The organism is Nostoc sp. (assembly GCF_036917515.1).
In the GTDB taxonomy this organism is placed as follows: Bacteria; Cyanobacteriota; Cyanobacteriia; order Cyanobacteriales; family Nostocaceae; genus Nostoc.
On the sequence record NZ_JBALDE010000180.1, the window covers coordinates 1 to 47,374 of the forward strand.

Consider the following 47,374-nt stretch of genomic DNA (forward strand, 5'->3'; position numbering starts at 1 on the left):
CTTTTTCCATTTTTTCTAATCTCCGTAGACTTACAGTATGGACAATGCACAGTATGAACCCTCTCCTCATCCCTTTATTATGCAACACCAAAAATCCTTGTTTGGAACCAAGCACGGAGAAACAAGCGTTTAAATATTATCTGTTGAGAGAAATATAAATATCCCTACATAACAGAAGGATAATTTTCTCATCAAGTAGATGTTCCAATGGATAAATATGCAGCAACAGCATTGCCGATTGCAACCAAGGTGATATTGGTGCTTTGATAGCGGTTGCTCTGTTACTGAGGTATAACTGGATTTGATATATAAATTTTTTAACTTTGAGGATGTACCTCATCTGATTGAGAACCGCTATGGATGATTTGTTATATTTTACCAAATCTATGGTGTCACACTTTCATCAGGGCACTGGCTGTATTACCGCCATTAAATTTATCCATTTATTACTTTACTTGATCGCATCGCAATCTTCGGTTTTAAAAGACGAATTTGCGACTTATTGTCATTTTTTGAACTCTAAGCACATTTAAACATAACGATTATTTTTCAACTTCTATCAAGCTATAATATGTATTATTGCTATGCCCTTGATGGAAAAAAAATGCTAATATTACCGTAGTTAACTAGTGTGTGTGCTCGATCACAACATTCATGTGTTTTACCTCACAGCTAATTCAAACAACTTAAATATCACCTTTAAGCAAACAATAGTCGCCGTTATGACTCTCATCATGTTATGCCACCTAGCTATTTAAAGATTTAATGTATAAATGGTTGTAAAATATATTTTTTTTGTTAAAAATCATCTATTAAGTGACTTGTCAGAAAATTTACATTAAGAAACTCCTAAAATATCTAAATTTAAGAGCTAAGAGTGTAAACTAATTATGTAAATATCATGTTTGTATGTAAATATGATGTTTGCAAGTCTCTTTTAGTAACTTGCATTTATTACACTATAGGAGGTATAATACAAACGTTAAATAGCTTGCTAGATGTTCCCTTAAAGATACTAAGTAGTGCTAGGAAAAGATCCATCTTGGAATTTCCAAGCAAACTTAATCAATATTTGTTTAACTGGAGTTTTGCTTAATTGGTAAAATACTACATTAAACAAAAATTGCGATGTGCTTTTATCGCTTTATAGTTTTCTGTTTCCTGTAGCCTACTCAAAACCCTCTTTTGATCGAGGTTACACGATAAGGATGAGGCTATCCCGGAGACTATCCCCCAGACTTGCAAAGCACTAAGGGAATATGCTGGGAGCTAATTGCACATTGCGTAAATTTCTGATTAACACTACAAGGCTAGTCAGATTTGTAGTTGTGGTTTTTTTGCTGTCAGCCTTTGTTCACACAACTGCAATGAATTACCTTTCTCCATAATTTACGACTCAATGCAATTTATAACTACAATTATGTCACACCATTTAAGTCCAGACAAGGCTGTTAAAAAGTTAGGAATGTCTGAAAACATTCTTTTAAGAATTCTTCCAAGTCAGGTGTTGTTCAAGAAGATGAAAGCTAACATTCAGCCAAAAAGTTGTCCCGAAATAGAAAAAACTTCAAGAGTTTGTGATTGAGAATGAAATACTTTGCATAGCTATTGTTGGATATAGCAAATTACGATCCGAAAATAATTCCTCTTATTCATCACTGTACAACCGCCGTTGATTGCCAAAATGAGTAATCCATATTTGTGTGGAGTATGTCAATGCAGTTAGTTGCTCTTGGAGCTAAATGTAGATAAACAAAGCTCTAGCTCGATATTTTGGCATTTAAATGAGTTATTGCCACGTCAAAAACTGGCTGCAACAAATGGTTTGTCCACCTAATAAAAATACCTTGTATGTAAAAGATAGATGTTTTGTTACCATACTATTTCTCTCTAACTCTACTCTAATAAAGCTTAGAGTTTCCTCGGTGAAAATACGGGATTAAATAATATTTTTAATGAACTTTTGAATTGGATTCAGACTGATAACTAAATTTTTTTGTGGAGATTAGAAAATGCCACCAGTGCTTTCTGAGCAACATGTGGGTGAAAGACTTTTATACACCTTGGGTACAAAACTTTCAGAAAAAGAATTAGAGAACTTCTTGGCAGAAATGGAAATTGTGCAGCCACCATCAGCAAAGCAATTCTGGCAATCTGCACAGACGAATCCTGGTATATACATTATTCTTACAGGTAAAGTTCGACTGTTAGATAGTTCTGAAAATTTAATTACTACCTTTGGTGCATGGTCTGTTTTTGGCGAATTGACTCTATTTCCCGAAGCTAACTTTAGTCCTTATGTAGTTAGAGCTTCGACAAGCTTAAAACTTGGCTATTTCAGACAAGAAGCATTGCAAAGGTTGATAGACAAGTATCCTAACATTCGCGATCATCTATTCGCCCGTGCAGAACTTTGGGATTTGTTGTTGTTATGTCGCCAAGTAGCACAATTTCCATGCCATACATCACAAGTTTCAGGAATGCTCAAAGCCTTATCTTTGTTTGAGCGACACCAGTTAGAAACTGGCTCTGTAAGTCCACAAATATCCCAAGATTCACAGTTGTGGCTATTATACAAAGGTCAGCTGCAGCATTCTGAAGACCATTCTTTGACACCAGGTATAATCTTTGCTCAACCAGAACAAGGAGACTGGCAAACAACGCAACCAACAATTGCTTACATTCTGAAAAATGACCAGATGCAAACAGCACTAGAATACTTCCCGGAGTTGGGAGAGTGGGCTTTTGCGATGAGCGTCAGCGAAACGGAATCGAAGACTGAGGACACAACAACCGGCTCAGTGCATCGCTGGGGACTGGGTACTAGAGAAAAAACTTCCCAATCTCCAAAATCTAAAATTATTCCTTTTCCTCAAAGAGAGAAGCAGTCACAACAACAGCCAACAAAAAAATCACGTTTTTACTTTCCCAGTCCGAAAGTACAAATGGGGCATTGGTGGAAACGCATCACTAAGAGCTATCCCTTCTATGCTCAACAAAGTGCAGCTGATTGTGGCTCTGCTTGCTTGGTGATGATTGGTAACTATTGGGGCAAACATTTTAGTATCAATCGCCTACGAGATATGACTAATGTCACTCGTAACGGTGCATCCCTAAAGGCTATGGCAGCAACAGCAGAATACCTGGGTTTTGCCACTCGTCCAGTGAAAGCTACTCTTGATAAATTAGCAGAACAACCTTTACCCGCAATTGCTCACTGGGAAGGTAAACACTTTATTGTTGTCTATGAAATTACCAAAAAGCGGGTGATTGTATGTGACCCGGCTCTTGGTCAACGCAGTCTGACAAAAGCTGAATTTCAAGCGGGTTGGAGTGGTTATGCATTGTTACTGCAACCTACAGCTCTACTAAAAAATGCTAAGGACGAAAGTAGAAGCTTCTGGAAATTTTTTGAGTTAGTCAAACCTCACTATCGAACACTGGTAGAAATTTTCATAGCTTCAGTAGTAATTCAATTATTTGGGTTAGTAACGCCAGTATTTACCCAGTTGTTGCTCGACAGAGTACTTGTGCAACGCAGTGTTCCAACCTTAAACGCCATTGGTCTGGGAATGATTGTTTTTGGGTTGTTTGGTGTTGCTGTCAACGGTGTACGGCAATATCTCTTATTTCACACTGCTAACCGCATTAGTATCGCCTTACTCGTAGGCTTTATCAAACATACCTTCCGTTTGCCCCTTGCTTATTTCGAGTCGCGTTTCGTTGGAGATATAATCTCGCGCATTCAAGAAAACCAGAAAATTCAGCACTTCCTTACAGGTCAGACACTCTCCATTGTGTTGGATATGCTGACATTAGTGGTTTATCTGGCTTTGATGTTCTCCTATAGCTGGCGGATGGCATTATTCGTGCTGTGTACTGTACCACCATTTTTTATCTTGGCGCTGGCTAGCACAAGTATTTTGCGCCGTATCTCTAGAGATATTTTTAATGCAGCTAACAAAGAACAAAGCTATCTCATAGAATCCCTAAGCGGAATTCGTACCGTTCGCTCATTAGCAATTGAACAGACAGTGCGTTGGCGTTGGGAGGAACTGCTAAATGATTTAATCAAAAAAGACTTTAATGCTCAAATAATTGACAATCGCTTGCAAATTATCAGTGGCGTCATCCACACCTTTGTAAATACTTCATTGCTGTGGTATGGAGCAACCCAGGTAATTAATAACGAACTAACTATTGGACAATTGGTTGCTTTCAATATGTTGGTGGGTAACGTCTTGAGTCCTTTCCAGCGACTGGCTTTGCTGTGGAATGAATTACAGGAAATCGTGATTTCTACCGAACGTATTAATGATGTGTTGGAGGCGGAACCAGAAGAAGACTTAGAAACTAAACCCCGCAAATCGTTGGGTAAACTCCGCGGTAACATTTGTTTTCAGAATGTTACTTTTCGTTATCACTCAGAAAGCGACACTAACGTATTAGAAAATCTCAACTTTGAAATTCAGCCGGAACAGATGGTTGCAGTCGTAGGGCGCAGCGGTTCTGGAAAAACAACTCTCAGTAAATTGATTTTGGGTTTATACCCACCAACAGATGGCAAAATACTCATTGATGGTCACGATATCACCAGTGTATCTATGCGATCGCTCCGTTCCCAAATCGGCGTTGTAGACCAAGATACTTTTCTGTTTGGTGGGACTGTTCGCGAAAATATTGCGATCGCTAATCCTAATGCTTCTTTAGAAGAAATTAGCCAAGCAGCAAAATATGCTGGAGCCGATGAATTTATTCAAAAATTACCGATAGGTTACGAATCAGAAATTGGTGAAAGCGGCGGAATGCTTTCTGGTGGACAGCGCCAACGCCTAGCTATTGCTCGTGCTTTGCTCGGAAATCCTCGGTTATTACTGTTTGATGAGGCCACTAGTCACCTAGATTCAGAATCAGAGCGGATTATTCAAAACAACCTCAAAACAATTCTTAAAGGACGCACAAGTGTAATTATTGCCCATCGCCTCTCTACAGTCCGCAACGCGGACTTAATCCTGGTTTTAGATCAAGGTATTTTGGTAGAAAGCGGTAGCCACGACGAATTAATCGCTAAAAAAGGTCATTATTATTACCTGAATCAACAACAGATGTCTCAAGTGAGTTGATGGGACATTGGGCAGTCTTTTTCTTCTCGACGAAACTCTGCGCGTAGTTGCTTCCCTATAAGGGTACAATTTTGAATTGATTTCTCCTGCACTCCCCATCTACTGTTATCGGAAATAAAACCATGCCACATCCCAATAGATCGTCCCCACTTCCCCAAGATGAGCAAGATGAATATCAAGGTTACAAACAGCAAGAAAAATCGGTAGAGTTTGACGACCAGATAGAGGCAGAAAATGAAAGTCAAGATTTGTACTACGGTACAGAAAAACTACTCGATGCCTTACCTCAAATTTGGACTCGTGGTTTGTTGTATGTGCTCATCGGCTTTGCTGGTCTATTTTTACCTTGGGCAACTCTCTCGAAAGTAGATGAAACTGGTAGCGCCAGAGGGCGTATAGAACCTAAAGGTGCAACTCAAAAATTAGACGCTCAAGCTGGTGGGAGTGTTAAAGCAGTTACAGTTAAAGAAGGAGATATAGTTAGAGCCGGCCAGGTTTTACTGGAATTGGATGCTGATTTATTACAAACTGAACTGCAACAAGTCCAGAGCAAATTGCAAGGGCTACAAAATCGGCAATCCCAACTGGAACTGCTGAAAAATCAACTCGTAATGTCAACGAGTCTTTTAGAACAACAAAATAAATCCCAAGAATTAGAAAAATTGGCTCAACTCAACCAGGTGCAGCAAAACCTGGATGCCAAACTGAGTAGCTATAACCTCCAAAAGTTAGAAAAACAATCATTAGTTAAACAAGCACAGGAGCAAATTTCCACCAGTCAAGACGATCGAGAATCGGCTGAAGCCCGTTTGCGTATAGATTCTACGCAAGCTGAGCGTTTTAGCCAACTAGTTGACAATAAAATAGTTGCTCCAACCCAATTTGATGAAATCAAAAAACAAGAGCAAGAAAGCAAACGACTTTATAAAAAGTCTCTATCAGATATAAAACAAGCTCAATTGCGTTTAGCCCAAGAGCTAAATAGTTATCAAGTAACGATCAAAACCTTGGAGTCTGATATTAAACAAGCAAAACTCCGACTGCAAGAAGAACAAAGTAGCTATAAAAGTGCTACGCAAGCTGGAGAACTAGCTGTAATGAAAAATCAGGAGCAGCTAAAAGATATACAGGCACAAATAACAGCAACACAATCAGAAATCGCTCAGACAAAAAGCCAGCTTATATCTACAAAATTGCAAATTCAGCAGCGTGTGGTGCGATCGCCAATTAATGGGGTGATTTTTGAATTACCCACCACTAAGCCAGGAGCGGTGGTACAAGTCGGTCAAAGGATTGCCCAAATTGCACCCACGAAAACAGACTTCGTACTTAGAGCAAATATGCCTAATCAGGATAGCGGTTTCTTGAAAGTAGGAATGCCAGTAAAAGTTAAGTTTGATGCCTATCCCTTCCAAGAGTATGGCATTGTACCAGGGAAAGTTACTTGGATCTCTCCTGACTCGAAAGTTAGCCAAACACCCCAAGGCAACATCGAAACCTATGAATTGGAAATCACCTTAGATCAGCAGTACGTCCAAAATGGCAACAAACGTATTCCATTAGGTGCCGGTCAGACAGCAAATGCTGAAGTCATCATTCGTCAACGGCGAGTAATTGACTTTGTTTTAGATCCGTTCAAGAAACTGAAAAAAGGCGGTTTGGAGATGTAGTTATAGGTATTGCACTGGAATCAGGAAATAGGACAAGGGAGACTGAAGGAATAATCAATGCCCCGTGCCCAATCCCCAATCCGTTTAATTATTGGAGATATCGTGTTATGCCCCACAATCTGAACATTTCCACTTCAGATATCATTCACAGTCTTAAACTCTCCTGTCAGATACCTGCTGTTGTGGAAGCGATCGCATCGCAAAGTATTATTGCCGAAGCAACTCAAGCGACAGGAATTACAGTCACGCCAGAAGAACTACAGCAAGAAGGAGATAACTTAAGGTTTGCCAAAAAGCTTGTCAAAGCTAAAGACACTTGGTCATGGCTAGAAAAACACCACCTCTCTGTGGATCAGTTTGAAGAATTAGCCTACAACAACATCCTTTCACGGAAGTTAGCGAATCATCTATTTTCCAATCAACTGGAAAAGCACTTTTACGAACATCAGCTAGATTATATCGCCGCCGTTACCTACGAAGTTGTCTTCGAGGATCGAGACTTGGCTTTAGAGCTTTTTTATGCTCTAGAAGAAGGCGAAATCAATTTTCCAGATATTGCTCGTCTATATATCTCAGAACCAGAAGCCCGTCGTGCTTATGGATACAAAGGAGTCCGATACCGCAAAGATTTTCGTCCAGAGATTGCAGCCGCTGTATTTGCTGCTGCACCACCAGAAGCTCTCAAACCGATAACGACTCCTAAGGGAGTGTATTTAATTTGGGTGGAAGAAGTCATTCAACCCCAATTAGATGAACAGTTGCGCCAAAAAATCATTACAGAATCCTTTTCTGATTGGTTAAAGCAACAAATCACCACGATGAAAATAGTTACTCAAATAGACTCAGACGGTTCACAAGAGGAATTAATAGATATGTTATTCACCAATACTAAATAATTTAGGAAATTTCAAACGTTTTTGTCGCTAAGTATCTACCCTAAGTCAGGGGAGATTTCTCTAGTCTTCAAAATGTTGCAGATACAGGTTTGATTTACTTCAAAACTTAATAGCTTTTCTTTTTAGTGTTTTGTCAATATATCTACAAAGTGCTATTTTTGTTTTATTTAAAACTTAAATTAAATCGCTATATCTCTTGCTGGGCAGCAATAAATTTAATTCCTGCTTAAATTTGTAATGCAATTTTTTTAATTTCAAATAAGACTACATATAATGATTTCTATATATAAATATATTAGTTTTTTTAATCTAAGATCCTTCAAAAAAGCATTGACTTTTTTGAAGGATAAAGTATATTAGATGTATAGCCAACAACACAAGTCGGTTACACCAAATATTCCCAACAAAAGTTACAAAATTTAGGAGAATTCAAATGATCATTTCTGATCTGAACTACTTGGAAATTACCTCTGAAGAAATTATTGGTGGTACTGATAAGCCTAAAGTCAAGCCGCCTAAAATCAAAAAATACTACACCGTTGCACAAGCAGATGCAGATGCTTCCGCAAGTGGTGGCGTCAACAACATCGCTGTAACCTATACTAACGCCACCGCCACCCCTAATAGTGCTACTGCTTCGTCATCAAGCTATGCTTCTGTTTCTAGCTAACAAGTAGTAATAGTTTCTAGCTAACAAGTAGTAATAATTAAACTCTACTCACAAAAAGTATTAGCTGGTGCAAGTAGAGTTAGGCTCGAAAGCTTAGTATATTGATAAATTGCCGAAGGCTCTTGGTTCATTTGAGCCTTCGGCTTTTACCCAAAATACATCTTTTGGTCTTAAATAACTGTTTCCGCAATAAAATCTTACAAATTACAACATTTAATTCTCAACCCAGTTTGCAGTCTGTGTTGTTTGCCCGCCCTGAATTAAAACTCTGGGCTAATAGTCATAATAAATACATATTACCGTAGCCTTAAGCTTCTTGTAGACCCCCGAAAGGTAGAGAAGAGTAAAATTCCTGTTAATTAAGTTTAGGAAGTAATCAAGCAGACATGATATCAATCGATATCAGTTATAAGTTTCAAAAGCTTGAGTTCCTTGCAGATAGCAGATGTAGGAACAAAAGACATATTAAATAAAAAAGATTGTATAAATTATAGCCCGTAAATAAAGGATACAAGCTTCTGAGTTTATTTATGGGGATTGTTAATTTTGAATTTGGAGCAAAGCGACGTGACTACAATTCCTGATGCTCTCCAACTTGCAAGTCAATATCACCAAACCAAGCGCTTCACCCAAGCCGAAGAAGTTTATCGTCAAATTATAGACGTAGATCCCCAGCAGTCAGAGGCATTATATGGATTAGGTCTGCTGGCACAGCAACGAGAACAGTATCAAAATGCAGAACAATTTTTTCAAGCAGCCTTGCAATTACAGCCAGAAGCAGGGGCAATATATAATAGCTTGGGCTTTAGTCTGCAACAACAGGGTAAGCTAGAAGAAGCGATCGCCTGTTATGAAAAAGCACTCTTCATTCTCCCTGACAGCATAGAAGTACAAATCAATATCAGTAATATTCTCCACATTCAAGGCAAGCTATCACCAGAAGAACAAGTCCACTACGCACAACTGAATAAGCAGTTTGCTTTAGGTAGGCAACAGGCAGGTGATTTCAAGATAGCAGAATTATATTATCGCCAAGCTATTGCATTGCAGCCAGATATGGTATCATCTCATACTAATTTAGGAGAGGTACTCCAAAAACAAGGGCGATTCAATGATGCCATTGATTCTTACCAACAAGCACTAAAAATTAAACCAGACTATCATTACGCCTATCACAACTTAGGGTATCTTTTCCAGGAAAAAGGAAAATTTGAAGAAGCAATAGAAGTTTATGAAAAAACTTTAAGCATTCAACCTGATTTTGCCATCACCTATAACAACTTGGGAAATATTCTGAGGGCACAAAATAAATTTGATGCCGCTATAGAATCCTATCAAAAAGCTATTAAAATTCGGCCTGATATTGATTACATATATAGCAACTTAGGAACAGCATTGAGAGATGATAATCAAATAGAAGCCGCAGTCCAGGCATTTGAACAAGCCGTCCAAGTGACACCAAACTATGATCTGGCTAAATTTGGTGCTTGTATGAGCCAACTACCAGTTATCTATTCTAATGTTGATGAAATTGCATTTAGACGAAATCAGTATCAAGAGTATTTGCAAAATTTAGCTAAATATTATGAATTAACTAATTATGAAGAACGGGCAAAAGCATCTGAGGCTGTAGGAGTATTTCAACCTTTTTATTTGACATATCAAGGCTTAAATGACCGAGATTTACAGCAAACTTATGGGGAAATGATTTTCCAAATTATGTCAAGTCGCTATCCCCAAGATTGCCAGTCGCTTGTTGTGCCAAATTTAGATAAAAATCAAAAGGTTCGTATTGGTATCGTTTCTGGATTTTTATCTAGTCATTCTAATTGGAAAATCCCTATTAAAGGTTGGGTAGAAAATATAGATCGAAGTGAGTTTGAATTATTTGGTTATTATACCGAGGACAAAACAGATTATTCAACATTTAGTGCCACCAAAGCTTTTGATAAATTTGTCCAAGGTGTTCGCTCAACTGAACAATGGTGTGAGGTAATAACAAAAGATAAATTACATATCCTGATTTTCCCAGAATTTGGGATGGATTCAATGACGCTCAAACTGGGTTGTCTGAGATTAGCGCCAATTCAAATGACATCTTGGGGACACCCTGAGACTAGTGGACTCCCGACAATTGACTATTACTTGAGCAGTGACTTAATGGAACCAGAAAATGCTCAAGAACATTATACAGAAAAATTAGTTAGATTACCCAATCTATCTATTCATTACATACCTTTAGCAATTCCACCCGAAGAAATTAAGAAACCAGATATAGGTTTAAAAGACGATGATATTTTCTTCTGGTGTTGTCAGTCATTATATAAATATTTGCCAAATCATGATGATGTTTTCCCTTCTATTGCTAAAGAATTAGGTAATTCTAAGTTTGTGTTTATTAAAAGCAAAAGTGAAGAAATAACAGAAAGATTTCGCCAGCGCTTAAACCATGCTTTTGCAGAACTCGGGTTAGATTACCAAGATCACTGTTTGTTTTTGTCTTTCCTCAATGATAGGAAGTTTGCTGGGACTACAGCTTTAGCAGATGTCTTTTTAGATAGTATTGGTTGGTCTGGATGTAACTCCACCCTCGAATCTATTGCTCATAATATTCCGGTTGTCACTTTACCAGGAGAGTTGATGCGATCGCGGCATTCTCTGGCAATTTTGCAGATGATGGGTATAGAAGAGACGATCGCTTCAAATAAATCAGAATACGTTCAAATCGCCATCCGTCTAGGGAAAGATGCTAAATATCGGCAATATATTTCCCAGCAAGTTGTAGAAAATAAACATAAATTATACGGCGATTTAAAGCCAGTCAGAGCGCTAGAAGATTTTATTTTGCATCTGGTTAATAAACCAAGACAATTTAACGCTCAAGAAATTACTGAACTCTTTCAACTTGCACTTCAAGATCATCGAGCTAATCGCCTAGACACAGCCGAACAGCTATATCGTCAGGTGATCGAAAAACAACCAGACTATTCAGAAGCATTATACGGTTTAGGGATGCTGGCACAGCAGAAAGGTGAATTGCAGGAAGCTCAGAAGCATTTAAGTGCAGCTTCGCAAGTTCAGCCTAACTCTGTGAAAATTTGGTTTAGTTTAGCCAATTTGCTTCAAGGTCAAGGACAGTTACCAGAAGCTGAAGCAGCTTACCGAAAAGCTATTGCTTTGCGACCAGATGCAGGAACAATTTACAACAATTTGGGCTACACCTTGCAACAACAAGATAAGTGGGAGGAAGCGATTGCATCCTATCAAAAAGCCCTGGAATTTCAGCCCAACTGCATAGAAGCAAAAATCAATTTAGGGAATGCGCTTTTTGCTCAAGGAAGACTTTCAACAGAGAAACAAGCCTATTATGCTCAATTGAATCATCAGATGGGCATTGCCAACCAAGAAGCAGATGATTGGCAAACTGCTGTTGTTTACTATCAAGCTGCGATCGCAATACAGCCTGATTTGGTAGAAGCCCATTATAACTTGGGGGTGATACTGCAAGAACAAGGGAACCTAGAAGAAGCGATCGCTTGCTATCAAAAAGCTTTGGAGTTCAATCCCCAACACCAGGAAGCCAATATCAAGTTAGGAGAGATTTACCAAACCCAGCAATAAGAAGTTATACAAATCTGACTCACTAAAATTTTCTGGCTCAACGGGTTATTTTACGCGATCGCCAATTGCCATCAATCTAAACTTAAACAAAAAATCTAATCACCATAACAACACAGTAAAAATTATGTCATTAACAATTTTCGAGAAAGTTAAAGAGTTCATCATCAGACTAGTTAAAGACGAAGCTTTTTACACTCAATTAATGAGCGATAAAATTGACGAAGTGATAAAAGTCATGGAAGAAGGTGGCTATAATTTTTCTCAAGAAGAATTTGAAACAGCCTCCATTAAAATATTGGAATTAAAAGAATTAGGTCAGTTTGACGACCTCAGTGAAGAGGAATTAGTAGGAGCCTTTGGTGGGCTTACAAACGCAGTTGCTCAACCATTGTATGGTGTTGTAGCCCCACCTCCACCTCCCGAAGAATGTGGAAAACCACCAATTAAATGTAAATGGATTCCTAAACCATGTCCAAAGCCAAATCCACCTGTACAACCACAACCGTTATATGGATTACCTCTTAGTTAAGCAGAAGTACAATAACCTGATAAAACGATGAGAAATAGAATGCGTTAGTTTATTTTGAGGGTTGAGATTGAGAGTTAATCTATGACATATCACCGCAAAAGCTACGCAGTTTGGGAAATTACCTTAAAGTGCAATCTAGCTTGTAGTCACTGTGGTTCCCGTGCAGGACATGAGCGTGCCAAAGAACTTTCCCCTGAGGAAGCTTTGGATCTTGTCAAGCAGATGGCAGAAGTTGGAATTAAAGAAGTTACTCTCATTGGTGGTGAAGCATTTCTGCGTCCAGACTGGCTGGAAATTGCCAAAGCGATCAACGAGGCGGGAATGTTATGTGGTATGACTACGGGCGGTTATGGCATTTCCTTAGAAACCGCCCAAAAAATGAAGGAAGCGGGAATTCGTACCGTCTCTGTTTCTATTGATGGTTTAGAAGCAACTCATGACCGCCTGCGGGGAAAGAAAGGCTCTTGGAAATATGCATTTAAAACTATGAGTCATCTGCGAGAAGTAGGTCTTTCTTTTGGTTGCAACACCCAAATTAACCGCCTGTCAGCGCCAGAGTTTCCGTGCATCTATGAGTGCATTCGTGATGCTGGTGCTCGTGCTTGGCAAGTTCAGCTAACTGTACCAATGGGAAATGCAGCTGATAACGCAGATATCCTCCTCCAACCCCATGAACTGTTAGATATCTATCCCATGCTTGCCCGTGTGGCGCGTCGTGCTTACCAAGAAGGTGTGCAACTTCAGGCGGGAAATAACATTGGTTACTACGGCCCTTATGAGCGACTGTTGCGGGGACGGGGAAAGGAGCATGACTTCTCATTTTGGCAAGGTTGCGGAGCAGGACTCTCCACTTTGGGAATTGAAGCTGACGGAGCGATTAAAGGTTGTCCCTCACTACCGACTACTGCCTATACAGGTGGTAATATTCGAGAACAGACTTTGCATGATATTATCGAACGTGCAGAAGAACTACGCTTCAATCTAGGAGCAGGAACACCTGAAGGCACAAAACACCTGTGGAGTTTCTGTAAAACCTGCGAATATGCTGAACTTTGTCGTGGGGGTTGCAGTTGGACTGCCCATGTTTTCTTTAATAAGAGAGGTAATAATCCTTACTGTCATCATCGCGCTCTTGTTCATGCCAAACAAGGTATGAGAGAGCGTGTAGTTCCCAAAGTAAAGGCGCAAGGATTGCCATTTGATAATGGCGAATTTGAGCTAATTGTCGAGTCTACAGATACTTTATTGCCAGCAAACGATCGATTACACTTTACCGCTGACAGTATTCAGTGGTCGGAAAGTTGGCAACCAGAACCCGAATTTTATTACTCTCTTGTCAGATAATAAATCATGGCAGAAAATTCAGAAATTACCACAATTTCAGAGAACCAAACTGACTTTGAGTCATTACCATCTCAAGAATTAGAGAAAATCCCACTACTTCCACGTTCAGCTTGGAATAGCCAATTAAGCTATTTAAAAGTGCTGTTAAAAGCAAAGCAAGCCTTGGATAAAAGCTGACAGGTTCATTAGGGATATCGAGAGATTTTGCTTGTAAATTAGGAGAGAATTACTCCCCAAATATTTACACGCAAATTTGTTAAATCACAAAATCAACACAGGTTTTTTATGGCATCAAGAGTAAGTCTAAGACTGACACCTCAAAAGTTACTTTCTTTCAATGGTAGAGTTAATCTCAATAATAGGCCTGATCCCAAGCCCGATCCTAGTCCTAATTTTGTTACCGCTGAAGGGGATGCTACTTTTTCTAACTATAGTGAAGGTACTGCAAGCATTTTAACTGCTACCCAGGCAGACACATTAGTTAAAGGTGGTATAACTGCTGCAATTGCTGAGGCTAAAGCAAGTTTTGATCCAACTTTTTCATCACTTTTCACTCAGGCTGCTGTCGTTGGATTAAGTGGTCAATTTGAAGGTACTTCCAACAGCGAAGCAAAGGTACTTGCTAGTTTTGCGGTTGGTCGTAATGAAAGCTTCTCTTTTGATTTTTCTGCAGATTTAGAACTAACAGCTAAAGAAATTGAAAATCCTGACGTTGAATATAACAAGGGTCAGTCTACAACCACTTTTTTGGTATTAGATACCACAAATCCTAACAAGGCCAAAGTTTTAGATTATTTTGGCATCCAGGGTAAATTAATCTCCTCTGATCAAATCGGAGATCTAAAATTTGGTCGTAGTCGCAATGTCACAATCGACAGTCGTGATAAAGATTCTGATATTGATGGTGATAATGGTACTGACTTCTTGAATGGTAATGCTGTTGGTACTTATGATCGGAGTTTTAATCGCAATACCAATCTAACCATAGTCAAAATTAATACTAGTTCTGTTGAATTGGCTGGAGATACTTTAATTGGCAACCTGGGTACAGATGTTATCTATGGCACGATTCGGAAGGATAATCTGAAGGGAACCAACGGGGCGGACAAACTTTATGCTAGCTTGGGAGATGATAAGCTATCTGGAAACAGAGGTAATGATATCCTCGACGCCGGTCAAGGTAATGATTTGCTAAATGGTGACGATGGCAATGATACACTTTATGGCGGTAAAGGCAATGATACTCTCAATGGTAATAGTGGTAATGATGTCTTAGTTGGTGGCGATGGTAATGACACATTTACTTTCAAACGTACCGATAGTTTGTTTAAAAAAGACTTTGATATCATTCAAGATTTCCAGGTTGGTGTTGATAAACTTGTATTAGATGGCTGGGGAAGTCAAGGTAATATAACAGATACCAATGATGGCGCTCTTCTCACCTTAAATTCTTTGTCTTTGTCTTCGTCTAATAATCCTCAAGAAAGCATACTATTTTCAAACCTGAGTGCTAGTGATATCAGCTCGATAATATAATTTATTTAAGGCTAATTGCTCGTTTCATTCCCTAACAGACTCTGATTTACAAACATTTTAGTCAAGACAATTAGGTGAATCAAAAATCTGATTGCACAAGAAAATGTCGATACCTTTCCTGGGAGAGGTTTTGCTAATAGTAATCCCAATGGTGTACGCATTGAAATTACTTAAATTGGTAATTGTTGATTACTAATTTTAGGATTATTCTATCGTCCATACTGTTGACAAAATCTCTCTTTGGATTCAGTTAATAACCTTATTTTTTATATAGGCAAAAATAGATAAAATATTTTATTATATAGTTATCACCTATCATTTTAAAGTTATAACAATCTAATACTAAAAAAAATATAGTTATAGATAATAGATAATTATGGATACTACGAATATTTCAGAATCTAAAGTTAAATCTTTTATTCAAATTGCAGTGCAAAAGCATCAGTCAGGTGACAAGGATGAAGCTGAATCACTAGATAAAACAGAAGTAGCTGAAATCCTCGAACAAGCAGTTCACCAGCAACAAGACAATCGTTTATTGGAGGCAGAACTGCTATATAGTCAAGTTTTGGAAAAACAACCTGATAACCCTGAAGCTTTATATGGTTTAGGGATGTTAGCGCAGCAGATGGGGCAACTCCAAACTGCTGAACAGTGGCTAAGTGCGGCTTCACAAGTTCAACCAGATTATGTTAAAACGTGGTTCAGTTTAGGTAATTTGCATTTAGTTCAGGAACAGTTTCCTGAAGCAGAGAAAGCTTATCGGCAAGCTCTAGTTTTATTACCTAACTCATTACCAATTTACAACAACTTGGGCTATACCCTGCAACAACAAGGATTATTTGAAGAAGCAGTTAATTATTATCAAAAAGCTCTAGATTTAAAACCAGACTTTATCGAAGCAGAGGCTAATTTGGGTAATGTGTTACACGCTCAAGGTAAGCTCTCCAACAATCAAAAAATATACTATGCACAATTAAATAATCAATTGGGTGTTGCCCGGAAAAAAGCTCTTGATTTGAAAAATGCTGTTACTTGTCACAAGCGAGCGATCGCACTACAACCAGATTTGTTAGAAGCTCATTATAACTTGGCTTTGGCGCTGCAAGAACAAGGAGAATTAGAAGAGGCGATCATATCCTACCAAAAACTTTTAGAACTTAATCCTAACGATGGAGAAGTATACTTCAATTTAGGCAAAATTTACCAACAACTCAACCAAGATCAGAAAGCAGTTTTTGCCTATCGACAAGGGTTAAAGCTAATTAATCCCTACTATGCCAAAGCATTAGCATCTGGTGAAGATGCTAAAATTCTTCAACAAGCACCAGTCACACCCTCAATTGCCCAAGGGGAGGTAATTGTAGGGCAATACAGCTTTCCAACTATTCCAACGGTAGCAAATGATATAAGCAAGCGCCCTTTCTGGAGTGTGGTGGTAACTGTATATAACCGCACAGATTATCTACTCGAATGCCTTGTCAGTGTATTGGCTCAATGGCAAGGAGAAGAAGAGATGGAAATCATCGTTATGGACGATGCTAGTACAACACCAGTATTTGAACTGGTGAATAGTATTGGACAAGGCATAATCAACTACTATCGCAACCCGCAAAATCTCGGTCTGCCAGGAAATTGGAATGCCGGAGTTGCTCTAACTCGCGGTCATTGGGTTCATTTACTGCACGACGATGATTATATTCTCCCAGGTTTTTATTCCCGTCTACAAGAAAGTCTAGAAAGGTGTTCAGATTCTATAGGAGCAGCTTTTACAGGTTATGAAAATATTAACGAAAAAGGGGAAGTAATTTTCAGCCAACAAGTCTATGGAGAGCAGCGAGGAATTGCCCAAAATTGGCTACAAATAATTGGAATTAGTAACTCATTGAATATGCCTGCGGTAGTAATTCGTCGAGAAGCGCACGAACAATTGGGCGTATATCATCCTGAACTGACCTATACAAGTGATTGGGAAGTTTATAAACGCATTGCCTCTGTTTACGATTGGTGGTATGAACCAGAAATTTTAGCTCGTTACCGCCAACATGCTAACAATGTTACCAGCGAACTGTTACTCTCTGGGAAGCAGATGATATCTATCCGTCGTGCAATTGAAATTTCAAAGAGTTATTTTCCCCCTGAATACTCGGTACAAATTACCGCCCAATCCCGGAGTCATTATTTTCTTTATTGTCTAGAATCAGCCATAATTCCCCTACAGGCTGGGAATCTGGCTGGAGTTTGGCAAGGATTAGAAGAGGCTTTAAAAATAGATCGTAGCCCGGAAGCAGTAGCAAAGTTATTCCGGTGGTTAACACAAGAAAAAGCAGCTCCTTTACGTGAAGAAATTGCCTCAAGATTTATCTCACTTCCTTTATAAAGACTTGTTTAGGAAAAGCAAAAATTTTCTAGTTTTGGACTAAAAAACTATGTCAATTAGTCAAGTTGAGCATCCTACTATAAATACTTCATCTTTTGATCCACAAAATCGACAAGATGGTATCAGCGGTCTGATGCGAATTCGTAATGAAGAGGAGTTTTTGGCACCAACAATCGAATCTTGGATTGATTATGTTGATGAATTGGTAATTGTGTTTCATCAGTGTACAGACAAAACTCCTAAAATAATAGAGGCATTTACACAAAAATATCCTCAGAAAATACGGGCTTTTCATTACTTACCTCACGTATATTCATTTGGTACAAAAGAACAAGTTGAATTGGATGTGAACAACATTCATTCTTTCGTTTTTTATTCTAATTTTGGTCTTAGCCAGACGCAGTATAAAATTTGTGTTTGTATCGACGGAGATTGCATAGGTATTCCGGAAAAATTAAAAATTATTTATAATTATTTGAAGCAAAATCATTTACAAAATACAGCCTTATTTTTTTCAGGAGTAAATTTATATCAACGTCCAGATGATCCCAACTACTACATAAATTTAAACTGCCCTGCTTCTGGTGATGGGAATGTGGCATATTGGACAGTTTCACAGCAAAATATTTTCAATAAAAATGCCAAAACTCCATTCTGTGAAGCAATTCAATTTCAAGGAATCACACCTTATTATTTAGGCTTTATTTTTTGGCACACACATTGGTTAAAAAAGAACACATTTTCGATAAATGGCGGCAGAGAATTAGATGGTGAGCTTTTAGAAAAACTGAAGGATACTAAGATAAAAAATAAAGATAAAGAATTAATTTTACTATGTCAAAAATTGAAGCAAGAAAATAAAAACTTTCAAAATATTCCTTACCAAAAGTTTCTATTGTATTTCGATTTTGCTTCTTTGCCTGATATTATAGCCCTAGAGTCAAAGCTAGTAGCAATATATAATAACTCGGGTCATACCTTGGAACAACAAGGCAAGTTTGATGAAGCAGTTACTTGTTATCAAAAAGCCTTAGAACTTCAGCCCAACTGTGCCGAAGCAGAAGTCAACTTAGGCAACGCCCTGAACGCGCAAGGTAAACTATCAAAAGCTCAACAAGCAGACTACGCAGATTTGAATCAAAAATTGGCATTTTCTTGCACAATTGCAGGGAATTTCAAGAAAGCAATTAATTATTATCGTCAAGCGATCGCTCTTAACCCAAATTCGCCAGAGACATATTATAGCTTAGGCAATACCCTGCAAGAAGAAGCTCAATGGTCAGAAGCGATCGCCTCTTATGGCCAAGCCCTAAAACTCAATCCCTTAAACTGGAAAATCTACATCCGTTTGAGTCAGGTTTACCAAGCTCAAAACAAGAGAGCAGAAGCGATTTCTGTGTATCGTCAGGCATTAACTTTACTCAATCCTCACTATGCCAAAGCTGTATCTGCTTACCAGAATGCTGCCATCACTCAAGAAATGTTCGTTACTCCTCCCATTCCTCAAGGTGAGGTTACTGTTGGCGACTATCGGTTTCCAGCGATTCCACCTGTAACAGACCCAGAGAAACCTCGACCATTTTGGACTGTAGTGATTCCGGTATATAATCGCACCGATTATCTCCTTGAATGTCTAGCTAGCGTCTTAGTGCAATGGACTGGGGCAGAGCAGATGGAAATTCTAGTAATGGATAATGCCAGTACACCACCGTTGTTTGATCTAGTAAACAGTATTGGGGCAGGAATAATCCGCTACTACCGTAATCAAGAAAATATTGGTGGAGCGAGAAATTATAATGCCGGGATTGCCCTGAGTCGCGGTCAGTGGGTGCATGTTCTTCATGATGATGACTGTGTACTTCCAGGTTTTTATGAACGCCTCCAGCAAAGTCTTGCAACTTGCCCAGATACAGTTGGGGTTGGTTGTACGGGTTTTGAATATATTAACGAAAAAGGAGAAGTGATCAACGCTGGAGAAGTAGTTTCGATGTATGGAGAATACAGGGGCATCATGACAGATTGGCTGTCCCAGATTGGTGTCTGTGGTCTAGTAACCATACCTGCAATAGTTATTCGTCGAACTGCTTACGAACAGTTAGGAGGGCATTACCCGGACTTAACTGAAATTTCTGACTGGGAAATCTTTAAACGCTATGCTGCTAGTTATGATTGGTGGTACGAACCAGGCATTTTGGCACGTTATCGCGAACATACCCAAAAACTGACGTCTACAAATTGGCTTTGTGGAAAGATGCCAAAAGCTATTCGCCGTGCGATTGAAATTTCTGATACCTATTTTCCCATTGAGCAGCGCGCAAAGATTACCGCCGAAGCTCGCAGCCAAAATTTCAACTATTGTCTGACACGGGCAGCAATTCCTCTCCAGGTGGGCAATATCGTCGGGGCTTTGTCTATACTGCAAGGGTCGCTCAAAATAGATTGCTCCCCACAAGCAGTAGCAAAGTTATTCGCTTGGTTGACTCAAGATGAAGCTGCTCCCGTAAGAGAAGAAATCATTGCTAAGTTGCTATCAGCACCTATAGACAATATTCCTACTGAATTAAAACCCCCACAAACTGCGATCGCACGCTAGATATGAAAATACTTGTAACTGGAACTGAAGGTTATATTGGCTCATTATTAGCTCCTCTGTTGATCCAACAAGGTCATGAAGTTATTGGTTTAGATACTGGCTTTTATAAAGTAGGTTGGCTATATAACGGCACCAAGGTAACTGCCAAAACCTTTAACAAAGACATCCGCCACATTACAATAGAAGACCTACAAGGTGTAGAAGCGATAGTTCACATGGCAGAACTCTCTAACGACCCCTTAGGTCAGTTAGCCCCTGATATCACCTACGATATCAACCACAAAGGCTCAGTACATTTAGCGAAGCTGGCGAAAGCAGCTGGAATCCAACGCTTTGTCTATACTTCCTCATGCAGTGTCTATGGTTTTGCCACTGAAGACTACGTTAGCGAAGAGTCTACCATCAATCCCCAAACAGCTTATGCCAAATGCAAAGCACTTGTCGAACAGGATGTGAAACTCCTTGCTGATGATAGCTTTTCTCCCACCTTTCTCCGAAATGCTACAGCCTATGGTGCTTCTCCAAGAATGCGTTTTGATATTGTCTTAAACAATTTAGCAGGTTGGGCATGGACAATTAAAGAAATCAAGATGAACAGCGACGGTACACCTTGGCGTCCCCTAGTGCATTTATTGGATATCTGCAAAGCAATTATCTGTACCTTAGAAGCTCCGCGCGATCTAATTCACAATCAAATTTTTAATGTCGGTGATACAAATAGCAACTATCAAGTCAAACAAATTGCTCAAATAGTTGCAGAAGTTTTTACGGATTGTCAATTGAGCTTTGGTAAACACGATCCTGACAACCGCAGCTATCGGGTTTTATTTGATAAAATTAACCAAAATTTACCGGGATTCAAATGTGAATGGGATGCCCAGCGCGGTGCTCAACAACTCTATAATGTCTTCCAGCAAATTGACATGGATAGAGAAACATTTGAGTTTAGAGGCTTTACTCGCCTAAAACAGTTGGAATATCTCATTCGTACTCAGCAAATCAATCGAGATTTCTTCTGGCAGACCGTTTAAAATATAAGTTATGAATTCACTACAGCCAAAGAATAATCAATTAATAACTGGTAACTGTCTATTCTGTGGGACAGGGTTACACCATACCTTCGTAGATTTAGGTATGTCTCCTCCCTGCGAAAGTTATCGCAGTCTCAAACAACTCAATGAAGTAGAGCCATTTTATCCTCTGCATGTCTATGTTTGTGAGAAGTGTTTTTTAGTTCAACTGCAAGAATACATTAGTCCAGAAAATATTTTTAGTGACTACGCTTACTTCTCTTCATACTCTGATAGCTGGTTACAACATGCCAAAAAATATGTTGATTTGGTAGTAGAACGTTTTCAATTAAACCAGGAAAGTCAAGTAATAGAAATTGCTAGTAATGATGGCTATTTGCTACAATACTTTGTTGCCAAAAGCATCCCAGCACTGGGAATAGAGCCAGCAGCAAATGTTGCTGAGGTAGCAATTCAAAAAGGTATTCCTACAGTTGTCAAATTTTTTGGTCAAGAGACAGCAAAAGAACAGGTTGCTAAGGGCAAACAGGCAGATTTATTACTCGGAAATAATGTCCTTGCTCACACACCATATCTTAATGATTTTGTCAAAGGGATGAAAATTATCCTCAAACCGCATGGTATAATTACTATGGAATTTCCCCACTTAATGCGGTTAATCGAGGAAAATCAGTTTGATACTATTTACCATGAGCATTTCTCTTATTTTTCCTTTCTGACTGTAAACAAGGTTTTTGCCGCTCACGGTTTGACAATTTTTGATGTAGAAGAATTAACTACTCATGGTGGTTCTTTGAGAATTTATGCGCGCCACAATGAAGACTCTTCTAAACCTATTAGTGACCAAGTATCAGAACTGAAAAATAGAGAAGAAGCGGCTGGTTTTACGCAATTACAATATTATTTTTCTTTTGGAGAACAAGTAAAAGAAACTAAACGCAACTTATTAGATTTTTTGATTGAAGTTAAGCGGGAGGGAAAATCGATTGTTGGTTACGGTGCTCCAGGTAAAGGAAATACTCTTTTAAACTATTGTGGTATCCGCACTGATTTTCTTGACTATACAGTAGACCGTAATCCTTATAAACAAGGTCAATTTTTACCAGGAACTCATATTCCGATTTTTCATCCAGACAAAATTGCTGAAACCAAGCCTGACTATATACTAATATTGCCCTGGAATCTGAAAAATGAAATTATGATACAAATAGCTTACATTCGGGATTGGGGAGGCCAATTTGTTGTACCAATTCCTAAAGTTAATGTCTACTCTTAAGTATTTAATATTTTTAATCGTCCAAAAGGGGTAATTGAGATGAAAGTAGTTTTATTTTGTGGTGGTTTAGGAGCTAGAATGAGAGAATACTCAGAAAGCATTCCTAAGCCAATGGTGAATATTGGTTATAGACCAATATTATGGCATGTCATGAAATACTATGCTCACTATGGACACAAAGATTTTATCTTATGTCTTGGTTACAAGTCTGACCTAATCAAAAGCTATTTTTTGAATTACAATGAATGGCTTTCAAATAACTTTACCCTTTCCAACGGTAGCCAAATTCAGTTGTTTAATCGAGATATTCAAGATTGGAATATTACATTTGTAGATACAGGTTTAACTGCCAATATTGGTCAAAGATTCAAAGCAGTAGAAAAATATTTAGAAGGAGAAGAAGTATTTTTAGCTAATTATAGTGATGGTTTGACAGACTTACATTTACCAACGTATATTAATAATTTTTATCAACGTGATAAAATTGGTAGTTTTTTGTGTGTTAGACCAAGCCAAAGTTTTCACCTAGTTGATATGAACGAGGATGGTTTGGTACAAAATATCCAAGAGGTAAAACAACGTGATATTTGGATTAATGGAGGATATTTTATTTTTAAAAAAGAAATTTTTAACTATATAAATTATGGTGAAGAACTTGTTCTTGAGCCTTTTCAAAGATTGATTACCAAAGAAGAGCTTTTTGCGTATAAATACACTGGCTTTTTCGGAGTAATGGATACGTTTAAAGAGAAACAACAGTTGGATGATATGTATGCTCAAGGTGTAAGACCTTGGGAAGTTTGGGGAGATCAACAATTAGAAGTTGACCATGTATGATCCAACTTAGGTTGAATAAGACAGAAGAATCTGAGTACAAAGTTCTTTGTCTTGGTTCTCATTGTGATGATATTGAGATTGGGTGTGGAGGCACAATCTTAAAGCTGATAGAGAATTACCAACATGTTATTATCTATTGGGTTGTCTTTAGTTCCAATGAGCAAAGAGCAGAAGAAGCAACTGCAAGTGCTAATTTCTTTTTAAAAGAAATCCCGAACAAGAAAATTATCATTAAAAATTTTCGAGATGGCTTTCTACCTTTTCAAGGGATAGAGGTGAAGGAATGCTTTGAACAGTTGAAGCAAGAATTTTCACCAGATATAATCTTTACTCATCATCGAGACGATCGCCACCAAGATCATCGCTTAATTTCTGACTTGACTTGGAATACCTTTAGAAATCATTTAATTTTGGAATATGAAATACCCAAATATGATGGTGATTTGGGTATTCCTAATTTCTTTGTCCATTTAAATGAAATACTCTGCCGTCGAAAAATTCAATATATTTTGGATGCGTTCCCTACCCAGAATAATAAGCAGTGGTTTACAGAAGAGACTTTTCGTTCAATTCTCAGAATTCGTGGGATTGAATCAAATTCACCGAGTAAATATGCAGAAGCATTTTACTGTCGAAAAATATTTTTCTAAAAAATTAGAATTTGAATTTCATCTCAGATTTGGAAATTTATGATATTCACTGAAACTAAAATAAAAGAAGCATTTATTGTTGATTTAGAACTGCACCGAGATATCCGCGGCTTTTTTGCTCGGAGTTTCTGTACTCAAGAATTTCAAGAGCGTGGCTTAAAACCTACTATTGCCCAATGCAATTTATCTTTTAACTATAAAAAAGGAACGTTGCGGGGTATGCATTATCAAATGCCTCCTTCTCAGGAAACAAAATTGGTGCGTTGCATCAAAGGAGCTATTTATGATGTAATTATCGATTTGCGTCCAGATTCTCCTAGCTATTTATCTCATATTGGTATAGAGTTAACTGCTGAAAATCGCCTTGCTCTCTATATTCCAGATAGGTGTGCTCACGGGTTTCAAACTCTCAGCGATGAGACAGAGGTGATGTATCAAATGGGTGATTTTTATGTACCAGAATATGCTAGGGGGTATCGCTATGATGACCCAGCTTTTGGTATTGAATGGCCTCTGTCTGTGACTGAAATTTCAGATAAAGATCAGGCTTGGAGTTTATTTGAATCGAAAAAAATTGAAAAGCCTACGGTGATGTAAGACTTTTAAGAGCAATTTAAAAATATATAATATAGTTACTGAGTAAATATCAGATTAGGATCGCACAGAGGCGCACAGACATAGAAAATCAGAATTTGAAAAATTAAATTTTGAGTTTCATACTTAACACTGTGTTCAAACTTTGTTACAGCAGATGAGGGACGAAGTGAATACAATTTATTTTGATTCGATTTTTAGTGATGAAGTCAGACGCAAGCATCTTTATAATGGACAAGTGTTTGTCTTTTCTCCTTGCACCAGTGCGATCGCTCTATGTGATTTTGCTCGTGGTCTGGTTGAAGAAGCGTTTGCCCCATTAGATCCCAGAGAAGCACAACATAGCCTGCCTGTAGAGAAATACGTTGAGATTTTAGCACAACTCAAGCCAGCTTTTATCCATCACCCTGAATCTAAACAACTCATTCAAGGCATCTTGAAAGAAAGTGGATGTGACTTGAACAAAACCTATTTCGATGTACCTCGCCTGAGAACAGCAACGAGCGATCGCTATTTGACTGCTGGCATTGCTTATGCTTTCCATCCTCATCGTGACACTTGGTACTCTGCTCCTCTGTGCCAGATCAACTGGTGGATTCCTGTCTACGATATTACGCCAGAGAATGCGATGGCATTCCATCCACGCTACTGGAGTCAACCAGTTAAGAATAGCTCAAGAGATTATAACTACGCTCAGTGGATTAAAGAAAGTCGCAAAAATGCGGCACAGCACATTAAAACAGATACGCGCAAGCAACCCCATGCGGAAGAAACTTTAGAAATGGAGCCGCAATTGCGGTTAATTACACAAGTCGGTGGCATGATTCTCTTTTCAGGAGCGCAGATGCACTCCACTATTCCCAACACATCAGGCTATACCCGTTTCAGTATTGACTTTAGAACTGTACATTTTGATGATGTCATAGCTCAAAAGGGTGCGCCAAATATTGATTCAGCTTGTACAGGAACTTCTTTAGGTGACTTCTTACGAGGCACTGACTTCTACCCGATTACTGACACATTGTTGTTGTCTACAACAAACAATCTCTTGTAGAATAACTTTTGTTTTTCAAACTCCAGTGTGTGAGCAATAAATGGTGAACTATGTTGAAAAATTGTCTAGACAAACAATACTGATTACAGGTGCTAGCGGATTTCTCGGATCTCATTTAGTCCGTCAGTTATGCCACAATGGTGTAGAAGTACATGCTGTTTCTCGCAGTTTTCATACTTCTGACATCAGCTGCTTGCGATGGTGGCACGGTGACATGGAAGACATTAAGTTTGTTCAAAATCTTTTCTACAGCATTAAACCTGACGTAATCTTCCATTTATCCGGTCTTGTGACAGCAGTTCCTAATCTAGAGTTTATATTGCCTACCTTTCACAGTTTACTGACTAGTACTATTAACTTATTGACGGTAGCTGCCGAAATTGGCTGTAGTCGCATTGTATTAATAGCTTCTTTAGAGGAACCAGAACAAGATCGTCCTGAAGTAGTTCCTCCTTCTCCTTACGCTATTGCTAAATTTGCTAGTAGTACTTATGGTCGGATGTTCCATCGACTCTATCAGACACCTGTTGTTCTTGTTAGACCCTTTATGACCTATGGGCCAGGACAAAATGTGTATAAGATTGTTCCTTCTGTTATTCTTTCCTTGTTGCAAGGGCAAGCTCCAAAACTTAGTAGTGGAAAGCGCCAAGTTGATTGGATTTATATCGATGACGTGATTGCAGGACTTCTCGCTGCAACACAAGTTCCTAGTGTAGAGGGTTGTACATTCGACTTAGGTTCGGGAGAACTAGTACCCATTCATGCAGTTGTGTCCCAGCTTGTTAATCTGGTCAACCCTCAAATCCAGCCACTATTTGGTGCTTTACCTGAGCGGCCGATGGAAAGAATAAGAGTAGCTGATACGGCTTATACATACGATAAACTCGGTTGGCAACCTTCAATTCCTCTAAAGAAGGGCTTAGAATTAACTGTAAATTGGTATACAAAACATCAATAAAAGATTGAATAGACTAGTTAACAAAAATTCTACTTATGGTTGCAGATATTCAGAATATTAATTTAGTTGATCTAAAAAATTCTTTTAACTTAAAGGATATAAGTCTAGAAATTTACCAATTAATTTCTGATTTATATCCCATTTGCCGTAGTATTACAGGTAATGGTTTTAGAGAAACTTTAAAAGTTCTCCAGCAGTATATTCCTTTGTCAGTTCATGAAGTGCCGACAGGAACAAAGGTATTTGATTGGACAGTTCCTAATGAATGGAATATTAAAGATGCCTATATTAAAAACTCTCAAGGTGAAAAAATTGTAGATTTTACTAATTCCAATTTGCACGTTGTTAACTATAGTATTCCCATACATCAAAAATTATCTTTTCAAGAACTTAAATCACATCTATTTACACTTGCCGATTATCCTAATTGGATTCCTTACCGAACTTCATATTACAAGGAAAGTTGGGGTTTTTGCCTCACTCACAACCAGTATTTGCAACTAGAAGATGAAGAATATGAAGTATGTATTGATTCTTCCCTAAAACCAGGCTATTTGACTTATGGTGAGTATTATATTCCAGGGGAAAGTACTGATGAAGTCTTGATTTCTTGCCATGCCTGTCATCCTTCACTATGTAATGATAATCTTTCAGGAATTGCGATCGCTACTTTTATCGCTAAATATTTAAGTCAAACTACATCAAGATATTCCTATAGATTTCTTTGGATTCCTGGAACCATTGGCTCAATTACATGGTTAGCTCGCAATGAAGCTAAAGTCAATAACATTAAACATGGCTTGGTATTAACTTGTTTAGGAGATTCAGGCAACTTTACCTACAAAAAAAGCCGTCGAGGTGACACTGAAATCGATAAAGTTGCTACTTATGTACTCAAAAACTCAAAACAAGATCACAAAATTATAGATTTCTTCCCCTATGGTTATGATGAGCGACAATATTGCTCACCTGGATTTAATTTAGCTGTAGGTTGCTTCATGCGATCGCCTCATGGTAGTTTTCCTGAATACCATACTTCAGCTGATGATTTAAATTTCGTTCAACCTCAATATCTTGCCGAGTCATTCTTTCAATGTCATTCAATATTGTATATCCTCAACAATAACGAAATCTACTACAACAAAAATCCTAAATGTGAGCCACAGTTAGGTAAAAGAGGAATATATCGGACAGTTGGTGGTAATAAAGATAGCGGGCTAAATGAAATGGCAATCTTGTGGGTTTTAAATTTATCTGACGGTCAGCATACTCTATTAGATATTGCAGAAAGGTCAGGAATGTCATTTGATATGATTAAATCTGCTGCCGATACATTATCAACACATGACTTATTAACAATTAAAACCAACTAAGTTTGGAAAATATTGGGAAAATGAAATTTGCTACGACACAAACGTAGGCAAGTCTTTCCCACCGAGTAATCTAAAATAAAATCAAGCGTTTAAAATCCCTAGAGGCGGGTTTGATGTATATAACCGCGAATTCTATTTGTTAGGGCTGTCAACTTTTTCTATATTATTATCCTCAACGCTTCTGTGAAAATACTTATTATGTATTGATATACTTAATGTTATTTTTACATTCTATTTATAATTAATGCCCGGAAAATAGCTTAACTTTATAATCTAGAATCTACTTCACCTCTTCACTATTGCTTGGAAAAATATCCTATTTAACTTCATGATTACTTGAACTAAATGTCATTACTTATACCATTGTAAGAGCAGTTTAGATGATTGATATTAGAGAAGTAGTTTAAAAACATACCTTGTCTAGTACATGAATAAAAAATGGGCCGTTAAACGACTTACAATCAACCTCACATCAGGCGAGGCACAGAAGCTTGAACAATATTGTTCAACCACTGGCAGACCAGCAACTGATGTGATTCGGGAATTAATTCGCTCTCTTTATCCTAAAGATGAAAAAGCCTCTGAAACCTCGTGAATCAGACTGCAAAAAAATCAAATAGGATAAGTACATCTTAATTTGTGAGTGAAATATGCTGCTTAACAGTTATCAGCTAATAGTGAATCCCTAGAACTAAAAGGGAATTTAAATAAGAATAGTCTCTTAGAAAGTTCAGAGCCGAGGAAATCTTCGCTCTGACTTTTACTTTGAATTGCAAATGATTGGCGACTCTGGCAAAAGTCAACAGATTTTAGAGCAAAGTTTAGCAATCGCTCGCCAAATTTCAGCCCAACCCCAGTTAAGTTCTATTCTGATCGGTCTGGGCCAAACTGCCGTTGGCAAGATCCAGAAGCCGCATTAGATTACTTTGAACAGGCTCAATTCTTAACAACTAACCCAAATATCTAATTAGCGATCGCTGTTGGGAGTGGAATGGATATATCCCGAATCTTCGCCTCCCAAAGGTGAGCAGATCAGTGTTAGTGAATGGGTTCTACCATCTCAAGATGTTTTGCAACAACTCATATCATCTAGCAATGATGGGAGATATCTCGGCGATTGAAGGAATGTTAAGAGAACTAATTGAGCAAAATAGTCAACTAGCTCCCTTCGCAGCAAAGTTAAGCAAACTCACTGCCAATTTCCAAACCGGAAAAATCCGTAAGTTACTCAAATCATTTGTCACAACTGAGTTACCATCTATGATTGTTGTTCCTATCTCGAAACCCATACAAAACTCGGAACTTGAGCTTCAGAACTTGACATTTCAAGTTCTCTACTCAAACTCCGAGTTTCTAAACTCTAACTTTCAATATCTTAAGCAAAATTGCCGATGGATTTTCTGCACTATTGATGCTTACGGCTGCACTTTTCCAGATTTACAGATGAAAATTGCGCTTTCATCAATTTTTAGTTTCTACTTTTGAAAGAGTTTAGCCATTCTTGAACTTGCTCTCGTGCAATATCGCGCCCTCCAAGACCAAAAGCTAGGGCAATAGCAACTGCGATCGCACCTAGTAAAAGTCCAAAGGCTAAATTCACAATATCACTGGCAACTCCAATCTGTTGCAGTGCCATTGCAGAAACTAAGGCAATAATTGCAATCCGCGCCACTTGTCCCAAAATTTGGGCCTGGCGTTCGCCGGAACTGGTAATGATGTTAAAAGCCAGATTTGCCAAGAATAAGCCAATGGCAAAGATCACCAATCCTGCCAAAATCCGTCCGAATACAATCACAATACCAGACACTAATGCTGTCAGGGCTGGAATATTCAAGATATTCACCGCCGCCACTGTGGCAAACAGCATAATACCTACTAAGGCAACAATGCCTACAATTTCCGATGGAGTACGGGTTGGAGTCGGCTCAACTGTTGGTTCTGCTGAAATGACGATTCGTCTGCTGGGTGTTGTCAGACCCAAAATAGTGAAAATGTTATTAAACCCTAAATTGGTGAGGATACTTGTAACCAAGTCCGCAATAAACCGCCCGACGAAATAGGCAATAATCAAAATTGCCACGGCTGTAAAGATGGCAGGTAGGGCGTTGAGAATCTGTTGCAGCATAGCGATCGCAGGCACAGATATCGCATCAATTCGCAAGGCATTCAGCGCTGCGATCGCTACAGGAATCAAAATCAAAACATAGACAATTGTGCCGATAATACTCGATAGAGGTTGCACCCCCGCAGCAGAAGATAATCCCAACCGACTACCTAAGTGGTCAAGACCAGTTGTTGCCAGCAAGTTTGTTACAATCCGCCGCACTACATTAGCGATGAACCAGCCAACTACAGCAATCAAGATCGCTGCTAAAATGTTCGGCAGAATTAGCAGAACTTCTGTAATTAAAGCTTGTACTGGTTGTAGAGCCTGCTGTAGTCCGAGAGTATCCAAAATTGGAGCGAGAAACAGTAAAAATATAAACCAATACAGAGCGTTGCCAATCGTTTCACTCAGAGACAGCTGATTGAGGCTGGGTGCTCTGTCTCTGTCTTCTGATTCAGGATTCAAACGCTCATCCAGGTTAAAAGCCTGTAATGAGCGCACAGTAATAATCCTCACAATGGTCGCCAAAAACCAGGCTGCTATCAAAATGATTCCTGCACCAACCAACTTTGGCAAAAAGCCAATAAGTTGATTGAGAAAATTATTCAGAGGTCGAGAGGCTATCTCCAGATCCAATGTTTGTAAAACAGCAACCGCCGTCAACAGGATAATGCTCCAAAAAACTAAGCCGGAGATTAATTTCTCCACTTGGGGAACATCTTGACGACCCGTTATCCCTGCGGCAATGCGGTTATCTATATTTGTGCGATTAAGGATTCCTCGCGTCACTGCTGCTGCGATCGCTGCAATCAGCCAACCTACTAGTAAGATTGCTACCGCCCCTAAAAGACGAGGCGTAAACAGAATCAACTGTTGAACAATACCTTGCACATCAGCAATTCCTTGATTCACTGCTGGTTGTATTGGTTGCAGGCTGGGCGATGATTGTGCCAAAAATTGCTGCACCCTCGTGGATAAACCAACTCCGTAGGCGTAGCCCGTCGTTGACATCACCTGGGTTATTTCTTGCCAAGTTGTGTTCATAGTTTTCGGGAATTATGCTTAAGTATTCGCCGCAAACACTGAGTCAGTGTTTTGCCTATCAATTTACCAGTAAAAACATACATATTTACTCATATTTGATTTAATATACGGGCATTGGGCATGGAGAAGAGACAAGGTAGACCAAGAAGAGGGGGGAGACTTGGGAGAGACTTGTTCAATAATTCCCCTTTGTCCTCCTTGTCCCCTTGTCTTTTCTGCTCCCCTGCTCCCTCATCTCCCACTTTGCTGAATTTTGCGTTACTCTAATTGCAGCAAGAGCATCATAGATGTGGAATGTCCCAAGTTTTGGAACAATCGATTCAAATTAATGCTACAGCTACGGTGGTGGAGCGCTGTATTAGCGATTTAGCTCTCATGCACCGCTGGCTCAACCCTGTCCTACGTTGTGAACCTGTGGGCGAAGCTTGGAGTACCGATATCGGCAGTAAAAGTCGTTTTATTATTCAAATTCCTCTACTAAAACCCACCTTGAATAGCGTAGTTATAGAACGACAACCGGGCTTAGTAGTTTGGGAATTTCAGGGATTTTTTCAAGGGCGCGATCGCTGGGAATGTCAACCTACAGAAAAGGGAACGCGCCTACTCAACCGCTTTGAGTACAATATCCCTAATCCTTTAATTAGTTGGGGTTTTAACACCTTTGCAGCGTCTTGGACAAAAAAAGATATGCAAGCTCAACTGCGCCGCCTCAAACGAGTTGCAGAAGAACAACATAATTCGTAATTTGTAATTGGGCAAACAGGGCATTGGGAAGAGACTTGGGGACAAGGAAAATTGGGAACAAGGGGAAGGAAAGACTTGTTGCAAGTTCTAACTTTAGTCACCTTGTCCCCTTGTCCCCCTTGTCTCCCTTGATCCCTCATTCCTCACTCCCTACCCAATTCGGTAAGTAGCCGCCGAATCACAAATGCATCCTCGGCATCAGGAACTTTTACTAAATAATTTTGTAAGTCGTCTACGGCTTGGGGGTAGTAACCGAGTTGATAGTAGATCAGACCGCGATCGCGCAATTCTAAAGTTAAACCAGGAAACAGCAACAAAATTCGTTCAATCGCTGCCAGCGTTTTTTCTAACTCTTGCTGTTTGAGGTAAATAAATTTTAAATTTGTTAACATCCGGGCCAAAAATTGCCGATTACTAACTACAGCTAAAAATTCTGGTTGTAGCGTCACAGGTTGCTGATAAAGTTGAGATAGGCGTTCCTCGCAATCTTGGGTAAATATTATTTCACCGCCATTGAAGGCATCCACAAAAATCTCTATATCGGCAATATCTGGGCGGATCAGGAAATGTCCTGGCATCCCTATACCCACCATCGGAAAATCAATCCGTCGAGCAACTTCCAGGTAAAGCAACGCTAAAGTAATTGGAATCCCCAATCGGCGATCGATTACATCATTGAAAAAGCTATTGCGTGGGTCGTAATAGTCAATTTTATTACCAGAAAATTTCAAATCATCGTAGAGATACTGATTAATACTTTGAACTATCCGTAAAGGATATCGTGAATCAGGTAGACGTTCTTGAAGCTCCCATGCCATTGTATCAAGGGCGTTGAGGTATTCCTCTGGGTCTAGCTTGGGATATTCTTCTTGTGCAATGTACAAAGCTGCCTTTGCTAGGTCAATTTGCTCGTCAGACTGCTGAATCTCCTGGTAAAAATATTGTCGTGCTGACGATAAATTCATAAGCTATTGCTCGGTGAAGGTGTGAAGATGAAGTGGGTAAACTTACACCAGTTTGTCGTAACTACATTTATTTTAGCGCTGCATTAACACCATTTGACAGCAGTAGTTCCCAAACTTACGCAGCTTTGGATTTTTGATTTTAATCAAACCCTATTATGAGTACAAAAGTAGTATAAAGCTGCTATAAAAAACACCCCAATGCCAGGATGAAACACTTTTAGGATTAAAGACAATTGCCGGACGTTTAATTACAGCTAGAGGCGTAAAACCTGTGGGTTTAACTCAATGGCAACGAGAAAATTTTTATTTATATGGAGTTGTAGAACCCCTAAGTGGATACAACTTTTTATATGAATTCCCTTACCTCAATGGTAACTGATAAAACATCAGCTAAATCAAATAGCATTGATCCAAAAATCAGCTGTGACGATATTGCCTTTGCGATTAAACTGACCCCAGAGCTTATACTTTCCTGGTTGAGGAAAGCTAGTTATAAAATGAACCTGTCCAGCAGGGGTATCCTTTAGTGCGTGAGCATGAATATAATCTTCTGCTTTTAATGGGGTTGACTGGCGTAAGATGACTAAATGTCCTCTTTCTCCTAAGTATGGCCACAAGTCTGTAAGCGGTTGATTATTAGAAGCATCTTGTAATTTAAACATTAAAGCGACTTCTTTACCTGCTTTCACAGTAGGTTCAGAAACAGCAAGATTTACTTTAGTAACATTGAACATTTTACTGCGATTTAAGTTAATTTCTGGAGCAGCAATACTGTTTCCAGGAACTTGTGTTTTTAACACTGATACTTGTTCTGTCTGACCAGCGGGTTTGTAGTCACTAAAAAATGTGTAACTGCCTGCTTGTGGAAAACGTGCTGCAACTTCAAACTGCCCATTTTCTTTATATGTGGGATGAAGATGATTAAAAAACTGAAGATCATCACTGACAAGAATGAGGTGCATAAGCTTTTCTTGGAAAGTGTCAAAGTTGGTGATCGCTTTCCCATCTGAATCTTGAATGTCAATCATAATTGGAATACTTTTATTAGAGGTCATTTTACTGGGAACTTTGAGTTTTGCCTGAGTTAATGCTTTCTTACTATCACCCGTGTCACTTGTTGAATGTTCTCTATGATGGCTCCCACTCATTGAACGCTCCTCATGTTGATGTGTAGTAATAGATATTGGCTTTTCTTCAGATTTAGGTAATAATGAGCAACTTTGAGCTAGTAACAAAGTGGTAGTTATCACAATTGTATTTAGAAAATTCTTCATTGCTTTTACTCTATTATTTCTAATAAATTAAGTTCTAAAAATCACTCAGGTTTACTAGTGATACTACGCAAAAATTATCATTTTTGGTTACTATAATCCAAGAACTTCATTTTTGGTGAGTGTATCCGTACAAGCAAAACAAGCCAGTTTGGGAACCGTTAGTTGCAGCGTCATAGGATTAAATTCCTTATTAGGAATAACTAATCTTCGGAAAATCATTGAGTAGATATACAATTAATCTAATCAACTAAAATTAGTTTAATTTCTCCATTTAACTGGAGAGTCAAGAGGTAAAATTTAAAAAATAACTAATTTATTTGTAAATGATTTATATTAATAGAAAAATAGCATATCAATTTAGCTTAATATGCTGATATGCTAATAAAAAATAAAATGAACAGCTTGGTTGTTTAATTTCTTTCGATAATAGGACAAATTGTTTGTTCAGGATTTTCAGGCATTGTTTCCCAACTAGAAACTAATCCTGATAATTCTTGTCTGAGAATAAGTAATTGCTGAATTTGTTCATCAATGGCTGTCATCTTATCTTGCAGTTTAGCTTTTATATGTACGCAAGGTAATTCACCTCCGTCGTGAACATTCAAAAAATCTTTAATTTCTGATAAAGTCAATCCCAGACTTTGGGCACGTTTGATAAAGTTCAAGCGAGCCAAAACATCAGAGTTAAATAATCTAAATCCACCCTCGGTTCTCCCTAATGACCTAAGTAAACCTAGCTCCTCATAGTAGCGAATAGTTTTAATTGGTACACCGCTAGACTTAGCAACATTGCCAATGAGTTTTGGCGCTTCTTGAACTAACATAATTAGCTGCTCTCATGCTAGATAAATTTATTTACTTTATCTTAAACTCTCCAGTTAACTGGAGAGTCAAGTGAGAACAGGATCATCTTGCTAATTATTTGCCACTGGATTATGTCGCAGGCTTTACTTCCACAATACCACGGTACATTTTCATACCGCAGGTGAACTCATATTCACCAAGATACTTAGGAGTAAATTCCACTGAAGTGGTTTGGTTAGGAGCAAGATTAACGGCTAAGTCAAAGTCTGGCATTAGCAATTTATCAAAGCACTTGCTCAGATTGTGACGTTGGAAGTCCAATCTCACTGATTGTCCTATCTCCACAATTACTCGTTCCGGTTTGTAACTTTTTTCAACCGTAACAGTCGCTTCTTGAGTACCTTCTGGTGTTTTCACTGCTTTTGTTGCTGACTCTGTAGGCCAAGAAAACTCTGGTTGGATCTGGTGAGTAGATTCAGAAGTAGTTACTGGGATTGCTTTTGCAGTGGAGTCAGTAGATTGAACTTCTATAACTCCTCGGAACATATTCATACCGCAGTTGAAGGTATAAGTACCTGGCTTATCGGGCGTGAACTCAATGGATGTGACCTCGTTGAGTGGTAGGTTTTTGGCGATATGGAAATCAGGTAGGCGTATTTCTTCAAGACAATTACTTGGGTCACGGCGTAGGAAATTAAGGCGGACTCTTTGACCTGCATTGACTAGAATTAGACTAGGTTCGTAGCCTCCATCTACAGTAATGCCAACTTCTTGAATACCATCACGGGCTTCGGCTTTTTGGGACTTTGGTTTGCTTAGGAGAAACCACCATATTTCTAGTCCGATTAACCCCAAGCCGACTGTTGTAACTGCACCTTTTACCCACAGTGGTTGCTCAATGCGGCGGAATTGAACTGTCTGCCATCGCTCGGTAGCTGGCATTTCATGATTCATCTGTGCAACTACTTTATTTGAGGCAACAGTGAATGCCAATCCCAAGCCTGCTATACTGCCGCTTCTGCCAATGGATGTTCAGAATTGTGTTCTACAGATGCTGTAAGTTGCACCAACCTCATTTCGTTACCATTAGCAGTACCGTTGACGGTGACAAAATCGGTGACTGTTGGTTTACCCTGAGTAATGGTTCCAGTTTTATCTAGGACGATTGTTTGAATTTTGTGCGCCAGTTCTAGGCTTTCGGCACCTTTAATCAAAATGCCATTTTCTGCACCTTTACCCGTTCCTACCATCACAGAAGTTGGTGTGGCTAAACCCAGCGCACAAGGACAGGCGATAATTAGTACTCCAACAGTGGTGATCAGCGCCAAAGTAACATTACCTGTAAAATTAAACCAAATGATGAAAGTGAGTAGAGCGATCGCAATTACCGCAGATACGAACCATCCAGTTACTTGGTCTGCTAATCTCTGAATTGGGGCTTTAGAACCCTGTGCTTGCTGCACTAATTGGACAATCTGCGCCAGCACAGTATCACTTCCAACTCGTGTCGCCCGGAACTTGAAACTACCAGTTTTGTTAATAGTAGCTCCAATCACTTCATCGCCTGGTTGCTTTTTGACGGGCAAACTTTCGCCTGTCACCATCGCTTCATCAATTATGGATGCTCCCTCAATCACTTCCCCGTCAACAGGAATTTTCTCGCCAGGACGAACCAGTATCACATCGCCAATCTGCACTTCTGCAATTGGTACATCTACTTCTCGTCCATTGCGAATCAAACGTGCTGTCTTAGCTTGTAACCCAATCAGCTTACGGATAGCTTCTGAGGTTTGTCCTTTAGCGCGATTTTCAAATAGTCTTCCTAGTAAAATCAGGGTAATGACGACAGCAGCAGTTTCATAATATACATCTGGTGTTAGCCCCTGATTGATGAAAAAGCTAGGAAATAAAGTAGGGAATAGCGAATAAAAATATGCTGCACTTGTACCCAAAGCGATTAAGGTATCCATTGTGGCAGCATGACGTTTTAAAGCTTTCCAACCATTAATGTAGAAGGAGTAACCACACCAGAACTGTACTGAAGTAGTGAGTATCAGCTGTATCCAAGGATTGTGCAGCCATACTGGGATAAAGGGTAAGTGCAACCCTGTGATCATAGGCAGTGAACCTATAACCAACACACTGCTAATAATGCCTCCTACCGCCACCTTTCGCATTAAATTGCGGGATTCTCTTAAACGATGTCTTTTCTCTGCATCATCTTCTCCCGCCATCAGGTTTTGTTCTTGCAGTGGGTAGGCAGAGTAACCTGCTGCATCTACCGCCTGTTGAATGGCTTCTAAATCAGTTCTTCTAGGGTCATATCTAACTGTTGCCTGTTCTGCTCCAAAATTCACGATACATTCATTGACACCGGAGACAGAATTAATCGTGTCTTCAATGCTGCTGGCACAAGAGGCACAACTCATCCCGCACAGTTTGAGTGTAGTATTCTCCATTTGACTGCTCCAGTTACTAAGCGGCGTTAACTAACAACTAACTAATTCCATCTTGAATGCTCCAGTGAACTGGAGAGTCAAGAGGTTGGACTGAAAACTTTTAAGCACATGTTAGTTACAATTTTATAAGTGCTTACACTGAGAGAAGTGGATGGTGAATATGCGAGCAAATTGCTATCAATACCAGCAGCGTAATATAGCTGCTAGTCTGCTGAGGTGCTTGTATGAGCATAAATACCGTGATTTGTATGAGTACATCAACCGTTTTCAAACATTTAAGCAAAATCAGTAGAGTGATGGCAGCTTTTATTGCAATTGGAAGTGTGTCGCAGACAGACGCTTTTGCTAGCTTGCTTCTCTGTAAAAATACTTGGACTCGCTAACGCGACGCTATCGGCAATCCAAAATCCAAAATTGCTTGACTGACTTGAACAGTTTTACAAGCAAGCCTACCTTGGATGCTCAGACACCAGTCTTAAGGATCAATTTAAGGCGAAGGTAGGGTCGTTCAGTGCTAATCTGAAAGGTGACATTGCTTAATTTTATGTCTTCTCCGACCTTATCTGAAATCTAGCTTCACTCATTAGGCGCAGCATGGTAACAACCGCAGAAAAAACAAACATTGGTTACATTACCCAAATCATTGGCCCAGTTGTAGACGTTAAATTTCCCAGCGGGAAATTGCCACAAATCTACAACGCTTTGAAAATCGTTGGCACCAACGAAGCTGGACAGGAAATCAACATCACCGTTGAAGTACAGCAACTGCTGGGTGACAACCAGGTGCGAACTGTTGCGATGAGTTCTACCGAAGGCTTAGTCCGCGGTTTTGAAGTCACCGACACAGGCGCTCCCATCAACGTACCAGTTGGGAAAGCCACTTTGGGCCGGATTTTCAACGTCCTTGGCGAACCTGTGGACAATCAGGGCCCTGTAAACGCTGAGGCAAGTTTACCCATCCACCGCTCTGCTCCCAAATTCACTGACCTGGAAACCAAACCTTCCGTGTTTGAGACTGGGATTAAAGTTGTTGACCTTCTGACTCCCTATCGACGTGGCGGTAAGATTGGTCTATTCGGTGGTGCTGGTGTTGGTAAAACCGTGATCATGATGGAGTTGATCAACAACATCGCCACTCAGCACGGTGGAGTATCTGTTTTTGCTGGCGTGGGTGAACGCACCCGTGAAGGCAATGACCTTTACAATGAAATGATTGAATCTGGGGTTATTAACAAAGACAACCTCAATGATTCAAAAATTGCTCTAGTTTACGGTCAAATGAACGAGCCACCCGGAGCCAGAATGCGGGTTGGTCTATCGGGATTGACAGTAGCAGAATATTTCCGGGATGTAAATAAGCAGGATGTGCTGCTGTTTATTGATAACATTTTCCGGTTTGTACAAGCAGGTTCAGAAGTATCGGCGCTACTGGGTCGGATGCCTTCTGCGGTAGGATATCAGCCCACATTGGGAACCGACGTAGGTGAACTGCAAGAGCGGATTACCTCGACTACCGAGGGTTCGATTACCTCCATTCAAGCAGTGTACGTACCTGCGGATGACCTCACCGATCCCGCACCTGCTACTACCTTCGCCCACTTGGATGGTACAACAGTACTGTCTCGCGGTTTGGCAGCTAAGGGAATTTACCCCGCAGTTGATCCCCTTGGTTCGACTTCCACCATGCTTCAACCCAACATTGTCGGTGACGAACACTACAATACGGCGCGGGCGGTGCAATCAACTCTGCAACGTTATAAAGAACTCCAAGACATTATCGCCATTCTCGGTCTAGATGAATTGTCTGAAGAAGACCGTCTAATCGTAGCGCGGGCGCGGAAAGTTGAGCGTTTCTTGTCTCAGCCGTTCTTTGTCGCAGAAGTATTCACCGGTTCTCCTGGTAAGTACGTGAAGTTGGAAGATACCATCAAAGGGTTCCAAAAGATTCTGTCTGGTGAGTTGGATTCTCTGCCAGAACAGGCTTTCTACTTGGTTGGCGATATTAACGAAGCGATCGCCAAAGCTGAAAAAGTTAAAGGTTAGTCATTAGTCATTAGTCATTAGTTCAACTGCTAATGACTAATGGCAATTACAAAAGACAAATGACATAGACGTGCCAGCAGCTTCCCCCAGGGTAGGATACAGGACAAAGGACGAAGGACAAAGGACAAATGACATTAACCGTTCGTGTAATTTCCCCAGATAAAACAGTCTGGGATGCGCCGGCTGAAGAGATAGTTTTGCCTAGCACTACTGGTCAACTAGGTATCTTAACTGGACACGCACCACTTTTGACCGCTTTAGATACTGGTGTCATGCGAGTTCGTGCCGCTAAAAATCAGAATTGGGAAGCGATCGCCCTTTTGGGTGGCTTTGCCGAAGTCGAAGAAAATGAAGTGACAATTCTGGTTAACGGCGCTGAACGTGGCGACAAAATTAACCTTGATGAAGCCCGTACTGCTTACAACCAAGCAGAAACGCGTCTAAGTCAAGTTTCCGCAGATGATCGCCAAGCCCAAATTCAGGCAACTCAAGCCTTCAAACGCGCCCGCGCTCGGTTTCAAGCTGCCGGCGGTTCGGTCTCAATTTAACTTTCTATTTCAACTTTGTAGGTTGGGCAATGTCCAATCTACAAAATATTTATTAAATTTAAAAAAAATTACGTCAAGTTTAAGAAATCGAGGCAAGCTTTAGTGAAGTGTTAACTTAGCTAATTAGTTGCCCAGATGGGCACAGATTATGAAAAGGTTTTCATCTTTACTTGGTACTCGTAAACAAAATAAGCTAGCTCGCTTTGCAGCATCTGTCGTAGCAACCTTAGCGATCGCTGCGCCAGTGTCTTTAACGAACGCTAGAAATATTCACTCTGCCAATGCAGTTCCTGTAAAAACTACTTTTGCATCAGTTCAGCTAAATCAGACTAAACCAAATATTGCCCTGTTACAAATTAGCAGCACTCAATATCAAGCTGCTGGAATTGATCCTTTTGTACTAATCCCCATCGTCCTTGTCGGGGGTTTAGTTATATTTGTCCCCCTATTCTTTGGCGGACTAGTGGTTATTGGCGAACGTGAAGTCGGTATTGTGGTGAGAAAATTTACCCTTTCCGGACGCGGACTCCCTGCCGGCAGTTTGATTGCCCTCAACGGCGAAGCTGGTTTGCAGGCAGATACTTTAGCTCCTGGTTGGCACTGGGGCTATTGGCCTTGGCAGTATTCTGTAAAGAAAGAACCGATAATTGTCGTTCCCCAAGGGGAAATCGCTTTGATTGTGGCAGCAGATGGTCAACCCAACCCACCAGAGCGGATTTTGGGTAAAATTGTCAGTTGTGATAACTTCCAAGATGCTCGGAAATTCCTTGCTCAAGGTGGGGAAAAAGGACGACAAATGGGTTTTCTCACGGCTGGTACGTACCGGATTAATACTGCCCTGTTCAAAGTCATTATGGCAGCAAATGCCAGCGCTCATGGCATGACTCCAGAACAGTTGCGCGTGTACAGTCTGGCATCTGACAAAGTTGGTATTGTCACCACCTTAGATGGTTTACCAATCTCTGCTGGTGAACTCGCAGGCGCGATAATTGAGGGACACGACAACTTCCAAAATGGTCAAAAATTTATTGATGGCGGTGGACGGCGAGGTTTACAAGAACAGATATTGCTTTCTGGTTCTTGGAACTTGAATCCTTGGTTTGTCCAAGTTGAGCAAGTGCCGATGACGGAAATTCCCATTGGGTATGTAGGTGTGGTGATTTCTTTCGTGGGTAAGGCACATCAAGATGTCAGTGGTGCAGCTTTCACCCACGGTAACTTGGTTAATCCTGGACATAAGGGTGTATGGATCGAACCGCTGTATCCTGGCAAGCACCCAATTAATTCCCGGATAATGAAGATGGAACTGGTGCCAACGACCAACATTGTATTAAATTGGTCAGACCGCACCGAACGCCACAGCTATGATGCTCAACTAGCTTCCTTAACAGTGCGATCGCGTGATGGGTTTGCCTTTGATTTGGAAGTAGCGCAAATTATCCATGTGGGTGCTTTAGATGCTCCCAAGGTAATTTCTCGCGTTGGTGCAATGCAAAATCTGGTAGACCATGTATTAGAACCAACTATCGGGAATTATTTCCGCAACTCAGCCCAAGATTATACTGTACTAGACTTTCTAACTGCTCGGAGCGAACGACAAGCTGAGGCTGCTGAGTATATTAAAACAGCATTGAGGGCTTATGACGTGCAAGCGATCGACACCCTGATTGGTGATATTCAGCCACCAGCGTCGTTAATGCAGACACAGACAGACCGGAAAATTGCTGAAGAAGAACGTAAGACTTATGAAGTCCAGCAGATGGCGCAAACCCAACGGCAGCAACTTGTCCGGGAAAGGGCACTGGCTAATATCCAGCAAGAAATGGTGAAATCGGAGCAGAGTGTGCATATTGCTGACCTAAAAGCCCAAGCCCAAATTAAAGAAGCGAACGGTGAAGCTGAGGGGACAAAACTCCGGACAATTGCTGAGGCAGAAGGTATTCGGGCCACAGGTAATGCCAAAGCTGAAACCTACCGCGCTGGTGTGGAAGCCTTGGGACCACAAGGTTATACAGCAATGCAACTAATGCAGATTATTGGTGATCGCAATGTCCGTTTGATTCCAGATGTCTTAGTTGGCAGCAATGGTAGCAATAATGGCTTAGTGGATGGGCTACTATCCTTGATTTTATGGAATCAAACTGGTAAGGGTGAATTGACACCAACACCTTTGCATCCACAACCAGTAGTTACCCAAGGACAACCAACTACAGAAAACGGTTATCCACCGATAGTTGTGAATTTCCCGGGGGATAAGTAATATTAGGAACATGCGGAAGGAGCGCACAGCCGTCATTGGTGTCAACTTAAGCTAAAACTCCTGATTGCATGAGTTTTGCCCTCACCCCCAGCCCCTCTCCTAATTTGGGAGAGGGGAGTAAATTCTCAGTTCCCCTTCGTCCCATGTTGGGAGGAGTTATACCATTTCACGAAATACTTGATACAAATGATTTGTCTCTAACTCTTTCCCCCGCTCCCCTGCTGCCTATTTGTATCAACCTTACAGCTATTTTCAGGTAAATAGACCACGCGATAGGGGCGCAAGGCCTTGTGCCCCTACAACAGATGTGGTTCAAGTACATGAAAACTGCTGTAAAGTGAAATGGTATTAGGGGATAAGGTCAACCCTAGAACGCTTTCTCTTACCTAACTTTTATCTTAATTTGATACGTATGTACAGCTATGCACCCCTACGATAAAGGCAATTTAAAACGATATTTTATTGTAGGGTAAGCCGCAAAGCCTACCCTGTAACTCTGGTGGAGAAATTTTGTTTTTACAAGAACGTTATCGTTTACTCAAGCAGATTGGTAAAGGGGGATTCTGCAAAACTTTCCTCGCTGTAAATGAAGATCAGTTTCCTCCAGTTCCTTGCGTTGTTCAAGAATTATCGCTGGAAGACGAAACATTTAAAAATTTTCAGCAGAAGGCGCAACAGCTAGAAGAATTAGGAAAGCATCCACAAATTCCCGCCTTATTAAATTATTTTCAGCATAACGGGCATTTTTATTTAGTGCAGGAGTTTATTGCAGGCACTAATTTAGCTCAGGTAGTTGAAGAAGAAGGCGCTTTTAATGAAACTCAGATTTGGCAACTTTTAGAAGAATTATTGCCAGTTTTTCAGTTTCTTAATGATAGCCACATTATTCACCGCGATATTAAACCCCAAAATATCATCCGTAGATCCCCAATTACCAAGAAGGGGGATTTCGTCATAGTTGATTTTAGCACTGCGAAAATCTTCACAGAAATCGATCGGCTAACATCTGAAACCAGTATCGGTAGTCCAGAATATGCTGCACCAGAACAAACGAAGGGAAAAGCTGTTTTTGCTAGTGATTTATATAGCTTAGGTATAACTTGTATTTACTTACTTACCCAGATTTCTCCCTTTGATTTATTTGATATTGCAAATGATTGCTGGGTTTGGCAACAATATCTTAGTGATATCTGGCGACAAGACTTAAAGAGTCTACGCTTGGGGCAAATTCTCGACAAGCTACTGCAAAATGCAGTGAACCGTCGCTTTCAATCAGCTGATGCAGTTATGCAAGCAATGGGTATGGAATGTAAACCTCAAAATTTGAAATTACCAACTCCTCCTTGGCGATGTTTGCATACCCTAACTGGTCATTCTGGGACATTGAGTAGTGTGAATGCCCTTGCCATCAGTCCTGACGGTTACATTTTAGCCAGTGGTAGCGATCGCAAAAACATCAAATTGTGGGATTTAAATACCAAAAAAGTCCTAGCTAACTTATCAGGACATACCCAAGCTGTAAAATCAGTTACCTTCAGTCCAAATGGTCAAATTCTGGCAACTGCTAGCGATGATAAAACTATCAAATTGTGGCAGGTTGAGACATTAGAGGAAATCTGCACCTTCTTGGGACACGCACACGCTGTAAAATCAGTTGCTTTCAGTCCAGATGGGCAGATTCTCGCTAGTGGTAGCTGGGATAAGACAATCAAACTCTGGGATGTCAATACTGGCAAAGAAATTTGCACCATAGCTGGACACCAATTAAAGGTAAATTCAGTGGTATTTAGTCCCCAAGGACAGCTTTTAGCCAGCGCTAGTTATGACAGAACAATTCGCCTGTGGCAGATACCTGCATTAGAAGGTTCCCAGAGAGAATTTGAAAACCACCCATGCTATAGCTTGTTAAGCACCCTTTCGGGTCATGCATGGGCGGTTTTGACAGTCGCTTTTAGTCCTGATGGTCAAATTTTGGCGACGGGTAGTGATGATAACACTATTAAATTGTGGGAAGTAAACACTGGTCAGCTAATTTGCACACTTGTAGGCCATTCTTGGTCTGTGGTGGCTGTGGCTTTTACTGCCGATGGCGAAACCCTCCTAAGTGCAAGTTGTGACAAAACAGTTAAACTTTGGAAGGTAAGCACAGCAGAAGAGATTGTTACTCTCTCTGGTCATGTAGACTCAGTATCTGCTGTTGCTGTGAGCAAAGTTACACAATTAATTGCAAGCGGCAGTTGGGACAAGACTATCAAACTGTGGCAGCTTGTAGAACAGGACAATAGCTAATTTTGTAATATCAGGCGCTACCTGTGAAGGCAACTTCTGGAAATTTCAACTGAGCTTCTGCCATTGGACGGTTTCTACCTTCCTCTTGCCAGTAGTTAATCACTTCTGTCGCTTTGTTAAGCAACTCGACACGATCCAAGTCAGTAATCCAATGTTTGGACTCTAATTCTTTTTTTAACTCTTCCCAGGCATCATTTCTGGGCCAAAAAAAGTACTTAGTCAAAGGACTGGTGCCTTTGCCTACAACTTGGTCGACTGCTAGAGCAACGTTTTCGTCTAACCACAGAATTTTCAAAATAAACTTGGTCAATCACACCTCCGGGAATTTCCGGGCATTACTTAAACTAGAATAGCGATCGCTTATTTTAACGCAATACTCTATCAAATGACCAAACAGTGATTGAGAATGGGCTACCATAAGGTTTAGTAAAGATGCTTATGACTGCTCAACTGCCCTAATCTCAAACAACATCTGGTTCAGATTTGTATGAGCAAGACTTTTATCTGTGGATTCAAACCACAGCAGAACTGCTCAAGCAAAAGAATTTTACACAACTGGACTTAGACAACCTGATTGAAGAAATTGAAACGATGGGGAGAAGTGAAAAGCGCGCATTGGGAGCAATCTGGAAGTGTTGCTGATGCATCTGCTCAAATATCAAATTCAAACTGAAAGGCGCTCAAAAAGTTGGCAGTACACAATTTTTAAACACCGCAGGCGAGTCCAAAAGGCACTCCAGGAAAGTCTGAGTTTAAAGCCTCACTTTGATCAGGTTTTTGACGAAAGCTATCAAACCGCTAGACGACTGGCTGTGATTGAAACTGGATTAGCTATCGCTATCTTCCCTGAGCAATCTCCCTTCACGTCAGAGCAAGTCCTCGACTGTGATTTTTTCCCAAAGTCATAATGTGGAACAGCTTATCAGTCTGGACAAGTAGTGCCGCAAGGCGGAAGTCAAAAGTCAAACAGGTATACAGCGTAAGCGTTTCATTGATTTGGAATGGTGAGGCAGTTCCCCATGAGGAACAGCCGTTAGCGCAGCGTTAGCGAGCCTGCATACTCTGTAAGAGTTGCAAGCTAGCAAGAGCGTCTCGTAGAGAGCGTCACCTGTTCGCCCTTGGCGTTCCCGAAGGGTAGGGGTGGTTTATTACGCCGTGTTGTATTAGCGATCGCCATCGTAGAACATTTCTAAGCCAAAGAAATCAAAGCCAAAATCCTTTTGATCGCCCTTAACTCCGGGTTAAACCGACTTTGCAACTGCCAGAATTTCCAGAGGTGTTTGCGGTGGGAGATTGTGCGATCAATCCTTTGAATCCACAGCCTGTTATCGCTCAGGTTGCCTATCAGCAACGAGCGGTGATCGCTCTCAAGCTTGACTTCTAAGCCTTTTTATAGAACTATGAAACCTGGGAATTTCTCACGCCTCAACCCTAAATTGTTCTAAACTCAATAATTGGGTTAATCAAATCTCCTTAGAAAGATTGGAAATTGCTGCTTATAATGCAGCAGTTGCCATTAAAGAGATTGAAAATAAACATTTTAACAGTAATAGCATTTCGTCTGATGTCAATAAAGGAAAAATAATTAATGATTACTTCCAAGTTCAACTGCTATTTATAGAAAGGGTGAATACATAGGCAAGATAAAAATAAAACTCTTTTCCTCCCTAACCATGACTCAAGAAACTTCACCAAAAGCGATTGTTGTTTTCGATATTGATGGCGTTGTGCGCGATGTTAGCGGTTCTTATCGCCGAGCGATCGCAGATACCGTAGAATATTTGACTACCCAAGCATATCGCCCAACCCCACTGGATATTGACCAACTGAAGTCTGAAGGCGTGTGGAATAACGATTGGGAAGCATCGCAGGAATTAATTTACCGCTACTTTGAAACCCAAGGACAGACCCGCAAGCAACTGCAATTAGATTACAATGCGATCGTTGCTTTTTTTCAATCGCGTTACCGAGGCCCAGACCCCAAGAATTTGACGGGGTATATCTGTAATGAACCCTTATTATTACAACTTAGCTATTTAGAGCAACTTACCCAAGCGGGGATTCCTTGGGGATTTTTCAGCGGTGCAACTCGTGTTTCGGCTAACTATATACTAGAAAAACGCCTGGGTTTGCAATCTCCTGTATTGATTGCGATGGAAGATGCGCCAAGTAAACCTGACCCCACTGGACTTTTCGCTACAGTTCGTCAATTAGAGAATGGAATTGAGCAAAGATCAGCGATCGTGTATGTGGGAGATACGGTAGCAGATATGTATACTGTTGAAAAAGCACAGGCTTTAGATTCTTCTCGCACTTGGATTGGTGTAGGGGTTTTACCGCCCCATGTGCAGGAAACAGCAGCCCATAGTAATGCTTATGGTGAGACGCTGCTAGCAGCGGGTGCAGCAATAGTTTTGCGTAATGTTCAAGAATTGTCCCCAAAGCAGATTCAAGAATTGGTAAGTTCATCTGCCCAATCTGTGTTCTAAGTATAGTTTTGCGTAAAATCGTGGCGTTTTTAATGCAGGGGAACGCATTAGCATTGTATCGCTCTGCATTAACAATACAGCCGACGCATTGGCATTGTATCGCTCTGCATTAACAATGCAGCCGACGCATTGGCATTGTATCGCTCTGCATTAACAATGCAGCCGACGCATTGGCATTGTATCGCTCTGCATTAACAATGCAGCCGACGCATT

Annotated in this window: 35 protein-coding genes and 2 pseudogenes; 30 read left to right on the forward strand and 7 right to left on the reverse strand. The window is 40.1% G+C overall.

What is annotated here, in order from left to right; translation table 11 throughout:
• Positions 1 to 2,012: 2,012 nt before the first annotated feature.
• The 22 genes from V7K89_RS23895 (at position 2,013) to V7K89_RS24000 (ending at position 29,620) form a co-directional block, all read left to right on the forward strand.
• Positions 2,013 to 5,123, forward strand: coding sequence for a peptidase domain-containing ABC transporter (locus V7K89_RS23895; RefSeq protein ID WP_335191581.1), 3,111 nt, complete (start codon positions 2,013 to 2,015; stop codon positions 5,121 to 5,123).
• A 122-nt stretch (positions 5,124 to 5,245) separates the two neighbouring features.
• A complete protein-coding gene (locus V7K89_RS23900) occupies positions 5,246 to 6,793 on the forward strand; it encodes an HlyD family efflux transporter periplasmic adaptor subunit (protein WP_335191583.1) in 1,548 nt (515 codons plus the stop codon).
• Between the two features lie 107 nt (positions 6,794 to 6,900).
• Complete coding sequence (locus V7K89_RS23905) at positions 6,901 to 7,689, forward strand: peptidylprolyl isomerase (protein ID WP_335191585.1); 789 nt, start codon at positions 6,901 to 6,903, stop codon at positions 7,687 to 7,689.
• Positions 7,690 to 8,122: 433 nt separating this feature from the next.
• Positions 8,123 to 8,359, forward strand: a complete 237-nt coding sequence (locus V7K89_RS23910) for a hypothetical protein (RefSeq protein WP_335191587.1) — start codon at positions 8,123 to 8,125, stop codon at positions 8,357 to 8,359.
• 567 nt (positions 8,360 to 8,926) lie between these two features.
• A complete protein-coding gene (locus V7K89_RS23915; RefSeq protein ID WP_335191588.1) occupies positions 8,927 to 11,980 on the forward strand; it encodes a tetratricopeptide repeat protein in 3,054 nt (1,017 codons plus the stop codon).
• A 124-nt stretch (positions 11,981 to 12,104) separates the two neighbouring features.
• Entirely contained in the window at positions 12,105 to 12,509 is a 405-nt protein-coding gene (locus V7K89_RS23920) for a Nif11-like leader peptide family RiPP precursor (protein ID WP_335191590.1), read from the forward strand.
• Positions 12,510 to 12,590: 81 nt separating this feature from the next.
• Positions 12,591 to 13,853, forward strand: a complete 1,263-nt coding sequence (locus V7K89_RS23925) for a nif11-class peptide radical SAM maturase 3 (RefSeq protein ID WP_335191592.1) — start codon at positions 12,591 to 12,593, stop codon at positions 13,851 to 13,853.
• Between the two features lie 6 nt (positions 13,854 to 13,859).
• On the forward strand, positions 13,860 to 14,030 hold the full coding sequence (locus V7K89_RS23930) for a hypothetical protein (RefSeq protein WP_335191594.1): 171 nt from the start codon (positions 13,860 to 13,862) through the stop codon (positions 14,028 to 14,030).
• 108 nt (positions 14,031 to 14,138) lie between these two features.
• The gene (locus V7K89_RS23935) at positions 14,139 to 15,389 is read left to right on the forward strand and encodes a calcium-binding protein (RefSeq protein WP_335191595.1); all 1,251 of its coding nucleotides are present in this window, start codon (positions 14,139 to 14,141) and stop codon (positions 15,387 to 15,389) included.
• 376 nt (positions 15,390 to 15,765) lie between these two features.
• A complete protein-coding gene (locus V7K89_RS23940) occupies positions 15,766 to 17,769 on the forward strand; it encodes a tetratricopeptide repeat protein (protein WP_335191597.1) in 2,004 nt (667 codons plus the stop codon).
• 49 nt (positions 17,770 to 17,818) lie between these two features.
• Positions 17,819 to 20,362 carry a glycosyltransferase gene (locus V7K89_RS23945; RefSeq protein WP_335191599.1) on the forward strand — a complete coding sequence of 848 codons (2,544 nt, stop codon included), beginning with the start codon at positions 17,819 to 17,821 and terminating at the stop codon, positions 20,360 to 20,362.
• Between the two features lie 2 nt (positions 20,363 to 20,364).
• On the forward strand, positions 20,365 to 21,393 hold the full coding sequence (locus V7K89_RS23950) for an NAD-dependent epimerase/dehydratase family protein (protein WP_335191601.1): 1,029 nt from the start codon (positions 20,365 to 20,367) through the stop codon (positions 21,391 to 21,393).
• A gap of 10 nt (positions 21,394 to 21,403) precedes the next feature.
• Complete coding sequence (locus tag V7K89_RS23955) at positions 21,404 to 22,669, forward strand: class I SAM-dependent methyltransferase (protein ID WP_335191603.1); 1,266 nt, start codon at positions 21,404 to 21,406, stop codon at positions 22,667 to 22,669.
• A gap of 39 nt (positions 22,670 to 22,708) precedes the next feature.
• Positions 22,709 to 23,506, forward strand: coding sequence for a sugar phosphate nucleotidyltransferase (locus tag V7K89_RS23960; RefSeq protein WP_335191605.1), 798 nt, complete (start codon positions 22,709 to 22,711; stop codon positions 23,504 to 23,506).
• Positions 23,503 to 24,156 carry a PIG-L deacetylase family protein gene (locus tag V7K89_RS23965; protein WP_335191607.1) on the forward strand — a complete coding sequence of 218 codons (654 nt, stop codon included), beginning with the start codon at positions 23,503 to 23,505 and terminating at the stop codon, positions 24,154 to 24,156. Before V7K89_RS23960 ends, V7K89_RS23965 begins: the two co-directional genes overlap by 4 nt.
• Before the next feature lie 39 nt (positions 24,157 to 24,195).
• A complete protein-coding gene (gene rfbC, locus V7K89_RS23970; RefSeq protein ID WP_335191609.1) occupies positions 24,196 to 24,753 on the forward strand; it encodes a dTDP-4-dehydrorhamnose 3,5-epimerase in 558 nt (185 codons plus the stop codon).
• Positions 24,754 to 24,919: 166 nt separating this feature from the next.
• A complete protein-coding gene (locus V7K89_RS23975; protein ID WP_335191611.1) occupies positions 24,920 to 25,804 on the forward strand; it encodes a hypothetical protein in 885 nt (294 codons plus the stop codon).
• Between the two features lie 40 nt (positions 25,805 to 25,844).
• Positions 25,845 to 26,762 (forward strand): NAD-dependent epimerase/dehydratase family protein, encoded by a 918-nt coding sequence (locus V7K89_RS23980; RefSeq protein ID WP_335191613.1) that lies wholly within the window; start codon positions 25,845 to 25,847, stop codon positions 26,760 to 26,762.
• A gap of 35 nt (positions 26,763 to 26,797) precedes the next feature.
• Positions 26,798 to 28,135, forward strand: a complete 1,338-nt coding sequence (locus tag V7K89_RS23985; RefSeq protein WP_335191615.1) for a DUF4910 domain-containing protein — start codon at positions 26,798 to 26,800, stop codon at positions 28,133 to 28,135.
• A gap of 427 nt (positions 28,136 to 28,562) precedes the next feature.
• The gene (locus V7K89_RS23990; protein WP_094348841.1) at positions 28,563 to 28,730 is read left to right on the forward strand and encodes a CopG family transcriptional regulator; all 168 of its coding nucleotides are present in this window, start codon (positions 28,563 to 28,565) and stop codon (positions 28,728 to 28,730) included.
• Between the two features lie 181 nt (positions 28,731 to 28,911).
• On the forward strand, positions 28,912 to 29,055 hold the full coding sequence (locus V7K89_RS23995; RefSeq protein WP_335191617.1) for a hypothetical protein: 144 nt from the start codon (positions 28,912 to 28,914) through the stop codon (positions 29,053 to 29,055).
• Positions 29,056 to 29,176: 121 nt separating this feature from the next.
• Entirely contained in the window at positions 29,177 to 29,620 is a 444-nt protein-coding gene (locus V7K89_RS24000) for a hypothetical protein (RefSeq protein WP_335191619.1), read from the forward strand.
• Here V7K89_RS24000 and V7K89_RS24005 read toward each other — a convergent pair.
• Complete coding sequence (locus V7K89_RS24005; RefSeq protein WP_335191621.1) at positions 29,604 to 31,286, reverse strand: mechanosensitive ion channel; 1,683 nt, start codon at positions 31,284 to 31,286, stop codon at positions 29,604 to 29,606. The two genes, V7K89_RS24000 and V7K89_RS24005, sit on opposite strands and share 17 nt — an antisense overlap.
• A 294-nt stretch (positions 31,287 to 31,580) precedes the next feature.
• Here V7K89_RS24005 and V7K89_RS24010 point away from each other — a divergent pair, with 294 nt between their 5' ends.
• On the forward strand, positions 31,581 to 32,030 hold the full coding sequence (locus V7K89_RS24010) for an SRPBCC family protein (protein ID WP_335191623.1): 450 nt from the start codon (positions 31,581 to 31,583) through the stop codon (positions 32,028 to 32,030).
• Positions 32,031 to 32,173: 143 nt separating this feature from the next.
• On the opposite strand, the gene V7K89_RS24015 is transcribed toward V7K89_RS24010, so the two are convergent.
• From V7K89_RS24015 to V7K89_RS24035, 5 genes and pseudogenes are all read right to left on the reverse strand, one after another.
• Positions 32,174 to 32,995 carry a SirB1 family protein gene (locus V7K89_RS24015; RefSeq protein WP_335191625.1) on the reverse strand — a complete coding sequence of 274 codons (822 nt, stop codon included), beginning with the start codon at positions 32,993 to 32,995 and terminating at the stop codon, positions 32,174 to 32,176.
• A 395-nt stretch (positions 32,996 to 33,390) separates the two neighbouring features.
• Positions 33,391 to 34,269 carry a hypothetical protein gene (locus tag V7K89_RS24020; RefSeq protein WP_335191627.1) on the reverse strand — a complete coding sequence of 293 codons (879 nt, stop codon included), beginning with the start codon at positions 34,267 to 34,269 and terminating at the stop codon, positions 33,391 to 33,393.
• A gap of 410 nt (positions 34,270 to 34,679) precedes the next feature.
• Positions 34,680 to 35,093, reverse strand: a complete 414-nt coding sequence (locus V7K89_RS24025) for a heavy metal-responsive transcriptional regulator (protein ID WP_335191629.1) — start codon at positions 35,091 to 35,093, stop codon at positions 34,680 to 34,682.
• Positions 35,094 to 35,202: 109 nt separating this feature from the next.
• Positions 35,203 to 36,027, reverse strand: a complete 825-nt coding sequence (locus V7K89_RS24030; RefSeq protein WP_335191631.1) for a cupredoxin domain-containing protein — start codon at positions 36,025 to 36,027, stop codon at positions 35,203 to 35,205.
• 53 nt (positions 36,028 to 36,080) lie between these two features.
• A pseudogene (locus tag V7K89_RS24035) lies at positions 36,081 to 37,532 on the reverse strand (heavy metal translocating P-type ATPase); the annotation flags it as partial.
• Between the two features lie 594 nt (positions 37,533 to 38,126).
• Between V7K89_RS24035 and atpD the strand changes: the two are divergent.
• From atpD to V7K89_RS24055, 4 genes are all read left to right on the forward strand, one after another.
• A complete protein-coding gene (atpD, locus tag V7K89_RS24040; protein WP_335191633.1) occupies positions 38,127 to 39,575 on the forward strand; it encodes a F0F1 ATP synthase subunit beta in 1,449 nt (482 codons plus the stop codon).
• Between the two features lie 128 nt (positions 39,576 to 39,703).
• A complete protein-coding gene (gene atpC, locus V7K89_RS24045) occupies positions 39,704 to 40,123 on the forward strand; it encodes an ATP synthase F1 subunit epsilon (protein ID WP_335191635.1) in 420 nt (139 codons plus the stop codon).
• 148 nt (positions 40,124 to 40,271) lie between these two features.
• Positions 40,272 to 42,383, forward strand: a complete 2,112-nt coding sequence (locus tag V7K89_RS24050; RefSeq protein WP_335191637.1) for an SPFH domain-containing protein — start codon at positions 40,272 to 40,274, stop codon at positions 42,381 to 42,383.
• A 510-nt stretch (positions 42,384 to 42,893) separates the two neighbouring features.
• Positions 42,894 to 44,672, forward strand: coding sequence for a serine/threonine-protein kinase (locus V7K89_RS24055; RefSeq protein ID WP_335191640.1), 1,779 nt, complete (start codon positions 42,894 to 42,896; stop codon positions 44,670 to 44,672).
• A gap of 10 nt (positions 44,673 to 44,682) precedes the next feature.
• Here the strand turns inward: V7K89_RS24055 and V7K89_RS24060 are convergent, their stop codons facing one another.
• Positions 44,683 to 44,982, reverse strand: a complete 300-nt coding sequence (locus tag V7K89_RS24060) for a 30S ribosomal protein PSRP-3 (RefSeq protein ID WP_094333099.1) — start codon at positions 44,980 to 44,982, stop codon at positions 44,683 to 44,685.
• A 173-nt stretch (positions 44,983 to 45,155) separates the two neighbouring features.
• On the opposite strand from V7K89_RS24060, the pseudogene V7K89_RS24065 reads away from it, so the two are divergent.
• From V7K89_RS24065 to V7K89_RS24075, 3 genes and pseudogenes are all read left to right on the forward strand, one after another.
• Positions 45,156 to 45,580: pseudogene (locus V7K89_RS24065) on the forward strand (DUF29 domain-containing protein).
• 344 nt (positions 45,581 to 45,924) lie between these two features.
• Entirely contained in the window at positions 45,925 to 46,056 is a 132-nt protein-coding gene (locus V7K89_RS24070; RefSeq protein WP_335191643.1) for a hypothetical protein, read from the forward strand.
• A 289-nt stretch (positions 46,057 to 46,345) separates the two neighbouring features.
• Positions 46,346 to 47,161 carry a TIGR01548 family HAD-type hydrolase gene (locus V7K89_RS24075; protein ID WP_335191645.1) on the forward strand — a complete coding sequence of 272 codons (816 nt, stop codon included), beginning with the start codon at positions 46,346 to 46,348 and terminating at the stop codon, positions 47,159 to 47,161.
• Positions 47,162 to 47,374 lie beyond the last annotated feature (213 nt).

Excerpts from the sequence above, each read along its gene's own strand:
- V7K89_RS23895 (WP_335191581.1), top strand. The coding sequence starts at position 2,013 with ATGCCACCAGTGCTTTCTGAGCAACATGTGGGTGAAAGACTTTTATAC.
- V7K89_RS23900 (WP_335191583.1), top strand. The coding sequence starts at position 5,246 with ATGCCACATCCCAATAGATCGTCCCCACTTCCCCAAGATGAGCAAGAT.
- V7K89_RS23905 (WP_335191585.1), top strand. The coding sequence starts at position 6,901 with ATGCCCCACAATCTGAACATTTCCACTTCAGATATCATTCACAGTCTT.
- V7K89_RS23910 (WP_335191587.1), top strand. The coding sequence starts at position 8,123 with ATGATCATTTCTGATCTGAACTACTTGGAAATTACCTCTGAAGAAATT.
- V7K89_RS23920 (WP_335191590.1), top strand. The coding sequence starts at position 12,105 with ATGTCATTAACAATTTTCGAGAAAGTTAAAGAGTTCATCATCAGACTA.
- V7K89_RS23925 (WP_335191592.1), top strand. The coding sequence starts at position 12,591 with ATGACATATCACCGCAAAAGCTACGCAGTTTGGGAAATTACCTTAAAG.
- V7K89_RS23930 (WP_335191594.1), top strand. The coding sequence starts at position 13,860 with ATGGCAGAAAATTCAGAAATTACCACAATTTCAGAGAACCAAACTGAC.
- V7K89_RS23935 (WP_335191595.1), top strand. The coding sequence starts at position 14,139 with ATGGCATCAAGAGTAAGTCTAAGACTGACACCTCAAAAGTTACTTTCT.
- V7K89_RS23940 (WP_335191597.1), top strand. The coding sequence starts at position 15,766 with ATGGATACTACGAATATTTCAGAATCTAAAGTTAAATCTTTTATTCAA.
- V7K89_RS23945 (WP_335191599.1), top strand. The coding sequence starts at position 17,819 with ATGTCAATTAGTCAAGTTGAGCATCCTACTATAAATACTTCATCTTTT.
- V7K89_RS23950 (WP_335191601.1), top strand. The coding sequence starts at position 20,365 with ATGAAAATACTTGTAACTGGAACTGAAGGTTATATTGGCTCATTATTA.
- V7K89_RS23955 (WP_335191603.1), top strand. The coding sequence starts at position 21,404 with ATGAATTCACTACAGCCAAAGAATAATCAATTAATAACTGGTAACTGT.
- V7K89_RS23960 (WP_335191605.1), top strand. The coding sequence starts at position 22,709 with ATGAAAGTAGTTTTATTTTGTGGTGGTTTAGGAGCTAGAATGAGAGAA.
- V7K89_RS23965 (WP_335191607.1), top strand. The coding sequence starts at position 23,503 with ATGATCCAACTTAGGTTGAATAAGACAGAAGAATCTGAGTACAAAGTT.
- rfbC (WP_335191609.1), top strand. The coding sequence starts at position 24,196 with ATGATATTCACTGAAACTAAAATAAAAGAAGCATTTATTGTTGATTTA.
- V7K89_RS23980 (WP_335191613.1), top strand. The coding sequence starts at position 25,845 with ATGGTGAACTATGTTGAAAAATTGTCTAGACAAACAATACTGATTACA.
- V7K89_RS23985 (WP_335191615.1), top strand. The coding sequence starts at position 26,798 with ATGGTTGCAGATATTCAGAATATTAATTTAGTTGATCTAAAAAATTCT.
- V7K89_RS23990 (WP_094348841.1), top strand. The coding sequence starts at position 28,563 with ATGAATAAAAAATGGGCCGTTAAACGACTTACAATCAACCTCACATCA.
- V7K89_RS23995 (WP_335191617.1), top strand. The coding sequence starts at position 28,912 with ATGATTGGCGACTCTGGCAAAAGTCAACAGATTTTAGAGCAAAGTTTA.
- V7K89_RS24005 (WP_335191621.1), bottom strand. The coding sequence starts at position 31,286 with ATGAACACAACTTGGCAAGAAATAACCCAGGTGATGTCAACGACGGGC.
- V7K89_RS24010 (WP_335191623.1), top strand. The coding sequence starts at position 31,581 with ATGTCCCAAGTTTTGGAACAATCGATTCAAATTAATGCTACAGCTACG.
- V7K89_RS24015 (WP_335191625.1), bottom strand. The coding sequence starts at position 32,995 with ATGAATTTATCGTCAGCACGACAATATTTTTACCAGGAGATTCAGCAG.
- V7K89_RS24020 (WP_335191627.1), bottom strand. The coding sequence starts at position 34,269 with ATGAAGAATTTTCTAAATACAATTGTGATAACTACCACTTTGTTACTA.
- V7K89_RS24025 (WP_335191629.1), bottom strand. The coding sequence starts at position 35,093 with ATGTTAGTTCAAGAAGCGCCAAAACTCATTGGCAATGTTGCTAAGTCT.
- V7K89_RS24030 (WP_335191631.1), bottom strand. The coding sequence starts at position 36,027 with ATGAATCATGAAATGCCAGCTACCGAGCGATGGCAGACAGTTCAATTC.
- atpD (WP_335191633.1), top strand. The coding sequence starts at position 38,127 with ATGGTAACAACCGCAGAAAAAACAAACATTGGTTACATTACCCAAATC.
- atpC (WP_335191635.1), top strand. The coding sequence starts at position 39,704 with ATGACATTAACCGTTCGTGTAATTTCCCCAGATAAAACAGTCTGGGAT.
- V7K89_RS24050 (WP_335191637.1), top strand. The coding sequence starts at position 40,272 with ATGAAAAGGTTTTCATCTTTACTTGGTACTCGTAAACAAAATAAGCTA.
- V7K89_RS24075 (WP_335191645.1), top strand. The coding sequence starts at position 46,346 with ATGACTCAAGAAACTTCACCAAAAGCGATTGTTGTTTTCGATATTGAT.